At 73.0% G+C, this 56,728-nt stretch carries 52 protein-coding genes (1 of these 52 running past the window's edge); 26 read left to right on the forward strand and 26 right to left on the reverse strand.

Annotated elements, in window-relative coordinates:
• From MY520_RS05090 to MY520_RS05110, 5 genes are all read right to left on the reverse strand, one after another.
• Positions 1-3,065, reverse strand: the 5' portion of a protein-coding gene (locus MY520_RS05090) for a trypsin-like peptidase domain-containing protein (RefSeq protein WP_436690728.1). Its footprint begins 2,530 nt before the window's first position; only the first 3,065 of its 5,595 coding nucleotides appear in the window; it begins with the start codon at positions 3,063-3,065; its stop codon lies off the left edge, out of view.
• 37 nt (positions 3,066-3,102) lie between these two features.
• Positions 3,103-3,408: a trypco2 family protein gene (locus MY520_RS05095; protein WP_436690730.1), complete on the reverse strand. Its 306-nt coding sequence runs from the start codon at positions 3,406-3,408 to the stop codon at positions 3,103-3,105.
• A 717-nt stretch (positions 3,409-4,125) separates the two neighbouring features.
• Positions 4,126-5,355: a hypothetical protein gene (locus MY520_RS05100; protein ID WP_436690732.1), complete on the reverse strand. Its 1,230-nt coding sequence runs from the start codon at positions 5,353-5,355 to the stop codon at positions 4,126-4,128.
• A 145-nt stretch (positions 5,356-5,500) separates the two neighbouring features.
• Positions 5,501-5,776, reverse strand: a complete 276-nt coding sequence (locus MY520_RS05105) for a hypothetical protein (RefSeq protein WP_436690734.1) — start codon at positions 5,774-5,776, stop codon at positions 5,501-5,503.
• 687 nt (positions 5,777-6,463) lie between these two features.
• Positions 6,464-7,297: a mycofactocin-coupled SDR family oxidoreductase gene (locus MY520_RS05110; RefSeq protein ID WP_436690736.1), complete on the reverse strand. Its 834-nt coding sequence runs from the start codon at positions 7,295-7,297 to the stop codon at positions 6,464-6,466.
• 23 nt (positions 7,298-7,320) lie between these two features.
• Here MY520_RS05110 and MY520_RS05115 point away from each other — a divergent pair, with 23 nt between their 5' ends.
• Positions 7,321-7,638, forward strand: a complete 318-nt coding sequence (locus MY520_RS05115; protein ID WP_436690738.1) for a hypothetical protein — start codon at positions 7,321-7,323, stop codon at positions 7,636-7,638.
• 308 nt (positions 7,639-7,946) lie between these two features.
• Here MY520_RS05115 and MY520_RS05120 read toward each other — a convergent pair whose 3' ends face one another.
• Positions 7,947-8,294, reverse strand: a complete 348-nt coding sequence (locus MY520_RS05120) for a hypothetical protein (RefSeq protein WP_436690740.1) — start codon at positions 8,292-8,294, stop codon at positions 7,947-7,949.
• Positions 8,295-8,566: 272 nt separating this feature from the next.
• On the opposite strand from MY520_RS05120, the gene MY520_RS05125 reads away from it, so the two are divergent.
• The 7 genes from MY520_RS05125 (at position 8,567) to MY520_RS05155 (ending at position 13,686) form a co-directional block, all read left to right on the forward strand.
• A complete protein-coding gene (locus MY520_RS05125; RefSeq protein WP_436690742.1) occupies positions 8,567-8,833 on the forward strand; it encodes an ANTAR domain-containing protein in 267 nt (88 codons plus the stop codon).
• A gap of 34 nt (positions 8,834-8,867) precedes the next feature.
• Entirely contained in the window at positions 8,868-9,506 is a 639-nt protein-coding gene (locus MY520_RS05130; protein ID WP_436690744.1) for a hypothetical protein, read from the forward strand.
• A gap of 237 nt (positions 9,507-9,743) precedes the next feature.
• Positions 9,744-10,886, forward strand: coding sequence for a trypsin-like serine peptidase (locus MY520_RS05135; RefSeq protein WP_436690746.1), 1,143 nt, complete (start codon positions 9,744-9,746; stop codon positions 10,884-10,886).
• Between the two features lie 64 nt (positions 10,887-10,950).
• Positions 10,951-11,391 carry a VOC family protein gene (locus MY520_RS05140; RefSeq protein ID WP_436690748.1) on the forward strand — a complete coding sequence of 147 codons (441 nt, stop codon included), beginning with the start codon at positions 10,951-10,953 and terminating at the stop codon, positions 11,389-11,391.
• 373 nt (positions 11,392-11,764) lie between these two features.
• Positions 11,765-11,962 carry a hypothetical protein gene (locus MY520_RS05145; RefSeq protein WP_436690750.1) on the forward strand — a complete coding sequence of 66 codons (198 nt, stop codon included), beginning with the start codon at positions 11,765-11,767 and terminating at the stop codon, positions 11,960-11,962.
• Positions 11,963-12,036: 74 nt separating this feature from the next.
• Positions 12,037-12,372, forward strand: a complete 336-nt coding sequence (locus MY520_RS05150) for a TraR/DksA C4-type zinc finger protein (protein WP_436690752.1) — start codon at positions 12,037-12,039, stop codon at positions 12,370-12,372.
• 30 nt (positions 12,373-12,402) lie between these two features.
• On the forward strand, positions 12,403-13,686 hold the full coding sequence (locus tag MY520_RS05155; RefSeq protein WP_436690754.1) for an NAD(P)/FAD-dependent oxidoreductase: 1,284 nt from the start codon (positions 12,403-12,405) through the stop codon (positions 13,684-13,686).
• 88 nt (positions 13,687-13,774) lie between these two features.
• Here the strand turns inward: MY520_RS05155 and MY520_RS05160 are convergent, their stop codons facing one another.
• A complete protein-coding gene (locus MY520_RS05160) occupies positions 13,775-14,047 on the reverse strand; it encodes a DUF3040 domain-containing protein (RefSeq protein WP_436690756.1) in 273 nt (90 codons plus the stop codon).
• Positions 14,048-14,180: 133 nt separating this feature from the next.
• Here MY520_RS05160 and MY520_RS05165 point away from each other — a divergent pair, with 133 nt between their 5' ends.
• The 3 genes from MY520_RS05165 (at position 14,181) to MY520_RS05175 (ending at position 18,752) form a co-directional block, all read left to right on the forward strand.
• A complete protein-coding gene (locus MY520_RS05165) occupies positions 14,181-15,404 on the forward strand; it encodes a PucR family transcriptional regulator (protein ID WP_436690757.1) in 1,224 nt (407 codons plus the stop codon).
• Between the two features lie 248 nt (positions 15,405-15,652).
• Entirely contained in the window at positions 15,653-15,889 is a 237-nt protein-coding gene (locus MY520_RS05170) for a hypothetical protein (RefSeq protein ID WP_436690759.1), read from the forward strand.
• 133 nt (positions 15,890-16,022) lie between these two features.
• Positions 16,023-18,752 carry a LuxR C-terminal-related transcriptional regulator gene (locus tag MY520_RS05175; protein ID WP_436690761.1) on the forward strand — a complete coding sequence of 910 codons (2,730 nt, stop codon included), beginning with the start codon at positions 16,023-16,025 and terminating at the stop codon, positions 18,750-18,752.
• A 66-nt stretch (positions 18,753-18,818) separates the two neighbouring features.
• Here MY520_RS05175 and MY520_RS05180 read toward each other — a convergent pair whose 3' ends face one another.
• Positions 18,819-20,141 (reverse strand): MFS transporter, encoded by a 1,323-nt coding sequence (locus tag MY520_RS05180; protein WP_436690763.1) that lies wholly within the window; start codon positions 20,139-20,141, stop codon positions 18,819-18,821.
• Positions 20,142-20,331: 190 nt separating this feature from the next.
• Between MY520_RS05180 and MY520_RS05185 the strand changes: the two genes are divergently transcribed.
• Positions 20,332-21,105 (forward strand): DUF4386 domain-containing protein, encoded by a 774-nt coding sequence (locus MY520_RS05185; protein WP_436690765.1) that lies wholly within the window; start codon positions 20,332-20,334, stop codon positions 21,103-21,105.
• Between the two features lie 78 nt (positions 21,106-21,183).
• On the opposite strand, the gene MY520_RS05190 is transcribed toward MY520_RS05185, so the two are convergent.
• On the reverse strand, positions 21,184-21,582 hold the full coding sequence (locus MY520_RS05190; RefSeq protein ID WP_436690767.1) for a DUF6221 family protein: 399 nt from the start codon (positions 21,580-21,582) through the stop codon (positions 21,184-21,186).
• Between the two features lie 58 nt (positions 21,583-21,640).
• Positions 21,641-22,330: a GntR family transcriptional regulator gene (locus MY520_RS05195; protein ID WP_436690769.1), complete on the reverse strand. Its 690-nt coding sequence runs from the start codon at positions 22,328-22,330 to the stop codon at positions 21,641-21,643.
• A gap of 56 nt (positions 22,331-22,386) precedes the next feature.
• Between MY520_RS05195 and MY520_RS05200 the strand changes: the two genes are divergently transcribed.
• The 6 genes from MY520_RS05200 to MY520_RS05225 all read left to right on the forward strand — a co-directional run bounded on the left by MY520_RS05200 (position 22,387) and on the right by MY520_RS05225 (position 28,807).
• Positions 22,387-23,646, forward strand: coding sequence for an aminotransferase family protein (locus tag MY520_RS05200; protein WP_436690771.1), 1,260 nt, complete (start codon positions 22,387-22,389; stop codon positions 23,644-23,646).
• Positions 23,647-23,675: 29 nt separating this feature from the next.
• Positions 23,676-24,407: an HAD-IA family hydrolase gene (locus MY520_RS05205; protein ID WP_436690773.1), complete on the forward strand. Its 732-nt coding sequence runs from the start codon at positions 23,676-23,678 to the stop codon at positions 24,405-24,407.
• Positions 24,408-24,621: 214 nt separating this feature from the next.
• On the forward strand, positions 24,622-25,686 hold the full coding sequence (locus MY520_RS05210) for a Gfo/Idh/MocA family oxidoreductase (protein ID WP_436690775.1): 1,065 nt from the start codon (positions 24,622-24,624) through the stop codon (positions 25,684-25,686).
• 196 nt (positions 25,687-25,882) lie between these two features.
• Positions 25,883-26,857 carry a substrate-binding domain-containing protein gene (locus tag MY520_RS05215; RefSeq protein ID WP_436690777.1) on the forward strand — a complete coding sequence of 325 codons (975 nt, stop codon included), beginning with the start codon at positions 25,883-25,885 and terminating at the stop codon, positions 26,855-26,857.
• A gap of 68 nt (positions 26,858-26,925) precedes the next feature.
• Positions 26,926-27,987: an ABC transporter permease gene (locus MY520_RS05220; protein WP_436690779.1), complete on the forward strand. Its 1,062-nt coding sequence runs from the start codon at positions 26,926-26,928 to the stop codon at positions 27,985-27,987.
• 4 nt (positions 27,988-27,991) lie between these two features.
• A complete protein-coding gene (locus tag MY520_RS05225; protein WP_436690781.1) occupies positions 27,992-28,807 on the forward strand; it encodes an ATP-binding cassette domain-containing protein in 816 nt (271 codons plus the stop codon).
• A 75-nt stretch (positions 28,808-28,882) separates the two neighbouring features.
• Here the strand turns inward: MY520_RS05225 and MY520_RS05230 are convergent, their stop codons facing one another.
• Both MY520_RS05230 and MY520_RS05235 read right to left on the reverse strand, forming a co-directional pair.
• Entirely contained in the window at positions 28,883-29,881 is a 999-nt protein-coding gene (locus MY520_RS05230; protein WP_436690783.1) for a sugar phosphate isomerase/epimerase family protein, read from the reverse strand.
• 26 nt (positions 29,882-29,907) lie between these two features.
• A complete protein-coding gene (locus MY520_RS05235; protein WP_436690785.1) occupies positions 29,908-31,140 on the reverse strand; it encodes a Gfo/Idh/MocA family protein in 1,233 nt (410 codons plus the stop codon).
• A 188-nt stretch (positions 31,141-31,328) separates the two neighbouring features.
• Between MY520_RS05235 and MY520_RS05240 the strand changes: the two genes are divergently transcribed.
• A complete protein-coding gene (locus MY520_RS05240; RefSeq protein WP_436690910.1) occupies positions 31,329-32,309 on the forward strand; it encodes a LacI family DNA-binding transcriptional regulator in 981 nt (326 codons plus the stop codon).
• A 10-nt stretch (positions 32,310-32,319) separates the two neighbouring features.
• On the opposite strand, the gene MY520_RS05245 is transcribed toward MY520_RS05240, so the two are convergent.
• Both MY520_RS05245 and MY520_RS05250 read right to left on the reverse strand, forming a co-directional pair.
• Complete coding sequence (locus MY520_RS05245) at positions 32,320-34,599, reverse strand: cytochrome P450/oxidoreductase (RefSeq protein ID WP_436690787.1); 2,280 nt, start codon at positions 34,597-34,599, stop codon at positions 32,320-32,322.
• Between the two features lie 108 nt (positions 34,600-34,707).
• On the reverse strand, positions 34,708-35,685 hold the full coding sequence (locus tag MY520_RS05250; protein ID WP_436690789.1) for a substrate-binding domain-containing protein: 978 nt from the start codon (positions 35,683-35,685) through the stop codon (positions 34,708-34,710).
• Between the two features lie 247 nt (positions 35,686-35,932).
• Between MY520_RS05250 and MY520_RS05255 the strand changes: the two genes are divergently transcribed.
• Positions 35,933-36,922: a LacI family DNA-binding transcriptional regulator gene (locus tag MY520_RS05255; protein ID WP_436690791.1), complete on the forward strand. Its 990-nt coding sequence runs from the start codon at positions 35,933-35,935 to the stop codon at positions 36,920-36,922.
• 114 nt (positions 36,923-37,036) lie between these two features.
• Positions 37,037-39,292, forward strand: coding sequence for a cytochrome P450 (locus MY520_RS05260; RefSeq protein WP_436690793.1), 2,256 nt, complete (start codon positions 37,037-37,039; stop codon positions 39,290-39,292).
• A gap of 16 nt (positions 39,293-39,308) precedes the next feature.
• On the opposite strand, the gene MY520_RS05265 is transcribed toward MY520_RS05260, so the two are convergent.
• Positions 39,309-40,310 carry a LacI family DNA-binding transcriptional regulator gene (locus tag MY520_RS05265; protein WP_436690795.1) on the reverse strand — a complete coding sequence of 334 codons (1,002 nt, stop codon included), beginning with the start codon at positions 40,308-40,310 and terminating at the stop codon, positions 39,309-39,311.
• A gap of 112 nt (positions 40,311-40,422) precedes the next feature.
• Between MY520_RS05265 and MY520_RS05270 the strand changes: the two genes are divergently transcribed.
• Together MY520_RS05270 and MY520_RS05275 are read left to right on the forward strand one after the other, a co-directional pair.
• Positions 40,423-41,442 (forward strand): Gfo/Idh/MocA family oxidoreductase, encoded by a 1,020-nt coding sequence (locus MY520_RS05270; RefSeq protein ID WP_436690797.1) that lies wholly within the window; start codon positions 40,423-40,425, stop codon positions 41,440-41,442.
• Positions 41,439-42,224, forward strand: coding sequence for a TIM barrel protein (locus MY520_RS05275; protein WP_436690799.1), 786 nt, complete (start codon positions 41,439-41,441; stop codon positions 42,222-42,224). The genes MY520_RS05270 and MY520_RS05275 overlap by 4 nt, the downstream gene beginning before the upstream one ends.
• 56 nt (positions 42,225-42,280) lie before the next feature.
• Here MY520_RS05275 and MY520_RS05280 read toward each other — a convergent pair whose 3' ends face one another.
• The 9 genes from MY520_RS05280 to iolC all read right to left on the reverse strand — a co-directional run bounded on the left by MY520_RS05280 (position 42,281) and on the right by iolC (position 52,746).
• Complete coding sequence (locus MY520_RS05280) at positions 42,281-43,282, reverse strand: DUF3500 domain-containing protein (RefSeq protein ID WP_436690801.1); 1,002 nt, start codon at positions 43,280-43,282, stop codon at positions 42,281-42,283.
• 131 nt (positions 43,283-43,413) lie between these two features.
• The gene (locus tag MY520_RS05285) at positions 43,414-44,907 is read right to left on the reverse strand and encodes a CoA-acylating methylmalonate-semialdehyde dehydrogenase (protein ID WP_436690803.1); all 1,494 of its coding nucleotides are present in this window, start codon (positions 44,905-44,907) and stop codon (positions 43,414-43,416) included.
• 18 nt (positions 44,908-44,925) lie between these two features.
• Complete coding sequence (locus tag MY520_RS05290; RefSeq protein WP_436690805.1) at positions 44,926-45,864, reverse strand: sugar phosphate isomerase/epimerase family protein; 939 nt, start codon at positions 45,862-45,864, stop codon at positions 44,926-44,928.
• On the reverse strand, positions 45,861-46,949 hold the full coding sequence (locus MY520_RS05295; RefSeq protein ID WP_436690807.1) for a Gfo/Idh/MocA family protein: 1,089 nt from the start codon (positions 46,947-46,949) through the stop codon (positions 45,861-45,863). Before MY520_RS05295 ends, MY520_RS05290 begins: the two co-directional genes overlap by 4 nt.
• A complete protein-coding gene (locus tag MY520_RS05300; protein WP_436690809.1) occupies positions 46,946-47,908 on the reverse strand; it encodes a sugar phosphate isomerase/epimerase family protein in 963 nt (320 codons plus the stop codon). The genes MY520_RS05295 and MY520_RS05300 overlap by 4 nt, the downstream gene beginning before the upstream one ends.
• 32 nt (positions 47,909-47,940) lie before the next feature.
• The gene (gene iolD, locus MY520_RS05305) at positions 47,941-49,890 is read right to left on the reverse strand and encodes a 3D-(3,5/4)-trihydroxycyclohexane-1,2-dione acylhydrolase (decyclizing) (protein WP_436690811.1); all 1,950 of its coding nucleotides are present in this window, start codon (positions 49,888-49,890) and stop codon (positions 47,941-47,943) included.
• Positions 49,887-50,798, reverse strand: coding sequence for a 5-deoxy-glucuronate isomerase (iolB, locus tag MY520_RS05310; RefSeq protein ID WP_436690813.1), 912 nt, complete (start codon positions 50,796-50,798; stop codon positions 49,887-49,889). Before iolB ends, iolD begins: the two co-directional genes overlap by 4 nt.
• A 69-nt stretch (positions 50,799-50,867) precedes the next feature.
• Entirely contained in the window at positions 50,868-51,791 is a 924-nt protein-coding gene (locus MY520_RS05315; RefSeq protein WP_436690815.1) for a class I fructose-bisphosphate aldolase, read from the reverse strand.
• Positions 51,784-52,746, reverse strand: coding sequence for a 5-dehydro-2-deoxygluconokinase (gene iolC / locus MY520_RS05320; protein WP_436690817.1), 963 nt, complete (start codon positions 52,744-52,746; stop codon positions 51,784-51,786). The genes MY520_RS05315 and iolC overlap by 8 nt, the downstream gene beginning before the upstream one ends.
• A 211-nt stretch (positions 52,747-52,957) precedes the next feature.
• On the opposite strand from iolC, the gene MY520_RS05325 reads away from it, so the two are divergent.
• The 3 genes from MY520_RS05325 (at position 52,958) to MY520_RS05335 (ending at position 55,468) form a co-directional block, all read left to right on the forward strand.
• A complete protein-coding gene (locus MY520_RS05325; protein WP_436690819.1) occupies positions 52,958-53,695 on the forward strand; it encodes a GntR family transcriptional regulator in 738 nt (245 codons plus the stop codon).
• A 98-nt stretch (positions 53,696-53,793) separates the two neighbouring features.
• Positions 53,794-55,143 carry an NAD(P)/FAD-dependent oxidoreductase gene (locus tag MY520_RS05330; RefSeq protein WP_436690821.1) on the forward strand — a complete coding sequence of 450 codons (1,350 nt, stop codon included), beginning with the start codon at positions 53,794-53,796 and terminating at the stop codon, positions 55,141-55,143.
• Positions 55,144-55,261: 118 nt separating this feature from the next.
• Positions 55,262-55,468 carry a hypothetical protein gene (locus MY520_RS05335; RefSeq protein WP_436690823.1) on the forward strand — a complete coding sequence of 69 codons (207 nt, stop codon included), beginning with the start codon at positions 55,262-55,264 and terminating at the stop codon, positions 55,466-55,468.
• A gap of 4 nt (positions 55,469-55,472) precedes the next feature.
• Here the strand turns inward: MY520_RS05335 and MY520_RS05340 are convergent, their stop codons facing one another.
• Positions 55,473-55,730 carry a hypothetical protein gene (locus MY520_RS05340; protein ID WP_436690825.1) on the reverse strand — a complete coding sequence of 86 codons (258 nt, stop codon included), beginning with the start codon at positions 55,728-55,730 and terminating at the stop codon, positions 55,473-55,475.
• Between the two features lie 179 nt (positions 55,731-55,909).
• On the reverse strand, positions 55,910-56,464 hold the full coding sequence (locus MY520_RS05345; protein ID WP_436690827.1) for a hypothetical protein: 555 nt from the start codon (positions 56,462-56,464) through the stop codon (positions 55,910-55,912).
• Between the last annotated feature and the right edge of the window lie 264 nt (positions 56,465-56,728).

Consider the following 56,728-nt stretch of genomic DNA (forward strand, 5'->3'; position numbering starts at 1 on the left):
GCCACCTGGGCCAGCGTGACGGGCCGATCGACACCGGGGGGCACGGCCAGCGCCTCGGCGCGGGCCCGCGCCGCCGTCTCGGCCGCGGCGCGGTCGCTCCGAGCCGCCAGGACGGCGGCCAGTCGAGCGAGCACCCGCGCCCGATGCGCCGCGGATGCGATGCGGCCGAGCGCCGCGGTGACCGCCTCGACGCGGCCCAGGCTCGCGGCGGCCTCGCCGACGAGCACTGCGGCCTTCTCCCGCCGGGCGGGGTCGCCTTCGCCGTCCAGTTCCTCGACGGCCGACTCGAGCAGGTCGGCGGCGAGGACGGCGGAGTCGCGCCGACCGACGGCCAGGGCCAGTGCGCTGAGCGCGCGGACCCGCGAGGAGCCGTGCTGTTCCGCCCGCGCGGCCGCCGTGACCGCGCGGACCAGTGCCGGCACATCGGCAGCGCCGTACTCGACGAGTGTGGCGATGAGCAGGTTCCGGCTCTGTGGATCGGGAACGCCGAAGGCCAACTCCTCGGCCCGACGGCGGAGGGCGGTTGCCCGGTCCTGCGGCGTCCCGGGCAGGGCGGCTGCACGGGCCAGCAGCGTCGCGGCCTTTGCCGGGGGCTGGTCGTCGGCCGCCCGCTCGACGACGGTCAGCAGGAGCGACACGTCGTGCCCGGCGGGAGCCAGTTGCGCGGCCACGGCCAGCGCTGCCTGGCCCTGCTGGTGCTTGTCGAGGACGGCGGAGACCAGGTCGCCGGCCAGGCCGATCTCGCCCAGAGCGGCGGCCGCCTCGGCGGCGGCGGAGAGAGCGGTGCCCTGCCGCCACGGGGACCCGCCGCTGCGCGCCAGGGACGCGCAGTCGCGCAGCAGCATCGCCAGCTCCGGCGCCGGTGCCCACGTCCGCACGGTGAGCGCGATCCGCGCGAGGCGGACCGCGCGCTCGTGCGGATGGGAGAGCTCGTTCGCCACGACCACGGCGTCCTGCAGCAGAGCTAGCCGGGTCTGCTCCGCCCCGGTCGCCGCGGCCAGCAGGTCGGCGAAGCAGTCGCAGCGGATCTCGGGATCGGGAACGCCACGGGCGAGGGCGACGGCCTCGTCGGTGCTGCCCGCGCGCCAGGCGGCGACCGCCACCGCCGCGAGGGCCCGCGCCTTCGCCGTCCCCTCCAGCCACTCGGCGAGCTCGTGCGCCCGCCGCCAGTCCCCGGCGCGGACCCAGCCGAGGGCGACGTCGACGGGGCACCGGCCGATGGGGGTGCGCAGCTTCTCGCGGGCCACGGCCAGGACCGCCACGGCGTCGAGCCGAACGCGTGGAGCGGCGCACCAGGTGGCCAGCGCCGCATCGATCTCGCGAAGGGCGCCGTGGGTGCTGCCCTGCCGGGCGGTGAGGAAGCGGATGCGTGGCACCGACACGAGCCGGGTGAGGAGCTCCGCCTCGCGCAGTTCCTGCAGCAACTGGGGGTAGCCGTCGGCGAGGTAGTCGGGCGTGTTGTCGGGCCAGCCCGCGGCGGCGTAGCCGGCCGCCCACTCGTGGATGCGGGTGCGCAGCGCGGGGATGCGGTCGGCGAGTGCGCCGGCGGTGGCCTCCCGCAGGGTGCTGTGCTGGAAGGCGAAGCGCGTCTCGCCGCCAAGCGGGATCGGCTCCACGATCCGCGCCGCCACGCGCTCGAACACCCGCCGGACCTCGTACTCGCCGGTCGCGGGCGAGTCCTCCTTGGCGAGGGCGGCGGCCTCGTTCACGGTGAGCGGGCCGGCCGCCGCCAGCAGGCACAGCATTGTGCGCGCCGCCGGGTCGTCGAGGTATTCCTCGAGGTCGTCCTCGGCCGCCTGTTGCCGCCCGGTCGCGAACGGGCTCGCGCGCAGTGGGCGCCGCGGCGTGCGGCGCTCGTCGAGGAGGGGGTGCTCGGAGCGACGGGCGGGGAGGTGGACGTTGCGCCGGCTGAAGACGAGCACGTGCGTAGACGGCAGGCGGTCGGGCGGGAGCAGCCCGAGCAGCCGCCCGGGATCCTCTGCCTCGTCGGCGCCGTCGACGAGCAGGACGAGGTGCCGGCCGAGGCGTTGCTGGTGGGCCTGCGCCTGCTGCCAGAGGCTGACGAACGCCTCGTGCCCCTGCTCGCGCGGCGCCTCCCGGTCGAGCAGCGCGGCCAGTTGCTCGCAGACCGACTCGAGGAAGCGGCGGATCTCGGTCGTCGCCCGGGCGCGGGAGAAGAAGAAGGAGACGACGTCGACGCCGTCGACCGGATGCGCGGCGGTGTGGGCCGCGAGCGTGGTCTTGCCGGACCACGGATCGGCCGTCCACCAGGCGAACGGGCGATCGGACAGGGTGAAGGCGCGCAGCTCCTCGATCTCCGTGTCGCGCCCCTCCAGCCGGGGGCTGCGGGCGTCGAGCCAGCGGACGAAGTCGGTCTGCGTGGTGGGCCGGCGGGCGGGAACGAAGCGGACGGCGAGACCGTCGTCGGCCAGCAACTGCCGGAGCACGGCGACGTTCTCGCCGGCCTCGCGGTCGCGTGCGAACGCGGTGTCGTGCTCCTCGAAGACCGCGGCGAGCCGCACCGCGGTGAGGAAGCCACCGGGCTCGACCTCGGCGACCAGGCCGACCAGCCGGTCGTGGGCGAAGATCGCGGCGCCGGAGAAGCCGGTCCAGTCCTCACCGCGGATGCCCTCGGGCACGTCGGCGCGGAGCTGGAGCCGCCCGGTCTTCGCGTTGGCCAGCGGCGGGATCTCGCCGGTGACCGACGCGGTGTCGCGCACGGTCGTGGTGGCGCCGGGCTTGGTCGAGAAGGTCGGAAAGCCCAGGGCCTGAAAGGGCACGGCCCGCGCCACGAGGGCGGGGAGGTCGCCCAGCTCGGGCGAGCTCAGATCCTCGGTGCCGAAGGGGCGGGTGAGCCGCACCAGCGCCAGGTCGGCGGTCGCGCCTGCCCAGGCGACCTCGCCGCGGATCTCCTCGCCGCGGGTGGCCCCGGGGAAGAAGCGGACGTCGACGGTGGCGGCGTCGTCGAGCACGTGCCGCGCGGTCAGGACGAGGTGCGGGGAGAGCTGGTAGCCGGTGCCGTAACTCAGCGTTCCGTCGTGCCGGCCGACCAGGATCTCGGTCACCTGCTCGGCACGGAGTCCTTCGGGCCGCGGCGGCATCTCAGTCGGGCCGCGCGTCGGGCCGGGCGTTCACCACCAGAGGCTGGCCGTGGTCGTCCAGTGGGGTCAGGGTGACCTTCAGGCGCTGCGTCCGCTGCACCGACGCCTTGGCCGAGCCGCCGAGCGAGACCACCCAGAACTTGATGTCGCCCTTGGCTCCGGCCTCGCGGGTGCCGGCGACCTCGAGTTCCAGCTCGACCGGCCCCACGGCGAAGCGCGGTGTTCGGTTCTTGCCGGCGAGCTCGGCCGCGCGGAGTTCCGAGCGCAGGGCCTCGATGTACTCCGAGAGTTCGATGTCTTCGTCCACCGGGCCGCCGTCCTCCCGTTCCCCCGCACAGGCACCCACCGGCCGTGCAACGCCCCGACGCTATCGGTACCGAGCCGGGCAAGGGCCGTGAGCCGTCGCCGGAAGAACGGGCAGCGCTACGGAAAGCCCGCCGCCTCGGAGGGCGGCATTGCCAGGTCGGCAGCCAGCAGCTGCCGGTCCGCGGTGGCAGCGGGCAGTGGAGGCCTTGTTCGGCGGGACCCCGGCGGCGTCGTGGACGGTGCCGATGCTGGCGGCCGGGCAGCGCCGCCTCGGCCCACCACGATGGGGCCGGATGCGCGAACGGTCGCACAGGCGGCACGGCAGGTTGAGCGATGGCCGTGGCCTCTGCCACGTCGACAGTGACCAACTGATGGGAGCCGGTAAGGCCGGGCATTGTCAGTCGCCCATGGATCACTGGTGCGCGCAGGGTGATGTCCGTGTGGCCAGCCAAGCGTCGGGCGCCGGTGCCAGGTGTTCGAGCATGCCCGGCTGGGTGCCTATCCGCGGCGGCGCCGACGGCGGGTCCCGCCCTCGTTCGGGGCTGCTGCAGGATTAGTTGACCCTGGGAATGTTGATCATGCCGCGATGGTGGCGTGCTGGGTGGTGAAGGCGAGGGTGCGTTGTCCGCTGTAGACACCGTCTCGCTATCCGAGGGTGGTGGCTTCATCGGATGTGCCTGACTCATGGGAGCGCTGGGTCCATCTGGTTGTTGCGGTATCAGCCCACTCGCGGATTGAGTGCGTGATGCGGGGCGGCTGACGCCATCAGATCGCGAACTTCTCTCGGGCGACGCCGCTGGGCTTCCTCGGCGAGAACCGCTTTCTCCAAGGTTCCGGCGACCTCCTGCCAATCGGGATGATCCCTGCACCGCCACCTGGAGTTCGAACCAGGACGAGACCGGTCGGCGTCGATCACCGTCACCCACTCGAGTGTCTTCTTGGGCTCGTTTTCGTGGGGCTCGTCCGCGTGAGCCTCGTCCGCGTGGGGCTCGTCCGCGTGGGGCTCGTCCGCGTGGGGCACGTTTGCGAAGGCCACCTCCGCAGTGTCGTCGACGCGTACGGTCGCTGGCCTTTCCTGGGGGTCGAGGTGCTCCAGCACTCGGAGGCAGGTTCGACAGTAGAAGGCCTGGATCCTGCGGAAGAGGTTCTTCGGCGGGTCACTCCCGCTTGCCGCCGTGCTGATCTTCGCCAGGGCTCGACGGATCATCTCGTCCTCAGCGTCCAAGTCGCCCGACATGCCTTCGACCGTCGCCGTGGGATGGCCGTCGACATGGTGGATCAACTCCGCCAGGAAGTCGCGCAGATCCCGGCGTTTGATTCCCTCAGCCAGAAGGATTGTGAGGACGAAGCCGACCACGAACACCGCGACCGGGAAGCCCCACCTCCAGGGCGGAGGTTGAAAGGCCACTACGAGGAAGACCCACGCCGCCATGCTCGCCGGATAGATCAAGGCCGAGGCGAATGGCTCGTTGACAAAGCCCATCAAGCTGCGCGGTCGATTACGGAATTGTCCTCGGACTCCGAGGTGGACCTCGAGGCGCTGTCCCGCTCGTATCAGGTAATGACACTTCTTGATCCCGAAGAGCTCGTACGAGAACAGGCCGAGGGTGAAGACGGCCCCGATCGCGCCAATGACCGGGAGGACTTGGGCAAGCGGCTCCGACCCATCCGATGGCGCCTCGGCGCCGAGATCGGGAACGTGGTCGTTCAGCAAGAAGAAGACGCCGGTGCCCGTGGCGATCGGCAGTAGACCCAGCAGCTTCATGCGGAAGTCATCGATTGCCTGGTAGCTCTCGCAGACACGGTCGTATGCGGCTTCACTGCCCTCCTGCTGTTCCGGTGTCATGCCGACCTCCCTCCCGCAGAGTCCACCACAATGCGGCACCAGTGATCCCGCGACCTGCGCGGCGCCAGCAGCAGCGACGACAGAGCCGACGACGTCGATCATCGACTCGCCCCTTCTCGGGCAAGTGGCGCGATCAGTCGGTTCCCCTGGCTGCGAAAGGGGCCCGGGGCGGCGGAGCGCCCTCGCCGCGTCCCGCTGGCCCCTTTCTGCGGGTACCCCAGGTGTTGCCCACTTGTGTGGGAGGTCTTTACGGGATTGCCGTCATCGCGGTCACGTTGTTGGCGTGGCCGATCTCGCGCCAGTTGATGTTGGATTCGACCGGGTCGCGGATCCAGAGCTTGTTCTCACTCGTCGCCGCCCACAGCTTGCGTGACAGGAATGCCAGCCCTGTCACGAAGTTGGCGTGGCCGATCTCCTCCCAGTTGATGTTCGACTCCTTGGGGTCGCGCACCCACAATTTGTTGTCCGCGGTTGCGGCGACCAGCTGGTTCCGGATTTGCCCTGTCCGGTCGAGGTCGGTCATGACGCCTTCCTTGCTGTGAGATGCAAGCGGGCCCCACCAGCCTTCGCGCCAGGCGTCACGGCGTCGTCACCTCGCCGTCACGGAAGCCCGCCGACAGCATTGGACGGCCATCGGCCTCTGCGCTCTCAGCCCGGCAAGAGCATCAACGGCCGGAGCCGCGAGTTCTGTCGGCAGTCGGGTCGGGCACTGATGACAGGTGGCGCACTCCGCGCGATCCCGACGGCATCGCGGTGACCCCAGGTAGAAGGCCGGGCGCGCCCGGCGGGAACGAGTGCGGCTCGCTGCGGATGAGTGGTCGGCAGGGTCGAGCAGCGGCACCGGCGCGGGGCAGACCGCGCGGCCGGCGACGAGCCCGTCGCCGCTGACCGCGTGCAGGCGTCCGGCCGGCAGTCCACCCGGTCCTGCTCCCAGGGCCGGGGTGACCGCGTCGGCGCCGACAGTCCAGTCCTCCCAGGGCACTCAGCCGGCCCGGTGAACCACGTCAGACCGAGGCCGGCCGTCATGGGCCGCTTCTCGACTCTCGCTGATCACGATCTGGGGCGACAGGCAGCACATGCGTTTGACGGTCAAACGCGGTGACGGCTGGTCAGCGCGGGGCTCCGGCGGGTCGGCCCTTCCGCCCGCGCCACGCTGCGACACCTCATCTCCCGCGGGCCGGCCCCGGGTGCAGGGCCGGCCGGCGAGACGTCACTTGACCAGGGCTCCGGCGTCGACCGGCAGCGGCACGCCCGTGATGTAGCGGGCGTCGTCGGACACCAGGAACACCAGCGCGCGGCTGATGTCGATCGGCTGGACCCACGGGATCGGCAGGGTGTGCATGGCCTGGGACCTCGGCTCGAAGTCCGCCCGGGCGGGGTTCGGGATGTCGGGGACGAAGATCTTCATCGTCTCGTCGTTCATGATCATGTCGGTCTCGACCTGAGTCGGGTGGATGCTGTTCACCCGGATCCGCTCCGGCCCGTACTCCACCGCGAGGGTCCGCATCAGGCCGACCACGCCGTGCTTGGCGGACACGTAGTGCGAGATGTGCGAGTAGGCCTGCAGCCCGGCCGCGGAGCTGGTCAGCACGATGGCGCCGCCCTGGCCGCCGGCGAGGATGTGCGGGATCGCGGCCTTGCAGGTCTGCCACACGCCGGTGAGGTTGATGTCGATCATCTGCTGCCAGACGTCGAGCGGCAGCTCGTGGGAGGCGTGCGGCAGCGACCCGATCCCGGCGTTGGCGGCCACGATGTCCAGCCGGCCCAGTTGGGTCACCCCGTCGTCGACCGCGCCGGCGAGGGCGTCGTAGTCCCGGACGTCGGCCTTGGCCGCCACGATCCGGCGGTCCAGCGCCTCGACCTCGCGGACGGTCTCCTGCAGCTTCTCCCAGGTGCCTGTCGGGTAGGGCATTCCCGGGATCTGCTCGCAGATGTCGACCGCGATGATGTCGGCGCCCTCCCGGGCGAGCTCGACCGCGTGGCTGCGCCCCTGTCCCTGGGCCGCGCCGGTGACGAAGGCGACCTTGCCCTCGAGCCTGCCCATGACGTCTCCCTCCTCGATGTGATGTGTCCCGCGTCACCGTACGGGTCCGCCACCGGTCGCCACCCCGGTCCTCGGCCACGGCGACGGACGCCGGTCCGGTCCCCGCTCGGCCGGACACCACCAGCTTCCGCCCCGACGAGGACGCCTCGTGCGCCCTGGCGCTGCTGACCCAGGACGGCAACCCGGTCTCGGCGGCCGTGCGCAGCGCGCTCATCCGGGCGGCCCGCGTTGTGGCGGGGGAGCGACGGCGGGCGCAGGCGGCCGAGCTGGCGGCCGACGAGGCCGATCGCGAGGAGGCAGCGCAGGTGCTACGGGACATGGAGACGCTGCGTGCGTGGTGAGGTGTCCCGGCTCCCGGCGCCTCGCGACATCCGGAGCCACGAGCAGTCCAGGCGGTGGTTCGCCGTGGTGGTCCGGTCGGACCTGGTGCCGTTGTCGACCTGGCGTGTCGCCCCGACGTCGGCATCGGCTGGGCGGCGACCTTCCGACCCGAGGTCGAGAGCCCCCGCGCGGGGCCCGACTGCCGTTGCGGCGTGGGATCCGAGCGAAGTCTCGGGCTGCCGGTGAGCGACGCTCCGGCTCCCCGGTCCTCCGAGCGACACCTCCCGTCCGGTCGGCCTCCTTCCGGCGCGACCGGACAGCGCGGCGATCATCGTCGCGTCCGAGCCCCCCGTGCACCCCGAACGACCACCAGACCGGCGAGGGACACCGCGCACAACGCCGCGGTGACGGCAATGGCCGGGGTCACCCAGCCCGGCACCATGTCGTACTCGGCGTTGCAGGGCGAGGAGTACGGCGGCAACGGCGAGTCTCGCCCATGGGCAGCCGAGTACTCCGGGTCGAAGTCCTGCTCTACGACGAGCGTGCAGGTCTCTCCCACTTCCAGTCCGGTGAACGCCTGCGTCACACCGAAGGCGCACAGCGCCAGAGTCAGCAGCCCGCTGGCCAGGGCTCCCCGCCACCAGGGGGCTGGCCACACCGTCCGCTGGGCGCTCATGCGCCCGACGGTGCCCGAGGCCGAAGACGGCACTGCGTGACCACCATCGAGGTCCGTTGGGGGGAACGACGAATCTGATCCGTGCAACTCCTCGCCCAGGCCGGTGAGGGCAGGGCTGAGCCCCAGGGGCGCGGTCGTCGGCGCGCACTCCCGCGCGGCGCCGAAGGCGCGCCGCCGTGTGACGATCCGCAACGCCGGGGCGCTCGGGCGCTGTCCCCGTCCGCGGGGTCGACGGCGGGTGCAGGACGGCTCCCCGTCGTAGGGTGCCGTGCGTGGCGGGTGGGGATCTCGCGGAGCAGCTGGCGGATGCCCGCAGCGACCTGGCTGCCGCCACCGCCCGCGCCGAGGGACTGCAGCGCGCTCTGGTCTCCAACCGGCGGATCGGCATGGCGATGGGGATCCTCATGGAGCGGTACCGGCTCACCGAGGAACAGGCCTTCGACCGACTACGCGACCTGAGCCAGCGCAGCAACATCAAGCTGCGCGAGGTGGCCGAGCAGCTCGTCAACACCGGCGACATCCAGCAGCGCTGGACCTGACACCGCCATCCGCAACCGACCAGCGGAGGAAACCGTGCACGACCCCGCAGACGAGGATGGCCGGCCGCCCGCCGACGGGGCAGCGCAGGCCGGCTCGTGGGAGAGCGAGCGCCAGGTCAGGTCGTGGTGGGTGGACCCGCACGAGCGTGACACCCGCGCCGACGCCGCCGACCGGCACGCGCAGGACCGGGACGGCGCCGCCCGTGCCCGCGACGACGCCGCCGATCGTCGGTTGCAGGACGCGCAAGCACGCGAGGATCTGGCGTACCGGCGGATCCGGGAGGTGACACGGCGGCTCAACGCCCTGGACGCCGGCGAGGCTCACCAGCGCGTCCATCTGGAATGGGCGGCCGAGGCGATCCAGGCGGCGATCGACTCCGGTGCCGACGAGCCGCTGGTGCGCCTGCTGCGCGAGGTCCTCAAGCTGCTGGACGTGCAGTTCGCCGACGTGATCGCCGCCGGCATCCAGCGTTCCCGTCTCCGCGTCGACCTGCAGCACGCCGACCAGTACCTGGCCAGCGCAGCCGATGACCGCAGAGCAGCGTCCGCGGACCGGGCCGCGGCCGCTGCCGACCGGTCGGCAGCGGCCGGTGACCGCGCCAGCGCACGGACTTCCCGTCGATCCGCCGCGGCCTACCGGGCCGCCGACGAACCCGGGCTGCCGGAGTACTGACCCACCCAGGTTTCCCGGGATGACCACGGCGACGCCCTTGATCGCCGGCATCGACCCCCAGGGTCGGCCCGCGGAGGGCCGGGGGATGCAGAGCACGGTGGTGTCCACGTGGGTTCCGCCCGATGGCGTGGTCACGCGGCCGGTGACGTTCCGGTGACGTTCTCGATTGCATAGTGCGAGAGCTCCCGGATGACGGGGCGGCACTTCTCACTGTGTATGCCGGAATGGAGTGGACCCATGTCCGATGTGAATCTTCCCGAGGGAAATCCGGGGAAGGACCGGAGAGCTGCGGGAACCGGCGGGTCTACAGGCGCGGTGCCGCCCTCCCTGGGTCTCGACGAGCTGGCGAACGCAGCGCCGATCCCGGCCACCGAGAGCATGCCCGCGGACATCGCGGAACTGCTCGAGCCGCATTCGGGCGTGTACGTGCTCTCCGACGACAAGCCCTCGCTGGACTTCGGGTCCGCGCGTGTTCGTGCGGCGGCCGACGTGTGGCACGTCGATGCGACCAGCGGGGAGCTCCGGACGACGATCCCCGGGCTGGAGCAGACCGAGCTCCAGCTCGAGACCGCCGAGTCGGCGCGTGCCGAGGAAGCCGGCACGGACAGTCACCGCCCAGCCTGGATGGAACAGCAGTTCCTCCCCAGGCTGGCACCCTTCCGCCTCTCCGCGCGCGAGACGGGGTCGCGGGCGGCTCGCTTGTTCCTGGAGCCGAGAGCGGCGGAGGCGGAGCGGCTGGCCTATCCGTGGTGCTGCGTCGGCAGGATCATCACGAGCAGTTCGCTCGGCACGTGGGTCGGTAGCGGTGTGCTCGTCGGTCCGAACCTGGTGCTCACCGCGGGTCACGTCGCGCCGTGGGGTGGGAGCAACTGGTCGATGGAATTCGTGCCCGCACTGCGGGAGGGTGACGCCAATCCACGTCCCTTCGGCAGTTCGTTCATCTCGCAGTACCGCGGTTACAACAGACCGCGCGACGTGTTCGGCTACGACTACGTCATCTGCCAGCTCTACCGGCCGCTCGGTCAAGCGCTCGGCTGGATGGGAGCCCAGTCGTGGGGCAACGAGGACGAGTACGAGGCTCGCGACTACACGTCCTCCGGGTATCCGGCCACTTTCGGCGGGCGACCTGCCGTTCAGTTCAGCGTCGGGATCCGGGACATCGACAACGACAGTCCGGGCAAGGAACTCGAGACCGTCGAGTACACGGCAGGAGGGTGGTCGGGCGGGCCGCTCTGGTTCTTCGCCGGCCAGAGCCCGACGATCGTCGGCGTCCTGAGCGGTGCCGAGACGGACGTGCTGGACCCACGACGGGACGTCTACGCCGGGTACACGGCCATGATCGACCTCATCAAGTTCGGCTTGGACAACTGGCGGCTGTGAGCCGGGGAGCCGTGCAGCACGCGAACGGATGGCGGAGGGGTCGTACACACCTGGACTCGCGGACATGACCGTCCGGCGGATGGACCACGTCGGCGTCGTCGTCGACGACCTCGCGGCGGCCGTCGCGTTCTTCGTCGAGCTCGGCCTGGAGGTGGAGGGCGAGCGACCGGCATCGGTCGAGGGACGGTGGGTGGACCGCGTCGTCGGGCTCGAGGGCGTCCGGGTGGAGATCGTCTTCGTGCGCACCCCGGACGGCCACGGCCGACTCGAGCTGACGAAGTTCCACGCGCCGTCTGCGGTCAGGGCTGAGTCGACGACACCGAACACGCTCGGCCTCCGCCGGATCATGTTCGCCGTCGACGACATCGATGACGTCGTCGCCCGCCTGCGGGCCCACGGCGGCGAACTCGTCGGCGAGGTGGCGCAGTACGAGGACACGTACCGGCTCTGCTACGTCCGTGGCCCGGACGGCATCATCGTCGCGCTCGCTGAAGAGCTCGGCTGACGTGCGCAGCCGCGGTCGGGACCACTGGCCGGAGGTGTACCGCAGGCCGGCGTTGATCAGCTCGGTGATCCGCCGGGCCACGTGGCCCGGCAGCGAGGCGTCCGGCACCGGGTCGTCGACCGACGGCACCCGGCGCAGGCCCGTGCGGTAGCCGTCGGGCGGCAGGTCGAAGCCGATCCTCGCGATCACCTCGGCACCGTGGGCAGTGCCCAGGCGGGGCGCGCAACCGCCTCCACCCGCGCGCCGCCGTTGCCGGGCGTCGGCAACGTGGAACCGCGCGGGTTCGCCGGTCGCCGCCCTCGTTCCGCCCGCTGCCCGGCGGGATGCTCGGGTCACGGCTTCGGAGGCTCCGCTGCGGAGGAGGTGGTCAGGGATGCACACCCGTACACCGGCTCCACCCGGCTGCGCCACCGCGGCCGGCGGCCGCGTCGCGCAGCCGGCCGGGCCCGCCCGCCACGCGGTGACCGGCGGTGGGCTGCTGGCGTTGGCGATGAGCCGGCGGGCTCGTGGCCTGCGCGGCCTCGACGTGCTGCGACCCAGTCAGGACCGGGCGCCTCCGGGAGTGCGCTGACCCCACGCCCACGTCCGAAGGCGCGTCCCACCGACCGGTGGGCGTGCCTTCTGCCTTCCAGGAGGAGAACACCCATGTCCGTCACCCTGAGCCCGCAGGCAGCAACCGTCGCTACTCCCGCCACCGAGTGGGACTCCTTCCGCGTCCTGCTCGACGACCAGCGCGCCGACTGCGTCCGCCAGCGGGAGCTCGCCCTGGCCGAGGCGGCCACCTCGATGCCCGAGCCGGTGGCCATGAGCCGCGCGGCGACCCTGCTCCGCACCATCGAGGAGATCGACGCCGCATTGGACCGGATCACCGACGGCACCTACGGCGGCTGCGTGCACTGCGGGCGGGCCATCCCCATCGAGCGGCTGGAGTTCCGCCCGTACGCGGCCCGCTGCGTCTCCTGCTCGCAGCAGGCAGGCTGAGCAGTCGGCGCCGCGACAGGAGGAGCAGACATGCCTGCTGACCACGCCCGGCGAGGTCCGGCGTTCGTGCACGGCGCACCACGACAGGTGGCCGTCGTCGGCGGCGGGATGGTCGGCCTGGCCACCGCCTGGTTCCTGCAGGACGCCGGCGTGCGCGTGACCGTCTACGAGCGCGATTCCGTCGGCGCCGGTGCCTCCTGGGGCAACGCCGGCTGGCTCACTCCGGCGCTGACCGCGCCTCTGCCCGAGCCGTCGGTCCTGCGCTACGGGTTGCGGGCCGTGGCCGATCCTCGATCGCCGGTGTACCTGCCGCTGCGCGCCGACCGCACCCTGCTGCGCTTCCTGGCCGGGTTCGTCGCGCACAGCACCGCGCGGCGATGGCGGGCCGGCATGGCCGCCTACGTGTCGCTCAACGAGCGGGCGCTGGAGGCGTTCGACAGCCTCGCTGCCGGCGGCGTGCTCGCCGGGACGCACCCGGCGCGGCCGTTCCTCGCCTGCTTCCGCCGGGAGCGCCAGGCCGCGGCGCTGCTGGCGGAGCTGGAGGCCATCCGGGACGCCGGCCAGGACGTCCGCTTCTCCCCGGTGACCGGCTGGCGGGCTCGGGCCGAGGAGCCGGCGATCACCGAGCGGGTGGGCGCCGCCGTGCAGATCGTCGGCCAGCGGTACCTGCACCCGCCGGAGTACGTGCGCGCCCTCGGTCAGGGGGTGTGCGCCCGCGGCGGCGAGGTCGTCGAAGGGACCGGCGTGGCCGACGTGCGGCACGACGGCGGTGGGATCACCGTCGTCACCACCACCGGCGAACGGCAGCGGCACGACGCGGTCGTGCTGGCCAGCGGCGCCGAACTCGGCCGGCTGGCCGGCCGGTTCGGTGTGCGGCAGCCCGTCCAGGCCGGTCGCGGCTACAGCTTCAGCGTGCCGACCGAGCGGATGCCCCGCGGCCCGCTGTACTTCCCGGCCGAGCGGGTGGCCTGCACGCCACTGGGCGGCCGGCTGCGGGTGGCCGGGATGATGGAGTTCCGCCGCCCCGGTGACCCGCTGGACCCCCGCCGCATCACCGCGATCGTCGACGCGGTCCGCCCGTTCCTGTCCGGGGCCGACCTGGACGACCGGCGCAACGAGTGGGTCGGGTCCCGCCCGTGCACCCCTGACGGGCTGCCGCTGATCGGCGCCACCGCCGCCCCGGGGGTGTTCGTCGCCGGCGGCCACGGCATGTGGGGCATCGCGCTCGGCCCGATCAGCGGGATGCTGCTGGCCCAGACGCTGCTCAAGGGCGAGGCTCCGCCGGAGCTGGCCCCCTTCGACCCGCTGCGCTGACCGCGCTCCACCGGAGGACCAGAATGACCCGGGGGAACTCGTCGTCGACCTCGAGCAGGTCACCGTCCACCAGTTCCGAGGCCGTGTCCTAGCTGGACCGCACCGGCCAGTAGCGCCACAGCAGCCAGCCCAGTGCGGTGGCCGCGCCGACCGCGAGGCCGCCGGCCACGACGCCGAGCAGGATGAGGACGACCGCGATCCGGGCGCCGGCCACCGCGGCCACCGGCAGGTCGTCCAGGTCCCGGGCGTCGCGCCGATGCCGCTGCGCCGGGTGGCGGCCCGGTGGGTCGGGCTCCTCGGCCTCGGCGGCGTAGAGCCGCTCGATGTCGTCCCAGATCTGCTGTTCGTGGCTGCTGAGCACGGTCCACCTCCTGACCACCACCATCCCGGCGGGAGGCCGGCCCGGCCAGGGACACCGCCGGTCACCTGGCGCATGCTGGGCTTGCCGACCGTCGGCAAGCACCGTGCGGGGGATCACCGGGTGAGGAGGCCAGATGAGCGGCGACCGGCAAGGCAGGGTCCCCGAGCAGTCCGGTGCGGCGGCGACGGGCGACGACTGGCTGGCCGCGGTCGCGGCGTCGGCGGCCGCCGCCTGCCAGGCGCCGGTGGAGCTGCTCGGCGGGTACCTGCCGATGCTGGCCGACGCCGCCATCAACGGCCGCCGTCCCGACGGGTGGGAGCTCGACGCCGTCCGGGAGCTCGGGCGGCGGGCGGCCGTGCAGGGCGTCGGCGCCCGCCGCTCGGTCGACCTGTACCTGTCGGCGTCGTGGCGGCTGTGGCGGCAACTGCCGGTCGTCGTGCGCTCCAGTGATCCGGAGAAGGTGCGGCGGGCTGCGGAGGCGGTGCTGCGGGTGCTCGACGACGCCATCGGCGTGCTCGTCGACGGCCACCAGTCCGAGCGGCGGGAGATGATCCGTCACGAGGAGGCGCTGCGGGCGGAGTTCGTCGACGACCTGCTCCGCGGGGACGCCGACGTCGCCCGGATGGTCGAGCGCGCGGAGCCGTTCGGCATCGACCTGGGGAAGTCGCACCGGGTGGCCCTCGCCGCCGCACGGAGCGCCGACGGTCCGACCGACCGCGCGGCCATCGTGCTGGAGCGGGTCGTCGTCGACCGGTTCGGCGACCGGGAGGTGCTGGTGGCGACCAAGGACGGCCGCGTGGTCGTCGTCGTACCCGCCGCGACGGCGGCCCCTGCCACGCGGGACGTGGACCTCGGCTCCCTGATCCACGCCGAGCTCGACCGGATCGACGGCGGCCGGCGCTGGCGGGTGGCGGCCGGCCGTGCCTTCCCCGGCGCCTACGGCGTCGCGCGCTCCTACGAGGAGGCGCGCGAGGCCCTGGTCGTCGCGGACCGGCTCGGCCTCCACTCCGACGTGGTCCACGCCCGGGACCTGCTGATCTACCGGGTACTGGGCCGGGACCAGGCGGCCATCGTCGACCTCGTGCGCGACGTGCTGGGCCCGCTGCACCAGAGCCGCAGCGGCGCCGAGGTGCTGCTGGAGACCCTGCTGGAGTACTTCAACGCCGGCGACGTCGCGACCGAGGCCGCCCGGCGCCTGCACGTCTCGGTGCGCACGGTGACCTACCGGCTGGCCCGCGTCGCGCACCTGACCGGGTACAGCGTCTCCCGGCCCGACCAGCGGTTCTCGCTGCACGCGGCCGTGCTCGGGGCCCGGCTCCTCGAGTGGCCGGCGAGGCCGCTGCCCGTCGACCCGTGACGGGCGGCCGAGCGCACGGTCACGTGACCCGGGCCCGGGCCGGGCGGCGTGCCGGGGCCCGGCAACGTGAACGCGTCAAGGTCCGCGTCCTCGTCGGCCACCCCAGTGGAATGGTGCACCGTCGGCCGAGTCGCTTTGCCGGGGGTCGGCAAGCACGGCGTCCGGAGTTGACCGGCCCGGGCCGTGGGAAGCGACGCGGATCGGTGTCACGGTGGACGCATGACCACCACGAGGAGAGGGGAGCCGGCGTGACGACACTTCTGCACCGAGCTGCTGAGCCGGAGATCCGGGACGTGCGCGGGGTACAGGCCGTCGGAGGGATCGTCGCGGCCGGCCGGTCACGGGTGGAGCGCGACGGCGAACCCGGGCGCGTCAGCGGAGTGGTGCGCGACGGCGCCGGAACGGGTGCCGGCCCGCTGACCGACATCGTCGACCAGTGGGGGGAGCAGTCGTTCCCCGCCAGTGACCCGCCACCGACCTGGTGACCTCCGGTCACGGTCGCCGCTTGCCTCGAGGGCTCCGGCGATCCGGGACGCGCTCGCGCGGACCATCGACGGCCACCCGTTCCTGCTGGGACGATGCGCTCGAGCCCACCGTGGTGTCCCCGGGGAGGTGGGCATGGCCGGCCCTCTGCTCGAGACCAAGATCCACGTCCCCCGGCGCCGACGCGGCGTGGTGTCACGTCCCGGGTTGACCGGGCGCCTCGGCGGTGGGGCCGATGCGGCGCTGACCCTCGTGTCCGCTCCGGCCGGGTTCGGGAAGACGACGCTGCTGACCGACTGGCTGGCGACGGCACCGGCCGAACGACGGTCGGTGGCGTGGGTCTCGCTCGACGAGCGGGACAACGATCCCGCGCTGTTCTGGACGTACGTCCTCGCCGCTCTCGAGGCGGCGGTGCCCGGCGTCGCTGCGCGCGCACGTGCTCTCCTGCAGTCGTCCCGGCCACCGATCGAATCGGTCCTCGCCACTCTCCTCAACGACCTCGACGGGATCCCCGACGACGTGGTGCTGGTGCTCGACGACTACCACGTCATCGACGCGCCCGAGGTGCAGGAGGGGATGGCCCATCTGCTGGAGCACCTGCCTCCGCAGGTCCAGCTCGTGATCGCCAGCCGGGTCGACCCGGCGTTGCCGCTCGCGCGGTGGCGGGGGCGGGGCCGGCTCGTCGAGGTCCGCGCCGCCGATCTCCGCTTCACGGCGGGGGAGGCGGCGGCGTACCTCAACGGCGCGATGGGACTGCAGCTGACGGCAGCGGACGTCGCAGCGCTGGAGGACCGCACCGAGGGGTGGATCGCCGCGCTGCAGCTGGCGGCGCTGTCGATGCAGGGCCGCGACGACGTTCCGGCGTTCATCGCCGGTTTCGCCGGGGACGACCGCTACATCGTCGACTACCTGGTCGAGGAGGTCCTGCAGCGCCAGCCCGAGCAGGTGCGCGGCTTCCTGCTGCAGACCTCCGTCCTGAGCCGGCTGACCGGCGCACTGTGCGATGCCGTCACCGGCCGAGGCGGTGGCAAGGCCATGCTGGAGGCCCTCGACCGGGACAACCTCTTCCTGGTCCCGCTCGACGACCGGCGCCGGTGGTATCGCTACCACCACCTCTTCGCCGACGTGCTCCGGGCCCGCCTCCTCGACGAGCAGCCGGCCGAGGTCGCCCACCTGCACCGGCGGGCCGGCGACTGGTACGAGGAGAACGGCGAACGATCCGAGGCGATCCACCACGCCCTGGCCGCGGAGGACTTCCCTCGAGCAGCGGACCTCGTGGAACTCGCGCTGCCCGCGCTGCGCCAGGGTCGGCAGGAGGCCACGATCCGTCGCTGGCTCGAGGCCCTCCCCGACGAGCTGTTGCGGATGAGACCCGTCCTGAGCAACGGGTACGTCGGGGCACTCATGTCCACGGGCGAGTTCACGGGCGTCGAGGCGCGCCTGCGGGACGCCGAGCGGTGGCTCGACCCGACGACAGCCGAGCACCCCGGCGGCCTGACGGCGCAGATGGTCGTCGTCGACGACGACGAGTTCCGCCGGCTACCGACCGCGATCGCCCAGCACCGCGCCGGGCTGGCGCTGGTTCGGGGCGATGTGGCGGGCACCATGCGGCACGCCCGGCGGGCGCTCGACCTGGCCGCTGCCGACGACCATCTCGGGCGCGGAGGGCCGGCAGCGCTCCTGGGCCTCGCGTACTGGACGACCGGGGACCTCGACGAGGCGCATCGCTGGTACGCCGCGGGCATGGCCAGCCTGGACGAGGGCGGGTACCGCTCGGACGTGGTCGGGGGCGCCGTCACCCTGGCCGACATCCGGATCGCCCAGGGCCGCCTCCGCGACGCCATGAGCACCTACCGCCGCGCACTGCTGCTCGCCGAGCAGGCCGACCCCGTGCTGAGGGGAGCAGCGGACATCCACGTCGGCATGAGCCAGCTGTTCGTCGAGCGCGACGACCTCGGTGCGGCCCGGCACCACCTCGCGCGGGCCGAGGAGCTGGGTGAGCACGCCGGGCTGCCGAAGCACCCGTGTCGCCGCCGCCTCGCGATGGCCCGCCTGCACGAGCTCGACGGAGACCTCGACGCGGCGCTCGACCTCATCGACCAGGCCGAGCGTCTGTTCGACAGCGACTTCTCCCCGGACGTCCGGCCGATCCCGGCGGTCAGGGCCCGGCTGTGGGTCACGCACGGCCGACTGGACGACGCCCTGGACTGGGTCCGTGAGCGCGGTCTGTCCGCCGACGACCACCTCAGCTACCTGCGCGAGTACGAGCACATCACCCTCGCCCGAGTGCTCCTGGCCCGGTGCGCCGCGGAGCGTGCACCGGGCCCGATCCACGAGGTGACCGTCCTCCTCGAGCGACTCCTCCGCGCCGCTGAGGAGGGGGAGCGCAGCGGCAGCGTCATCGAGATCCTCGTGCTGCAGGCGCTCGCCGAGCACGCTCGGGGGGTGGACGGCGCCGCCCTGGCGAGCCTGCGACGCGCGCTGACGCTGGCCGAGCCGCAGGGCTACGTCCGGACCTTCGTGGACGAGGGGGCGCCGATGGTCGCCTTGCTGCGAGCGGCCGCGCGACCGGGGATGTCGTCCGGCCATGCCCGCCGGCTGCTGGCCGCGGTCGATCCGACCCAGGACGACGGGCCCGCCCGCGAGCACGTGATCGACCCCCTGAGCGCGCGTGAGCTGGACGTCCTGCGGCTGCTCGGAACCGAGCTGAGTGGCCGCGACATCGCCCGCGAGCTCTTCGTGTCCCTCAACACCGTCCGGACGCACACCAAGAACATCTACGCCAAGCTCGGCGTGAACACCCGGCGAGCAGCGGTCCGGAGGGCCGAGGAACTGCACCTGACGGCACGCCCACGCAACCGCTGACCACGGGCTCGGGCGGTTCCGGTGGGGGAGCGCCCGAGGGCTCCCGGGTTCGGTCGGCGGCAGCAGTCATCGGACCCGCTTCACGGGCAGGATCGCGGCGGCCGCGCAGATGGCACTGACCCCGGCCACCGCGTACAGCACCCCGTAGTCGCCGCCGCCGACCGCGAGGACGGTGGGCGCGATCGCGGGTGCGATCGAGTACGGGAGCGCGTTGGCGATGTTGAACACGCCGAGGTCCTTGGCGTTGTCCTCGCCCGGCAGCACGTCGGCGACCAGCGCGAGATCCACGGCCACGTACAGCCCGAAGCCGAGCCCGCTGATGGCCAGGCCGACCAGGAACGCGTCGAAGTCGCCGGCGATCGCGATCGCGAACATCGACAGGCCGTAGACGGTCGCCGCGCCGAGGACGAAGACCTTGCGTCGCCCGGTCCGGTCCGAGAGCCGGCCACCGACGAGAGACGCCGCGACGACGGCCACCGACTGGACGAGCGTGCCCAGGAAGATCTGCCGAGGGACGTCCGCCTCGGCGCTGCCGATCCTCTCCAGCAGGTAGTACGCCTGGTAGGTGGTCAGGAAGGCGTAGGCGGTGACGAACAGGAAGCGGCTGACGAACGCCCAGGCGAAGTCGGGGTTCCTCCGCGGGTTGACGTAGAAGGTGCCGGCGAGCTCCCGGAGCGACCAGCCCGGCCTGTCCGCCGCGGCGAGCCGGCGGTCTCTGAGCGTGATCACGAAGAGCAGGATGAAGAAGGCCCCGAACGCGCACGGGGCCAGGAACATGGCGAGCTGGTTCCCGCTGAACAGCTGGACCAGGAAGGTGCCGCTCACCGACGCGATGGGCAGGCACACCCCGAGGACCCCGGAGACCAGGCCCCGTTGAGCGGCCGGGACCTGGTCCGGCAGCACCGCCGCCTGAACGGCGAGCAGGGCGTTGAAGAACAGCTGCGCGGTGCACCACCCGACGAGGACGACCGGGATGTTCGGGGCGAGCGCGACGACCAGGATGCCGAGGCAACCGCCTGCCAGACCGGTGAGCATCCAGGGTCGCCGCATGCCCAGGCGCGACGTCGTGCGGTCGCTCAGCTTGCCGAAGAACGGGTTGCTCACCATCGCCAGCAGCGAGCCGGTCGCGGTGACGACGGCCAGGCTGCTCGGCGCCCGCTCGCTCCCCACCAGCGAGTTGACCTTCAGCGCCAGGGTGACCAGCACGGGCGCGAGGAGCATGAGCACGGTGCCCGTGTACGCCGACGCGTACAGCGAGATGAACCCCCAGCCGACCCGGTGGACCGGGCCGGACCCAGGTCCCGGTCCTGCCCGGACGGCGGTGTCGTCCTCCGACGCCGCCGGCCCGGTCCTCGGGCGGCGACGCCCGGGACGCGACGCGTCCGGCATGCCGCTCTCCTCCGGTCAGATCACCTCAGCGATCACCAGTTCATGTGATCCCTGCTCCTCACCTCGGCTCGTAGCTTTCGAGCGCACCACAGAGGCGGCCCGCTGCTGATCCCGGCAACCGCGGGTCACCCCGAACCACCCGCCGTGCCTCGACCCTCGATCGCTGATCGACCCGCCCAAGGAGACCGTCATGACCATTCCCGGACGAACCGCGACGACGGGCAGGGTCCCGATGGACCCGCTGAGGAGGACCGCGTTCCTCGGTGGCGGGCTGTACCTGCTCACGTTCGCCTCCTCGATCCCTGCCCGGTTCTTCTTCCTCGACCCGGTCCTGAGCGACCCGGCGTACGTCGTCGGCCCGGGCGCCGACGCGCACATCCTCGTCGGTGGCCTCCTCGACATGGTCAACGCGCTCGCCTGCGTCGGCACCGCGGTCGTGCTCTTCACGGTGGTGAGACGGCAGAACGAGACCCTGGCGCTCGGCTTCGTCGCCTCCCGTCTCCTGGAGGCCGCCATCATCTCCGTCGGCGTCGTCAGCCTCCTCGCGGTCGTGACCCTGCGGCAGGACCTGGGCGGATCGGCTGGAGCGGACGAAGCGTCGCTGGTCGCTGTGGGCTCGTCGCTGGTCGCGGTCTACGAGTGGACGTTCGTCGTCGGGCCCAACGTCATGGGGGCCGTGAACGCCCTGCTGCTGGGCACCCTGCTCTACCGGTCCGGCCTGGTGCCACGGGCCATCCCGACCATCGGACTCGTCGCCGGCCCCCTCCTGCTGGCGTCCGTGTCCGGAGTGGTCTTCGGGACCCACGACCTGAGCTCCGGCGTGCACGTGATCGCGGCCGCCCCGATCTTCGTCTGGGAGCTGTCACTCGGCCTCTACCTGGTCGTCAAGGGCTTCAAGCCCGCGCCCATCACCGCCGGCACGAGTTCCTCGATCGAGCGGGAGACGCAACCGATCCCTGCGTGAGGCCCGACGTCCCACCCGGCACCGCCGCCCCGACATCGCGGGGCGACGGTGCCGGGCACCGCTGAGCGGCGGGGTCGGTCAGGGGCGCCACTCCGCGCGGTAGTCCGGGTGGTCGGCGTACGGGAGGGCGAGGAGGCGGAGCACCTCGTCCGCCTCCCAGTCCTGGGGGTCGTCCCGGAGGTCGCTGCGCTGCAGTTCGATGATGTGCCGCTTGGCGTCGCACTCGGCGAGGACGCGGGCCGGGTTCCAGCGGACGATGTGGCCCGAATCGGCCGCACGGCAGGCGCCCTGGCGTGGCTCGGCGTGGTCGACGGCGACCCCGGCGCGGGTCCCGTCCCGGCCGCGGGCCTCGACGTCCCAGCCGCCGGTCGTGCCGTCGATCCGCACGGTGTGCCAGGGGCCGGGCGTGGCCTGCTCGGCCTGGCGCTGGTCGTCGTCGATGCGGGCGAGGAGGAAGTCGGCGAGGTTCACAGCCACTGGTCCATGCTCGACCCTCGCGCTCCCGGACGCCGACCGCCGCACTCCGGGGGCTCGGTCAACCGGTCCCCGCGGCCCGGTGGTGGGTCACGAGGATCTCCTGGACCCGGGCCGCGTTGACCTGGATGTGGGCGGTGACGGCCTCGACGGCGGCGGCCGGGTCGCCGGAGACGACGGCGTCGAGGATGCGGCGGTGCTCCGCGACGACCTCCTCGGGCTTCTCGTACTCGCGGTCCGCGACGGAGAGCACCATGAGGTAGTACCGCAGCTCGTTGGTCAGGTCGGCGAAGAACTCGTCGATCCGCACGCTCCCCAGCATGGCGACGATCGCGGCGTGGAAGTCGAGGTCGACGGGGACGATCTCGCGCGCGTCGTGCGTGCGGGCGACGTCGACGAGCCGGTCGAACGCGTCCTGCAGCCGGGCCAGGTCGTGCTCGGTCGGGCGGTGCGAGACCGCGGCCGCCTCCAGCCGGTGGCGTGCGGTGTAGAGCGCGTCGACCTTCTCCGGCGTGGGGGAGATGACCACGGCCCCGCGGTTGACCTCGTGGCGGACCAGGCCGCCGAGCTCCAGGATCCGCACCGCCTCGCGGACCGTGTTGCGGGCGATGCCGAGCTCGCCGGCGATGGCGCTCTCCCGCAGCCGGCTGCCCGGGGGGAACCCGCCGGCGAGGATCCGGGTCGAGAGGGCGTCGGCGACCTGCTGCGCGGTCGTGGTGCGGCGCAGGACCAGTCCCTGCAGGTCTGACATGCGGCGAGCGTAGCGACGTTGCGAGCTACAGTTCAACTGCTCTACAGTCTGCGACCATGGCCGACACCGACCGTGGACACGCCCTGTGGCACCCCCAGGCGCACATGCCGACCTCCCGGGCCAAGCGGCTGACCATCTCCCGGGGCGACGGCGCCTGGCTGACCACGGTGGACGGCCGCCGGCTGCTCGACGCGACCGCCGGCCTCTGGCACGCCAACGTGGGCCACGGCCGCGAGGAGATCGCCCGGGCCGCCTACGAGCAGATGACCATGCTGGAGACCTACCACCTGTTCGGACGGTTCGCGAACGAGCCGGCGCTCGACCTCGCCGACCGGCTGTCCGCCATCGGACCGGTGCCCGGCGCCAAGGTGATGCTGACCAGCGGGGGCTCGGACTCGGTCGAGCTCGCGTGCAAGCTCGCCCGTCGCCACTGGCAGCTGGAGGGCCGTCCCGAGAAGGTCGTGATCCTGTCGCGGACCGGCGCCTACCACGGGCTGCACGCCTTCGGGACGTCGATCGCCGGCCTGGCCTACAACCGTGAGGGGTACGGCTCGGAGTCCCTGGTGCCCGAGACCGCACGGATCGCCACCAACGACATCGCGCAGGTGCGCGCGCAGGTCGAGGCCATCGGCGCGGACCGGATCGCGGCGGTCGTCGCCGAGCCCGTCATCGGCACCGGAGGCGTCATCGCCCCGGCCGACGGCTACCTGCCGGGCCTGCAGGCGCTGGCGCGGGAGCTGGACATCCTGCTCGTCGCCGACGAGGTGATCACCGGCTTCGGACGGACCGGCCACATGTTCGGCAGCCGGCGGTGGGGCATCGAGCCCGACATGGTGACGATGGCGAAGGGCATCACCTCCGGCTACGCGCCGCTGGGTGGTGTGCTGGTCGCCCCCAGGATCGCCGACCGCTTCTTCTCCGGCGACGACGCGCCGGTGTTCCGGCACGGGCTGACCTACTCCGGGCACGCCACCGCCTGCGTGGTCGCCCAGGCCAACCTCGACGTCCTCGAGAAGGAGGACCTCGTCGCTGCCGCAGCCTCCCTGGAGACGGTCCTGGGGAAGGTGCTCGAGCCGCTGGCGGACCACCCGCTGGTCGACGAGGTCCGCGCCGGCGCCGGGTTCCTCGCCGGGGTGCGCCTGCGCGACGGAGTGGTCGGCGACACCGTCGCCGAGGCCTGCACCGACGCGGGCGTGCTGCTCCGCACCGTCCACGACAACACGCTGCAGATCTGCCCGCCGTTCGTGTGCACCGAGGCCGAGGTCGCGCTCATCGCCTCGACCATCACCGACGCGCTGAACGCCTACCAGCTCTGACCACCCGCCGTGCGCATCGAGGAGCCGAGATGAAGGACCTGACCGAGTTCCGGGCACTGAGCTTCGACTGCTACGGCACCCTCATCGACTGGGAGGCCGGGATCGCCGCCGTCCTGCGCCCCTGGGCGGTCGAGTCCGGACTCGTCGTCGACGACGAGCAGCTGCTGCTCGCCTACGCCGACAACGAGGCCGCCGTGGAGCGGGAGCAGCCCACCAGCCCGTACCCGGTCGTCCTGGCCGAGGCGTTCCGCCGCACCGGCGAGCAGCTGGGCCGGCCCGTTCCCGACGAGTGGGCCCGCCGCCTCGGGGACTCCGTCCCGGAGTGGCCGGCCTTTGACGACTCCGCCCGGGCGCTCGCCGACCTCGCCGGGCACTACCGGCTGATCATCCTGTCCAACGTGCACCGGGCCGGGTTCGCCGGCAGCAACGAGCGGCTCCGGGGGGACTTCGCCGCGATCATCACCGCCGAGGACGTCGGTGCGTACAAGCCGGCCATGAACCACTTCACCGCCCTCGACGCCACCCTCGAGCGGCTCGGCGTCGCCCGGGACGACCTGCTGCACGTCGCCCAGAGCCTCTTCCACGACCACGTGCCGGCCCGCAAGGCCGGGCTGTCGTCGGTGTGGATCAACCGCCGGCACGACCGCCCGGGCTGGGGCGCGACCCCCCAGCCGTCGGAGGAGTGGAGCTACGACGCCGAGTACCGCTCGATGGGCGACTTCGCCGCGGCGGTCGAGAAGGCCTTCGCCGCCCGCGGCTGAACCGGCTCCCCGGCGTCCACCGTCGCCGAGCGCCTCGACGTCGGCGTGGTGGGGCCGACCGCCGGGGTGGTGGAACCGGCATGTCGGGGGTCATCGTGGTCGGGTCGCGTCGATCACGGCGCCCGAGCCCGGCAGGAGAGCGCCGGATGGCCCACGAAGGACAGCTGCGAGTCCCGGCAGGCGCGCGCTGGGGACCGGTCGCGCGGGTCGTCCGATGACGACCACAGGCGTCCACCTCGGCCTCGTCGGAGTGGGGCGCATCGGGCTGATGCACGCCCACACCCTGGCGGCGCTGCCGGAGGTCGAGCGGCTGACGCTGGTCGACGCCGACTCCGCGCGGGCGCACCGGGTGGCCGAACAGCTCGGCGTCGCCCACGCCGCGAGCGTGGACGACCTGATCGCCTCGGGCATCGACGGGCTCGTCGTGGCCGCGGCCACGCCCGCGCACCCGCCGTTGATCGCGGCCGGGGTGGACGCGGGCATCCCCGTGCTGTGCGAGAAGCCGGTGGCGCCGGACGTCGCCACGTCGCTCCCCGTGCTGGACCGCGTCCGTGCGGCCGGCGGGGTGGTGCAGATGGGCCACCAGCGCCGGTTCGACCCCGGCTACCTCGAGGCCCGGCGTGCGCACCTGGCCGGCGAGCTCGGCTGGCTGCACAGCATCCGTGCGGTCACCTGTGACGCGGCGCCGCCCCCGGTGGCCTTCCTGGCGACGTCCGGAGGGCTGTTCCGGGACGTCAGTGTGCACGACTTCGACGTGATCGCCTGGATCACCGGCCGGCGGATCGCGGAGGTCTACGCGCGGGGCAGCAACACGGGCGACCCGGCCATCGGCGAGGTCGGGGACGTCGACACCGCCGTGGCCGTCTGCACGCTCGACGACGGGACCGTCGCCACCGTCACCGCGTCCCGCTACAACGGCGCCGGACACGACGTGCGGCTGGAACTCCAGGGCTCGCGGGCCACTCTTGTCGTGGGGCTGGACGAGCACGCCGCGCTGCGCTCGGCCGAGCCCGGCGTGACCTTTCCGGCCGGGCGGCCGCACGCCACGTTCGCCGAGCGCTTCGCCGCGGCCTACCGCGCGGAGGCGGAGGCCTTCGTGCAGCTCGTCCGGGGCGAGCGCGACAACCCGTGCACGCCCGAGGAGGCGGTCGCCGCCTCCCGCGTCGCCGACGCCGCCCAGGAGTCGCTGCGCACCGGGCGGCCGGTGCGCGTGGCCGGTTCCCCCGCGGAGGAGCCGGCCCGGGGGAGCGCCGGACGCCCGCTGCCCGGCGCGTCGTAGCGCAGCCGCTGGGCAGCCCGGTCGCCGAGGAGGACCCTTGACGCTCTTGGTGAGCCGTGTCACATTGGCCCATGTCACTATGTCCGGACATACCAAGCCGCAGGGCCCCGGTCCTCCCGGCCGACGCTCCACCCGAGTCCCGGACCGAGCACGCCAGCGGCCACCAGCCCGGTGGCCAACCCGACAGGAGACGCGAATGAGGACCAGCCGCAGGTCGCTGAAGGTGGCGGTGGCCGTGACCGCCGCCGCCACGGCTCTGGCCGCGTGCAGCAGCGAGGGGGGCGCGCAGAACTCCGATGCCCCCAGCGGCGGTGAGGATCTCACCATCGCGATGGTCACCCACGAGGCACCCGGCGACACGTTCTGGGACAAGATCCGGGCCGGGGCCGAGGCGGCTGCCGGGAACCTCGGCATCACGCTGAACTACTCCAACAACCAGGACGCCGGCGAGCAGTCGACGCTCGTCCAGAACGCCATCGACAGCGGGGTGGACGGTCTCGCGACGACCCTGCCGACCCCCGACGCGATCGGGCCGACCGTGCAGAAGGCGGTCGACGCGGGGATCCCGACGGTCGCGTTCAACGCCGGCATCAACGACTACCGGAACTACGGCATCGGGATGTACTTCGGTTCGGACGAGGACCTCGCCGGCCAGACCGTGGGGACGAAGATCAGCCAGGAGAGCCCGGGCCACACGGTGTGCGTCATCCAGGAGCAGGGGCAGGTCCAGCTCGAGGCCCGCTGTGCCGGCGTGACCAAGACCAACCCCGACACCGAGATCCTCTACGTCAACGGCCGCGACCTCCCGGCGGTGCAGCAGACGATCGGGGCCAAGCTGCAGCAGGACGCGTCGATCACCAACGTCGTCGCCCTCGGCGCCGACATCGCGCTGGCCGCGCAGCAGTCCAAGACCGACTCCGGCAGCCAGACCAACATCATCACCTTCGACCTGAACGCCGACGTCGCCGAGCAGATCGAGAGCGGCGGCATCCTCTTCTCGGTCGACCAGCAGCCCTACGTGCAGGGCTACATGGCGGTGACCTCGCTGTACCTGAACCTCACCAACGGCAACGACATCGGCGGTGGCGGCCCCGTGCTCACCGGTCCGTCGGTCGTCGACTCGTCCAACATCGGCCCGATCGTGGAGTACGCGAACAACAACACCCGGTAAGCCCGCTCGGGGGAGCCGGGGCGTCCCGGCTCCCCCCGCCACCCACCCCGCCGAGTCTGGAGCAAGCCATGAGCTCATCCGTGGCGGCGAAGCCGTCCACCGCCCCCTCGGGCGCCCCGCCGGGGCGTGCCGAACGCTCCCTGATCTCCCGAGTCCTCTCCCGGCCCGAGATCGGCGCGCTGGCCGCGGCGATCGTGATCTTCGCCTTCTTCTGGGCCGTTGCCCCGCCGTTCCGGACGCTCCCGGCGCTGGCGACGGTCCTGTACGCCTCCTCCACGATCGGCATCGTCGCGGTCGGCGTGGCACTGCTGATGATCGGTGGCGAGTTCGACCTGTCCGCCGGTGTCGCGGTGACCACGACGGCGCTCGCGTCGGCGATGATCTGCTACCAGCTCAGCCTGAACATGTGGGTCGGCGTCATCGTCAGCCTGCTGATCGCGCTGGCGATCGGGTTCGTCAACGGCTACCTGGTGATGAGAACGGGGATCCCGAGCTTCCTCATCACGCTGAGTACGTTCTTCATCCTCCAGGGCATCAACCTCGGCGTGACCAAGCTGGTCACCGGGACGGTCGCCACGCCCAACACCAGCGCGCTGGACGGGTTCGACGCCGCGAAGGCCGTCTTCGCCTCCGACGTCCCGCTCGGGTTCATGACCGTCAAGGTCACCGTGCTCTGGTGGATCGTCTTCGTGGCCGTCGGCACCTGGCTGCTCCTGCGCACCCGCACCGGGAACTGGATCACCGCGGTCGGCGGCAACCAGGCCAGCGCCCGCGCGGTCGGCGTGCCCGTCCGCGCGACCAAGATCGGCCTGTTCATGGGCGTGTCGTTCCTGGCCTGGTTCCTGGGCATGCACCTGCTCTTCAACTTCAGCACGGTGCAGGCCGGGCTCGGCGTCGGCAACGAGTTCATCTACATCATCGCCGCGGTCGTGGGCGGAGCGCTGCTCACCGGCGGCTACGGGTCGGCCGTCGGCTCGGCGCTCGGCGCCTTCATCTTCGGGATGACCACCCAGGGCATCGTCTACGCCGGCTGGGACCCGAACTGGTTCCGGGCCTTCCTCGGCGTGATGCTGCTGCTCGCCGTGATGGTCAACCTCTACATCAAGAACTACGCCGCCCAGAGGAGATGACGACGTGACGGACACGATCGCCGAACACGCCGCGCCCGACCTGCAGAGGGGCGAGCCCCTGGTCGAGATGGAGGACATCGGCAAGAGCTACGGCGCCATCCGGGCGCTGGAGGGCATCAACCTGAAGGTCAACGCCGGCGAGGTGGCCTGCGTGCTGGGGGACAACGGCGCCGGGAAGTCCACCCTCATCAAGATCATCTCGGGGCTGCACCCGCACAGCGAGGGCGTTCTCAAGGTCGACGGCCAGGAGCGTCGCTTCGGCTCGCCGCGCGAGTCCCTCGACGTCGGGATCGCCACGGTCTACCAGGACCTCGCGGTCGTGGGCCTCATGGAGGTGTGGCGGAACTTCTTCCTCGGGTCGGAGATCCGCAAGGGCAAGTACCCGATGGCGCCGCTGGACATCAAGACCATGCGGGAGGTCGCCGACGCCGAGCTGCAGAAGATGGGCATCGTCGTCAAGGACATCAACCAGCCCATCGGGACGCTCTCGGGTGGCCAGCGGCAGTGCGTCGCCATCGCCCGGGCCGTGTACTTCGGTGCGCGGGTGCTCATCCTCGACGAGCCGACGGCGGCGCTGGGCGTCAAGCAGTCCGGTGTGGTGCTGAAGTACACCGCCGCCGCGCGGGACGCCGGTCTCGGCGTCGTCTTCATCACCCACAACCCGCACCACGCCTATCTGGTGGGCGACCACTTCATCATCCTCAAGCTCGGCCGCCGGGTGCTGGACAAGAAGCGCTCGGAGGTCACGCTGGAGGAGCTCACCACCGAGATGGCCGGCGGTCAGGAGCTCGCCGAGCTCTCCCACGAGCTCAAGCGGTAACGGCCGCACGACGACGGCGCCCGTCCTCCCGAATGCGGGAGGGCGGGCGCCGTCGTCGTGCGCCGGTCTTCGCGCCTACAGCTTCGCGGCGGCGGCCCGCAGGTTCTCCGCGGCGAGGGCGAGGCCCTCCAGGCGGTCGAAGGCGGCGTCCTCGTGCTCGATGTTGACCGCCATGTCCGGGTCGACCTCGGCGAGGGCGCGGAGGAACCCGGTCCACCAGTCCACGTCGTGGCCGAGCCCGACGGCCACGAAGCGCCATGCGGGGTTCTCCGGCCAGGCGGTGCACCAGTACCCGTAGCCGGTGGGGACCTTGCCGGCGGCGTCGGCCGGCACGCGCGTGAAGGATGTGTCGAGCACGCCGCGGACGTCGACCCCGGGCGTGATCATCGCGTCCTTGGCGGCGGCGTGGAACACCAGCGGGCCGAGGTCCCGGATGCAGGCGACGACGTCCATGCCCTGCCACATCAGGTGCGAGGGGTCCATCTCCGCGCCGACGTTCGTGGCGCCGGTCAGCTCGACCAGCCTCCGGAGGGTCACCGGGGAGAAGACCAGGTTGTGCGGGTGCATCTCGATGGCGACCCGGACGTCGTGGGCGCGGGCGAGGGCGTCGATCTCCGTCCAGAACCCGGCGGCGACGTCCCACTGGTAGTCGAGGACGTCCAGGTAGACGCCGTCCCACGGGTTGACCACCCACGAGGGGTACCTGGCGTCGGGGTCCGAGCCGGGCGTGCCGGACATGGTCACGATGTTCTTCACCCCGAGCAGGCCGGCGAGCTCGATGGTGCGGCGCAGGTCCTCGGCGTGCTTCGGGCCGACGCCCGGCAGCGGGTTGAGCGGGTTGCCGTTGCAGTTCAGCCCGGTCAGCTCCATGCCACGGGCGGCGAACGTCTGCAGGTAGTCCCGGCGGGCCCGCTCGGAGGCGAGCAGCAGGTCGACGTGGCAGTGCGGGGAGGGGATGAAGCCCCCGGTGTTGACCTCGACGGAGGTCAGGCCGTCGGCCTGCAGCACGTCGAGGGCCTGCTCGAGAGGGCGGTCGTGCAGGCAGGCGGTGTAGGCGCCGAGCGTGAGAGCCATGGTGGTCGGCCTTCCGGTCGTGGTGGTCAGGCGGGCGGCGCGGGGACGGCGGGGTCGGCGGGCGGGTCCGGGCGCACCGACGTCACCTGGACGGAGGCGCCGTCGGACCGGGACGACCGGACGACCGCCTGGATGACCTGCATCGTGTGCAGTGCGTCGGCGAACGAGGCGTTGGCGGGCAGCGGGTCGGGCGTCCCGGCGATCTGGTCGAGGAACGCCCGGCACTGGTACGTGAAGGTCTCCTGGTTCCCGATGCCGACACCGGGGGCCTCCATCGGGTAGCCGCCGGAGAAGTACGGCATCTGCGGCCCCACGATCACCTGGCGGACACCCCGGGTGCGGGCGTCGGGCTGCGTGTCGTCGAACAGGTACTCAGCGGGCCGGTGGACGTCGAACGCGACGCGGCCGTCCAGGCCGTGGACGTCGAACCCCAGGCCGTTCGGCATGCCGAACGCGGTGCGGGACACGGAGAACGACCCGCACAGGCCGGACTCGAACCGCGCCGTGAACACGGCGGTGTCCTCGTTCTCGACCTCCCCGACCTCGTCGCCGACCGGCGCGGTGCCGTGCCCGACGACGGCGCCGAGGGGCAGCGGGCGCTTGGTGATCAGCGTCGACAGCGCGCCGCCGGACACCGCGACGATCGGACCGCAGAGCTGCTCCGCGGCGTCGATCACGTGCGCGCCGATGTCGCCCAGCGCGCCCGACCCGGGCTCTCCGCGGAAGCGCCAGGTCAGCGGACTCCGGGGGTCGCAGGCGTAGTCGCACCAGTACCGGCCGGAGAAGAGCGACAGCTCCCCGAGCTCCCCGTTGCGCACGTGGTCGCGGATCGCCGCGATCGCCGGCGACCGGCGGTAGGTGTAGCCGACCGCGGTGACGACGTCGGCCCCGGCCTCGAGGGCGGCCATGGCCTGCCCGTCCGCCATCGAGCCGGCCAGCGGCTTCTCGCACAGCACGTGCTTTCCGGCGGCGACGGCCGCCTCGGCGATCGGCCGGTGCAGCGCGTTGCCGACGACGATGCTGACCGCGTCGATCGAGGGGTCCGCGACGACCTCCTGCCAGCTGGACACCGCCTTCTCGAACCCGTACCGGCGGGCTCCGTCCCGGGCCAGCGGCTCGTTGGCGTCGGCGATCGCGGCCAGCCGCACGGGCGGCAGGCCCTCGCCGAAGACGGTGTTCACCTGGCGGTAGCCGGCGGCGTGGCTGCGCCCGGCCATCCCGGCGCCGATCACGGCCACGGACAGTGGCTGCTGCGACATCGCGGTCCCCTCTCGCGTGGACGGGGCACGGCGGCCTCGCCGGACCGGCACGCTCGCCGGAGCGACGGCGGTGGCCTCGAGGTGCTTAAAGCGCTTTAATCGGAACGCCGATCGCACCAGCCGGGCGTGGTGGTGTCAAGAGAGCGGGGTGGGTCCTGGCCGAGCAGGAGTCGACGCGGCGGCCGCGGCTGCAGGACGTCGCCGACGAGGCCGGTGTCTCGGCGGCGACGGCGTCCCTCGTGCTGCGCGGGGCGCCCGGCCCCAGCGAGGCCACGCGCGAGCGGGTCCTCGACGCGGCGAGCCGCCTGGGGTACCGGCCCGACCGCGGAGCCAGCTCGCTGGCCCGCCGTCGGAGCGGGCTGCTCGGCGTGCTCGTCGACGTGCACAGCTCCTTCCACGCCGAACTGGTCGACGAGCTCGACGCGGCAGCTCAGGAGGCGGGCTTCGACCTGGTCCTGAGCACGGTGACCCCGGCCCGGGACGAGGCCCGCGCCATCGAGACGCTGGTGGACTTCCGGTGCGAGGCGGTCGTCCTCCTGGGCCCCGAGTCTCCGCCGCACCGGTTGGCGCAGCTGGGGTCCGCGATGCCCGTCGTCGTCGTCGGCCGGCGCATCCCGTCGGCGGTGGCCGACGTCGTGCGGACGGCGGACGCCGACGGAGTCGCCCAGGCGGTGGCCCACCTGGCAGACCTGGGTCACCGGGACATCGCCTACGTCGACGGCGGGCGCGGGACCATCGCGACCGACCGGCGACGTGGCTATCGCACGGCCATGGGTCGGCTGGGACTGGCGGCGCACGCGAGAGTCCTGCCCGGGGACCACACCGAGGCGGCCGGGATGGCCGCAGCCTCCTCGCTGCTGCGCGAGCACGCGCTGCCCACCGCCTTCGTGACCTTCAACGATCGGAGTGCTATCGGCCTCATGGACGTGCTGACCCGTGCGGGCATCGGCGTGCCGGACGAGGTGTCGGTCGTCGGCTTCGACGACAGCCCGCAGTCCCGCTGGGCCCACATCGAGCTGACCACCGTCAGCCAGGACGCAGGGCAGCAGGCTCGGCACGCGGTCGCGGCGATCATGGAGCGCCGCAACGGGCGCGACGAGCCACGGGAGATCGTGCTTCCTCCGCACCTCGTCGTCCGCGCCTCGACCGGGACGGCGCCCGGGTCCTGAGGGGCCCTTCTCAGAGATCGAGCACCAGGCGGGCGGTGCAGGCCCGCGAGACGCAGATCATCATGCAGTCGTTGGCCTCCCGGGCCTCCTCGTCGAGCACGGAGTCGCGGTGGTCGGGGACGCCGTCCAGCACGGGCGTCTCGCAGGTGCCGCAGGTCCCTTCGGCGCAGGAGGAGAGGACCCCGACGCCGGCGTCCTCGACGACGGACAGGACGGACCGGTCCGGCGGGACGGTCAGCGTGAGCCCGCTCTGCGCAAGATGGACCTCGAAGGACTCGTGGAGCACTGGCTCGCCGAGCGGCCGGGCGGTGAAGCGTTCGACGTGGAGGGACCCCTTCGGCCAGCCCGTGCACCGCTGTTCGACCGCGGCCAGGAGGGGCTCGGGTCCGCAGCAGTAGACCTTCGTGTCGGGTCGCGGACGACCGAGGAGGCCGTCCAGATCCAGCAGTCCCGTCTCGTCCTGGGGGCGGACGGAGACCCGGGTGCCGTACGCGGCGAGCTCGTCCACGAAGGCCATCGAGGCACGTTGCCGACCGCCGTAGACCAGCTCCCACTCGGCGCCGGCCGCTTCGGCGGCTGCGATCATCGGCAGGATCGGCGTGATGCCGATGCCCCCGGCGATGAACAGGTAGCGCGGTGAGTCGACCAGCGGGAAGTTGTTGCGCGGTCCCCGGACACGGACGACGTCGCCGGCCTCGAGCCGGTCGTGCACGTGGAGGGACGCGCCGCTCCCCACGGGGTCGCGCAGGATGCCGAGGCGCCAGGCGTGGCGGTCCCCGGGATCGCCGCACAGCGAGTACTGCCGGGTGTGCACGCCCGGGATCACGAGGTCGACGTGCGAGCCCGGTTCCCACCGTGGCAGCGGGTTGCCGTCGACCTCGCGCAGGGTCAGGGCGACCACGCCGTCGGCGACGATCTCCTTGGCGTCGACCCGGACATCGGTCTCGAACTCGCGGGCGGCGAGGGTCAGCGTGGTGCTCCGGTGCTGCACGGCCTCCAGGTGGGGCTGGGCGGCCCACGCCCGCGTCCGCTCCGGCACCGGCGACGAGGACACGTACTCGATCGGCAGCCGGGCGAAGCCGCGGACCATCTGCTTGACCCACCGCTCGGGCATGCCCACGACCCGGAACTCGCCGCCGTCGAGGAGCGTCTCGAGCATGACCTGGGCCGTGAGCCGGGCCAGCGGTGCACCCATGCAGGAGTGGATGCCCTCGCCGAACGTGAGGATCTTGTTCTCCGCGGTGAAGACCCGGTCGACGTCGAAGGTGTCGGGGGCGTCGAAGACCCGCTCGTCGCGGTTGGCCGACGCCATGAGCACCATGACGCGCGAGTCGGCCGGGATGGTCACGCCGGCGACGGTGACCTCGGTCGTCGTCTGCCGGGACAGGTTCTGCGCGGGGCTGTCGTAGCGCAGCACCTCCTCGACGAAGTTCCTGATCTTCCCGGGGTGCTCGGCCAGGTGCCGCTGCAGGACCGGGTACCGGTCCAGTACGGCGATGCAGTTCGACAGCAGCGCGGCCGGCGCGTCGGTGGCGGCCGAGAGGACCAGGTGCGCGAGACCGACCACCTCGGCCGTGGCGACCTTGCCCTTGTCGACGCTCTGGAGGATCTGCGTGATCGCGTCGGGAGCCGATGCATCGATGCCGGCCGCGAGCTCCGCGCGACGGCGCTCGACGATCTGGGCGAGGTGTTCCTCGGACTCCCGGTTGGCGGCCGCGGCGTCGTCGGGGATGCCGAACTTGCCGACGGTGCGCGCCATGGCCCGCCACAGGTGCTCGATGAAGTACTGGGTGTCCGACAGCGGGGCCCCGGCCAGCCGGAGCGCCACGTTGAAGACCAGGGGCAGGGCGACGTCGTGGACGAAGTCGCCGCGGCCCTGCTCGCGCATCAGGCCGAGCAGTCGGCGGGACTCCTCGCGGATGCCCTCCTGCATGGCCAGGATCTCCCGGGCACCGAACGAGCGCCGAATCGCCTCCCGCAGGACGGTGTGCCGCGGCTGGTCGTAACAGACCAGCATCCCGGTGCCGTAGGAGTCGTGGGTGCCGTCGATGTCGTTGCCCAGGGCGTTGACGAGGTGCTCGTGGTCCTTGAGGCAGGCGGAGACGTCCTCGTAGCGGGAGACGACGTACAGGTCCCGGCGCTCGTTGTAGTACACCGGCGCGTGGTCCCGGAGCTGCCGGTAGAGGTCGTAGGGGTGCTCGTACACCGGGTACGACAGCGGGTCGTAGTACACCGCAGGGGTGCCCGGGGTGGTCGCGGACGGCGGAAGGGACTCGCGGGTGAGCGTCATGAGCGGCCTCGGCTTCGTCGGTTCCGCCGGTCGGTGGCGGTGGATCGGGAACGGGGGAGCGGCGCGGCCTGTGGGCGCCCCGGGGGAGCGCCCACAGGCCACCGGGGGTCAGCGCAGTCCGGACTCGATGTCCTCGGCGATCTCGCCGATGTTCGACTGGTCGATGACGACCGGCCCCGTCGGCACCGGCTGCTGAGCGCCGATGACGCTCTGGTTCCGGTGGTACAGCCACAGCGTGTCGACCGAGAGGTAACCCTGGAGGTACGGCTGCTGGTCGATGGTGAAGGCGACGCTGCCGTCCTCGAGCAGCGGGATCAGGTCGCTGTTGAAGGCGTAGGTCACCACGTCGACGTCGCTGCCCGTCTCCTGGACGTTCTGGGACACCGCGACGCCGAGCTGGGGGCCGAGCGTGACGACGGCGTCGATGGTGGGGTCCTGCTGCAGCTTGGCCGAGACCGTGGAGACGTACTGCGGGAGATCGGTGCCCTGTGCGTAGAGCTTCTCGACGGTCCCGTTGAACGTCGCGTCGAGGCCCGCGCAGCGGTCCTCCAGCTGGATCTGTCCCTGGGCCTGGAGCACGCACAGGGCGTGGGTCGCACCGCGCTCGTTCAGCTCGGTCCCGGCGAACTCGCCGGCGAGGACCTCGGGCTCGCCGTAGAAGGCGAGCGCCCCCGTCGCCTGCCAGTCCCGGTCACCGGCGTTGAAGACGACGACGGGGATGCCCGCGTCCACCGCCTTCTGGACGACCGGCGACAACGCGGCGGGATCGGGCATGCTCACCGCGATGCCGTCGACCTCGCTGTCGATCGCGTTCTGGATCAGCGTGGACTGCTCGGGGACCGAACCGGAGCTGGAGTACTGGAACTCCACGTTGTCCTTCGCGGCCGCCTCCTCCGCCCCCTTGATGATGACGTCGAAGAAGGCGTCACCCTCGGGTGCGTGACTGATCATCGCGATGGTGATCCGTGGCGTGTCGGCGGTGGCGCCCTGCTCCTGCGCGCCGCCGCTGCTGCTGCACGCGGCGGTGGTCAGCACGAAGGCGGTCGCGATGCCCGCGGCCGCACGCTGTTTCCGGGAACCGAACATCGTTGTCCTCTCGTAGCGCCGGGGGTTCGTCGAGCGGTCCCGGCCGTGGTGGATGGCGTCTCGCTGCGCTCCTCGCCCGATGGACGGCGGCAAGACGGCCACGGGACCAAGCCTGTGCTAGAGCGCTCTAGCGTGTGGAAGTGTGACGGCAGGCACACGGCTGGGTCAAGAGTTTGTTCTTACATCCTGACAGTGGGGAGTTGGCGTGAGCGACGGCAGCGACAGGCGAGCGGGGAGACGGCCCACCTTGGAGGACGTCGCCGCGCACGCCGGCGTGTCCCGTGCCCTGGTCTCCATCGTGATGCGGGGCGTGGCCGGTGCCAGCGACGAGACGCGCCGACGGGTGCAGGAGGCGGCTGCGAACATCGGCTATCGACCCGACGCGCGGGCGCGACTCCTCGCGAGCGGGCAGTCGCGACTGCTCGGCGTGGTCTTCGGCATGTCCGGCCGCTTCCACCTCGAGCTGCTGGACGGGCTCTACGTGGCCGCGGGCGCGGCCGGCTACGAGCTCATCCTCAGCGCCCTGACCCCGAGTCGGGACGAGCGCCGGGCCGTGGAGACCCTGCTCGACTTCCGGTGCGAGGCGGTCGTCCTGGTCGCGTCGGAGATCGGCGCCCCCGTGCTCGCCGGTCGGCTGCCCGTCGTCGTGATCGGGTGGGGGGTGGACGACCCGTCCGTGGACGTGATCCGGACCTCCGACGCGGAGGGGATGCTCCTGGCGGTCGACCACCTGACCCAGCTGGGGCACCAGCGCATCCTGCACGTCGACGGCGGGCCGGGCTCGGTGTCGACCAGTCGGCGCCGCGCCTACCGCGCCGCCATGCGTCGGCACGGCCTCGACCGGTACGTGCGCGTCGTCGGCGGTGGCATCAACCAGGAGGACGGCGTCACGGCCGCGCGGTCCCTGCTCGCGCAGGAGTCGCTGCCGAGCGCGGTGATCGCCTACAACGACGACGTCGCGACCGGCCTGCACCAGACGCTGTTCCAGGCTGGCGTCCCGGTGCCCGGGGCCGTCTCGATCGTGGGGTGGGACGACAGTTCGCTGTCCCGCCTGCCGCACCTGGACCTCACGACCGTCCGGCAGGACGCCGCGGAGATGGCCCGGCTGGCTGTCGACCGCTGCGCGGCGCGACTCGCAGCGGACCCGATCGCCGAGCGGGACCTGGTCCTCTCGCCCCGACTGGTCATCCGCAGCTCCACCGGCGCGGTGGGCCGGCATCGGCCGACTTCGTCCTGACAAACCGTTGACAGTGACGCCGGTCACCGGTCACGCTGGGTCTTGAAGCGCTTTAAACGCGCGACGCGTCGATCGACGCCCCCCCTCGCCGCCCACGCGCCCGCGGAGACCGCCATGGCCAGCACTGCCACCGCCATCGACTACAACCCGTTCGCCCCCGACTTCTACACGTCCGACCCGTTCGCGGTGTACCGGCGCATGCGGGACGAGGCGCCCGTGTACTGGAGCGAGCGGTGGGGGTGGTACGCCCTGACCCGCTTCGAGGACGTGCGCGCCGCCGCGCTCGACGCGGAGACGTTCCTCAGCTACGAGGGCATGGACATCGACGACAGCCGCCTGGAGCAGGTGCCGCCGGGGTCCATCGGCAGCATGGACAACCCCCGGCACGACCAGGTGCGCTCGGTGGTGCAGCCGTACTTCCTGCCGCGCCGGATCGCCGGGCTCGAGGACGGCATCCGCGCGGTGGTGCGCGAGCTGGTCGCCTCCTGGCGGGACCGCGGCGCGGTGGACCTGGCCCAGGAGCTCGCCTGGCCGATGCCCTTCGACGTGTTCTTCCACCTGATGGGCCTGCCGAGCCGGCACGAGAAGGACCCCGTGGAGCGGGCGCGGCGCGACCAGCTGGAGCACTGGACGCACGAGCTGAAGGACCGGGTGCCCGGCACGCCGCACCTCACCCCGGTCGCGCGGGCGGCCACCGCCGGTGTCCAGCAGTACTTCATCGACCTGCTCGACGACCGCCGCCGGTCCGCGCGCGACGACGTCGTCACGAAGTTCGTGCAGGCCGACATCGACGGCGTGCCGTTCGTGGAGGACCGGGTCACGCCGGACTCCGAGGTCAGCGGCCTCATGATGATCCTCTTCCTGGGCGGCGTGGAGTCGACCGCGGGGCTCACCGGCACGCTGTTCAAGCTGCTCGCCGAGAACCCCGACCAGCGGGAGCTGCTCCGGAAGGACCCGTCGCTCATCCCGAATGCGATCGAGGAGGCGATGCGCCTCATCACCCCGCTGCAGCTCACCGCCCGGACGACGTCGCGCGAGGTCACCCTGCACGGGGTCACCATCCCGGCCGGCGGCCGCGTCGTCCTCATCCCCGGCGCGGCCAACCGCGACGAGCGCCAGTTCCCCGACCCCGACCGGTTCGACGTCACCCGGCCCCGCGGTCGCCACCTGGGCTTCGGCGAGGGTGTGCACGGCTGCCTGGGTGCGCCGCTGGCCCGCCTGGAGGCGCGGATCGCGCTGGAGGAGGCGCTCCCGGTCCTGGGCGACTACGAGCTCGCCGGTCCGCCCGGCTTCTACCCGAGCTCGCCGAACATGTACGTCTGGAAGAACCTGCCGGTGACCTTCGGGTCGTCCCGGGCCGCCGCCGGACGTCGTCCGCACGTCGAGGAGGTGCACCACCGGACGACCAGCGTCACCCTCGCCACCTCCGAGTTCGAGGCCGAGGCCCGGGTGGTCGCCAAGCGCCCGGCCGCCGACGGGGTCGTCACCCTGACGCTGCGGGAGGTCGGCGGCGCCCCGTTGCCGCGCTGGGAGCCCGGGGCGCACGTCGACCTCGTCCTCGACGGGGCACCCACCCGGCAGTACTCGCTGTGCGGCGACCCCGCCGACCACTCCGCGTACCGCCTCGGGATCCTGCGCGACCCGGACGGCCGCGGAAGCTCCCTGTTCGTGCACGACCGCCTGCAGGAGGGCGACACCGTCCGGGTGCGCGGCCCCCGCAACAACTTCCCGCTGGTCGACTCGCCCCGGTACCTGTTCATCGCCGGCGGCATCGGGATCACGCCGATCCTGCCGATGATCCGGGCCGCGGAGGCCGCCGGTGCCGACTGGGAGCTGGCCTACGGCGGCCGGCGCCGGGCCTCCATGGCCTTCCTCGACGAGCTGGCGCGCCACGGCGACCGGGTGACCGTCCACCCGCAGGACGAGGTCGGGATGCTCGACCTCGACGGGCTGCTGGGCGAGCCGCGTCCCGACACGAGGGTGTACTGCTGCGGCCCGGAGCCGTTGCTGGCGGCGGTCGAGGCACGCTGTGCCGCGTGGCCCGCGGGGGCGCTGCACGTCGAGCGGTTCGCCGCCAAGCCGCTGACCGAGCCGGTGCGGTCGGACACCTTCGAGGTCGTCCTCGCGCAGAGTGAGCTCACCCTGCCCGTGCCCCCGGAGCGCTCCATCCTCGAGGTCGTGGAGGCGGCCGGCGTGGGCGTCCTCTCCTCGTGCGCCGAGGGCACCTGCGGCACGTGCGAGACCGGCGTCCTCGAGGGTGTGCCCGACCACCGCGACTCGGTGCTCAGCAGCGAGGAGCGGGGAGCCAACGACTGCATGATGATCTGCGTCTCCCGCTCGACGACGCCGCGGCTGGTCCTCGACCTGTAGGCGGCCCCGCCCTCCCTCAGCGGGGCGGGGCGGTGGTGCTCCGGACGACGAGCCGCGGTGGGACCACGAGCTCACGCTGCTCGACGGCCGCCCCGTCCAGCCGGCCGATGGCGCGCTGCACGGCGAGGGTGCTCAGCTGCCCGACGTCCTGGGCGACGGAGGTGAGGTCGACCGAGGAGAGCCGGGCGATCCGGCTGTCGTCGTAGCCGACGACGCTCACGTCCCCGGGAACGGCGCGGCCGGCGCGGCGGAGGACGTCGAGCAGCCCCAGCGCGCAGCGGTCGTTGAACACCGTCACGGCGCCGGGCAGCGGTCCGCCGAGGAGCTCCCGGGCCGCGGCGGCGCCGTCGTCCTCGGTGAGCCCGCCGGGCACGACGCGAGCCGCGAGGCCGTGCCGGCGCACCGCCTCGTGGTATCCCCGGCGCCGTTCGGCGGCCCCCGGCGCCCGGCCGCCGTCGACGTGCACGACCTCGCGGTGGCCGAGCTCCACCAGGTGGTCGACCGCCAGGTGCAGCCCCTCGTCGTCGGCGGTCCGGACGACGTCGACCGCGGTGGACCGGACGGAGCGGGCGACGACCACCACCGGCAGGCGGGCCGCCAGGTCGGCGAGCGTGGCCGTGGGGGACTGGGGGCCGAGCAGCACCAGTGCCTCGCAGCGGTCGCGGAGCAGGCTGTCCACCGCCCGGCGCTCGTCCCGTCCCGGTGTGACGGCGCTGAGCGCCAGCTCGTACCCGGCCTTCTCGGCCGCGTCGTACAGCCCGGTCAGCAGGTCGCCGTGGAAGGCGTGCTGCACCCCGAACACGACGCCCACGAGGCGGCTGCGGGAACTGCGGAGCAGGCGGGCGCGGGCGTCGGGCGAGTAGCCGATCTCGTCGGCCGCGCGCCGGACCCGCTCGCGGGTTGCGGCGCTGGCACCGGGCACGCCCCGCATGACGATCGAGACCAGCGCGGTGGAGACGCCGGCGCGGGCCGCGACGTCGGCGAGCGTCGGCCTCCGGTCGGGGCCTCCGGGTGTCACGCGGTCAGCGTAGCGCCGATCCCCTAGAACGTTCTAGGCCCGTCCCCTTGACGGGGAGCGTGGCGGGCGTCACGCTGAGAGCGGCCTAGAACGTTCTAGAAGGGGAGTCGGGATGGCGAGCGAGACGGTGGGTGTGGCCCTGATCGGGTCGGGGCGGATGGGCGCCTTCCACGCGCAGACGGTGGCGCTGCGCCTGCCGCAGGCGCGGCTGGTCGCCGTCGCGGACCCGGCTCCCGGAGCGGCTGAACGGCTGACCGGGCAGCTGGGCGCCGGCCGGGCGTACACCGACCTCGCGCAGCTCTGGGCGGACCCCGAGGTCGACGCGGTCGTCATCGCCGCACCGGCGCGGTCGCACGCCGACCTGGTGGTGACCGCCGCGGGCGCGGGTAAGCACGTGTTCTGCGAGAAGCCGATGGCCGTCACGCTGCCGGACGCCGACCGGGCGATCGACGCCGCCCGCGCCGCGGGCGTCGTCCTCCAGGTCGGGTTCAACCGCCGGTTCGCCGCGGACTGGCGGGCCGCCCGCGCGCTGCTCGACGCCGGCACGCTCGGCACCCCGCGCCAGCTGCGCTCGCTGACCCGCGACCCGGGCGGCTTCGACCCCTCCCGCGTCCTGCCGGACACGATCTTCCTCGAGACGCTCATCCACGACTTCGACACGCTGCGCTTCCTCAACCCCGGCGCGGAGGCCGTCGAGGTGTACGCCACCGCCGACGCGCTGGTCGAGCCGGAGTGGCGGGACCGCGGGCTGATGGACACCGCCGTCGTCCAGATCCGCTTCGACAACGGCGCCATGGCGGTCGCCGAGGCGTGCTTCGAGGCCGCCTACGGCTACGACGTCCGCGGCGAGGTGCTGGGCTCCGGCGGCATGGCCACCATGGGCGACGGCCGCCGGACCGGGATGGTGTTCTCGGGCTCCGCAGGCCGGCATGCCGAGACCGTGCGCAGCGACCAGGAGCTCTTCCCCGAGGGCTACACCGGCGAGCTGGCCGCGTTCGTGGACGCCGTCCGCACGGGGTCCCCGGCCCCCGTGACCGGCGAGGACGCCCGCGCGGCGCTGGCCATCGCGCTGGCCGCGGCGGAGTCGGTGCGCGCCGCCCGCCCGGTGCGCCTCGCCGAGGTGGAGAAGTGACGGCGTACCGCTTGGCGGCCTCGGCCGAGATGCTCTTCCTCGACCTGCCGTTCGCCGAGCGCGTGCGGCGCATCGCGGACGCCGGCTTCGAGGTCGAGATCTGGGACTGGACGGTCAAGGACGTCGACGAGCTGATCGCCACCGGCGCGACCTTCTCCTCGATGACCGGGTACGTCACCGGCACGCTCGCCGACCCCGACGGCGCCGAGGAGCTCCTGAAGACCGCCGAGCAGTCGCTGGCCGTCGCCGAGCGGCTGGACTGCCCGCGGCTCAACGTGCACGGGACGGGCCTGGACGGCCGGGGGCTGCCGGTGGTGGCGAGCGAGGTCGTGACCCCGGCGATGTGGCTGACCGCCGCGCGCACGCTGGAGCGGCTGGCCGCGCTGGGAGAGCGGGCCGGGCGGGTCTTCACGCTGGAGAACCTCAACACCGCCGTCGACCACCCCGGCACGCCCTTCGCCCGCGCCGCCGACACGATCGCGCTGGTGGAGGCCGTGGGCAGCCCGCACCTGCGGCTCAACCTCGACCTCTACCACGCGCAGATCGGCGAGGGGAACCTCGTCGAGCTCGTGGAGCGGGCGCTGCCGCTGGTGGGCGAGATCCAGGTGGCCGACGTCCCCGGCCGCTGCGAGCCGGGCACGGGGGAGATCCACCATCCGGCGATCGCCGCCGCCCTCGACCGGCTCGGCTACACCGGGGTCGTCGCCCTGGAGGGCTGGGCGTCCGGCGACCCGGCCGTGGCCCTCGACCGGTTCCGCGCCGCCTTTCCGCCCGCTCGCTGACCCCCCCCCGGGCCGTCGGCCGGGTGGCGCCGGGAGAGCACTCCGGCGCCACCCGGTCAACCGCCGTGGTGCCGTACCCGGTGGTCGGCGAGGGCGTCCAGGCCGAAGTCGGCCTCCGGGTCCCGCCACACCGAGTGCGCGTGGTTGGCCCCGTCCTGGGTGTTGTCCCACTCGACGAGCAGGCGCGGGCCCTGCAGCCGGTAGTAGTGCGGCAGGCCGGGCTCGGTGGAGCCGGCCCACGCCAGGTGCACGGTGTCGAGGTCCACCGGCCGGACCAGGCCGTCCGGCACCCGGCCCTGGTACGCCGCCAGCAGCGCCTCCAGGAGTCGGCGCTGGCCGTCGTCCAGCTCCCGCCCCGGGAGTCCCAGCGGATGCGCCGTCAGCGGCAGCTGCCTGTCGTCCTGAAGCACGTCGGCCGCGGGGAGCCGCGGGCGGCTGCCGCTGACGATGTCCCCGGGGGCCGTGTCGGCCAGCACCGCCCGGGCCCGCAGGCCGGGAGACAGCGACCGCACCAGGTCCCGCGCGAGGTCCTCGGTCGCGCCGAGCAGCCGCAGGGTCCCGGCGCCGAGCAGCGGAGCCGCGGCCGGGTTGGTCCCGATGAAGCAGGGCGTCATCGCACGGAGCCGGCCGTCGACGACGAGGTTGTTGAGGGACACGTGGTGGCCGCCGAACCGCCAGGCCCACGGGCCCGGTCCGCCCGGCTCGCCGAACACCCGCAGGTAGTAGAGGCCCGGGTCACGGAAGCGCTCCCGGCCCGCTGAGGACCGCAGGCCCTCGGTGTTGTCGAGCACGTTCTCCAGGCCGATGACGCCGCACACGGTCACGTAGCCGGCGGTCGAGAGCCCCGAGGCGACCAGTCCCAGCGCAAGGGACTGCTGGGCCGGCCGTTGGAGGCCCAGCGGCAGACCACCGTGGTCGGTGGGGACGTAGTCGAAGCGCAGCCGGTCGGCCTCGGCCTCCGGCCCGTCCGCCGGCCCGGGTCGCTGCGCCAGCCGGCGTTGCTCCGGGTCGAGCGAGGCCAGCCAGGCCGTCGCCGCCGCCGCCATCTCAGCGGCCACGACCGCGTCCGGCGATCCAGGATCGGGGTTCAGCGGTCTCCCTCTCTCCCGATGGCGACCCGAACGCTAGCGGGGCGACCGGCGCCGGCGGAGACATGTCTCGCCGGCGCCGGCCGGTCTCGCGGCCTTGTTCAGGCGTTCTGCGGGAAGCCGAGGTTCAGGCCGCCGTGGCTCGGGTCCAGCCAGCGGCTGGTGATGACCTTGCCCCGGGTGAAGAAGTGCACGCCCTCGGCGCCGTGCGCGTGGGAGTCGCCGAAGAGGCTGTTCTTCCACCCGCCGAAGGAGTAGTAGGCCATCGGCACCGGGATCGGCACGTTGATGCCGATCATCCCGACCTCCACCTCGTGCTGGAAGCGCCGGGCGGCGCCGCCGTCGTTGGTGAAGATGGCGGTGCCGTTGCCGTACTGGTTGGAGTTGACCAGCTCGAGGGCGTGCTCGTAGCTGTCCACCCGCAGGACCGACAGCACCGGTCCGAAGATCTCGTCGGTGTAGACGCTCATGTGCGGCTGCACGTGGTCGAGCAGGGTGGGGCCCAGCCAGAAGCCGTCCTCACCGCCGTCGGGCTGCACCTCCCGGCCGTCGACGACGAGCTTGGCGCCCTCCTCCTCGCCGGCGTCGACGTAGGAGTGCACCTTGTCGCGGTGCTCGCGGGTGACCAGCGGACCCATGTCGCAGCCCTTGCGCCCGTCGCCGGTGCGCAGGGTGACCGTGCGCTCGGCGATGCGGGCCACCAGGTCGTCGCCGACCCCGCCGACGGCGACGATCGCGCTGATCGCCATGCACCGCTCGCCGGCCGAGCCGAAGCCGGAGTTGACCGCGGCGTCGGCGGCGAGGTCCAGGTCGGCGTCGGGCAGCACGATCATGTGGTTCTTCGCGCCGCCGAGCGCCTGCACCCGCTTGCCGCTGCGCGTCCCGGTCTCGTAGACGTAGCGGGCGATCGGCGTCGAGCCCACGAAGGACACGCCCTTGATGTCGGGGTGCTCGAGCAGGCCGTCGACGGCGACCTTGTCACCCTGCAGCACGTTGAAGACGCCGTCGGGCAGCCCGGCCTCCTTCCACAGCTCGGCCATCCACAGCGCGGCCGACGGGTCCTTCTCGCTGGGCTTGAGGACGACGGTGTTGCCGGTGGCGATCGCGATGGGGAAGAACCACATCGGCACCATCGCCGGGAAGTTGAACGGGCTGATCACCGCCACCGGGCCCAGCGGCTGGCGCACGGAGTGCACGTCGACGTTGGTCGAGGCGTTCTCGGTGAAGCCGCCGCGGACCAGCGACGGCACGCCGCAGGCGTACTCGACGACCTCCTGGCCGCGCGAGACCTCGCCGAGGGCGTCGTCGAGGACCTTGCCGTGCTCGGCGGTGATGATCGCGGCCAGCTCGGGCTTGCGGGCGTTGAGCAGCTCGCGGAACCGGAACAGCACCGCCGTCCGCTTGGTCAGCGAGGTGTCCCGCCAGCCGGGGAAGGCGGCGGTGGCCGCGGCGACGGCGGCGTCGACCTCCTCGGGGGAGGCGAGCGCGACCGCGCCGGTCTGCTCACCGGTGGCGGGGTCGGTGACAGGGCCGGTGCGGCCGCTGGCGCCCTCGCGGCGGGCACCGTCGATCCAGTGGGGGATGGAGGTGGGCATGACTGCCTCTCAGATCTTCTAGGGGGCGGTGTCGTCGGGGAGCGGGGTCTGGGGGAAGTTCGGCCGCCCGGAGGCGACGGCGTCGCGCTGGGTGTCGCCGGGGAAGTGCTTGGCGACCAGCCCGCGGATGGCGTCGAGCATGCGGATCCCGGACTCGCGGGCCTCGTCGTCCCACCCGAACACGCAGGTGGTGAGGACGCCGTCGAAGCCGATCCCCGCCAGGGCGGCGAACGCCTCGTCGGCGTCGACGTCGCCGCGGCCGAGCTCCGTGTGCTGGTGGACGCGGACGGTGTTGCCCGGCGGGTTGGTGATGTAGCGCAGCCCGTCGGAGGCGGTGTGGTCCATCGAGTCGGCGACGTGGACGTGGGTGAGCGCGTCGCCGGCGTGGGCGATGATCCCGGCCGCGTCGTCGCCCTGGTGGAACGTGTGCGGCAGGCAGTACAGGAAGGAGACGTTGGGGCTGTCGATGCCGCGGACCATGTCGACGGCCGGGTGCCCGAGCTCGATGAAGTCGTCCGGGTGCGGCTCGAGGGCGAGCTTCACGCCCTCCCGCTCGAAGACCGGCAGGAGCTCCTCCATCGACCGCCAGAACATGGCCTCGGCGAGCTCCGGTGCCTCCGGGCGACCGTTGAACTCCGAGTTCATCGTGTCCACGCCGAGCTCGAGGCAGATCTCGATGGCCCGGCGCCAGTAGCGGACGGCGGCCTGCCGCTCGACCTCTCCCGGGCCCGACCAGCGCATGACCGGCAGCAGCGAGGTGACGCCGACGCCGGCCGAGGCCAGCCTCGACCGGAACGCCCGCACCGTGGCCAGGTCGACCCGCGGGTGCTTGAAGAACGGGATGAAGTCCTCGCGCGGCGAGAGCTCCATCCACTCGTAGCCCATCGAGGCGACGACGTCGGGCAGCTCCAGCAGGGGCGTCGTCCGCAGCATCTGCGGGTCCAGGGCGACTCTCATGGCTGCGTGCCCCCCCGCGGCGCCAGCTCCACCTCGGTGCGCTGCCCGGAGCGCAGCGCCGCGACGCCGGCGGCGCACACGGCCGAGGCCGCGTAGCCGTCCCACACGCCGGGGCCGTCGATGGTGCCGCGGCGGGCGGCGTCCACCCAGCGCTGCAGCTCGATGTCGTAGGCCCGGCCGAAGCGCTGCCGGAAGTCGGGGGCGATGGCCGTGCCGCGGGCCGCGCCGCCGGCGCCGCCGGTGTGCCGGACCAGGCCGACGTCCAGGCCGATCATCGCGCTGCCGTCCTCGGCGACGACCTCGGTGCGCACCTCGTAGCCCACGCCGGTGCTGACGAAGCACTCGACGTCCACCATCCGGCCGCCGGCGGTCTCGAAGAGCACGAGCAGCGGGTCGGACAACCCCTCCCGCGCGTGCCGGGTGGCCCGAGGCTGCAGCACGGTCACCGCGACGATCTCCTCGTCGAGGAGGAATCGGGTGACGTCGACCTCGTGCACCACCGAGTCGGTGATCATCATCTCGGTGGTGAAGCGCGGGTGGACGCTGGCGTTGCGGTGCGCGCAGTGCACGACCAGCGGCTCGCCGATCTCGCCTGACTCGATCAGCGTGCGCAGCTGCGCGTACTCCGGGTCGAAGCGGCGCATGAAGCCGACCTGGACCAGTCGCCGGCCGGTCCGCTGTGCGTACTCGTCCTCGGCCCGGACGACGGCCAGCGAGCTCTCGGCGTCCATGGTCAGCGGCTTCTCGCACAGCACCGGCTTGCCGTGCTCGATGCAGGCGAGCACCTGCTCCTCGTGGAACTGCCCCGGCGTCGCGATCAGGACGGCGTCGACCTGGGGGTCGGCGATCGCGGCCAGCGGGTCGGCGACCACGCGGCAGCCGGGCACGGACGCGGCGACCTCGTCGGCCTTCTCCTGGAACGCGTCGCTGACCACGGTCACCTGCGCGCCGGAGATCCGGCTGTAGAGGCGGGCGACGTGGTCGGCGCCCATCAGGCCGACGCCCAGCACGGCCACGCGCAGCTCGGCGGCGGGGACCTCTGCCATGGCCGGCAGCACGCCGGCGGCGGTCTCGGTGGTGGTCATGCCCGGGTCTCCTCGACGGTCGAGCGGGTCCTGGGGGAGCCGATCTCCAGTGCGGGGAACCCGCAGCTGCCGATGTAGCGGTGGGTGCGCTGGGCGATGGGGAGGGGCACGTCCGGCGCGCAGGGGTAGAGGTCGTGCTCGACGATCGCGAACACGTCGAGGCCGAGCTCCTCGATCGCCTCGAACAGCGGCGGGTAGGCCGGGACGCCGTTGGGCGGCTCGGTCATCGCGCCCATCCGCACCGCTTCCGGCCAGACGATGTCGTCGGCCAGGACGCGGTCGATGACGGCCGGGTCGACCTGCTTGAGGTGCAGGTAGCCGATCCGCTCCGGATAGCGGCGGATGAGGTCGAGGTTGTCGCCGCGGTAGTAGCTGACGTGACCGGTGTCGAGGCACAGCGGCACGAACCCGGGGTCGGTGTCGGCGAGGAAGCGCTCGATGTCGGCCTGGTAGCCCACGTGGGTCTCCGCGTGCGGGTGGAAGGCGATGGACAGGCCGTACTCCTCCTGCACCGCCTTGCCGAGCTGCGTCACGCCGGTCGTCTTCGCCGTCCACGCCTCGGGGGTGAGGTGCCGGGACTCGACGTCCGCGCCGGTCTTCTGGTCGCGGAAGGTGTCGGGGATGACGACGACGTGCGTGCCGCCCATCGCCTTGGTGAGCGCGGCGACGTCCTTGACCTGGCTCCAGACCGCGTCCCACGAGTCCGGCCGGTGCAGGTGCTCGAAGACGGTGCCGGCGGATACCCGCAGGCCCCGGGAGCCGAGCTCGTCGGCCAGCTGCGCGGGGTCGGTGGGCAGGTATCCGTAGGGACCCAGCTCGATCCACTCGTAGCCGCAGGCGCTCACCTCGTCGAGGAACTGCTGCCAGGGCACCTGCTCCGGGTCGTCCGGGAACCAGACGCCCCAGGAGTCGGGGGCGGACCCCACCCGGATGCGGGCGCGGCGCTGCTGCGCGGTCATGTCGTCGTCTCCTCGGGGAACGGGCGGGTGGGTCATGGCCGGGGGGTGTCGGTCTCGGACGGCGTGAGGTACGCGGGCCGCTGGACGGTCTTCCACCGCTCGTAGGTGGCGCGCGCGTCCTGGGTGCTCTGCAGCGTGGACACCTCGCTGACCGGGACGTCCCACCACGACGCGCTCGACGGCGCGTCCACGAGCGGGTCGGTCTCGACGTGCACGACGGTCGCCCGGTCGCCGGCCTTGGCCTTGCGCAGCGCCGCCTCGAGGCTCGGGCCGTCCTGGGCGACCAGGACGTCCACGCCCAGGCTGGCGGCGTTGGCGGCGAGGTCGACCGGGAGCACGTCGCCGTCGAGCCGGCCGGACGCCGACCGGTACCGGTAACGGGTACCGAAGCGCTGGGACCCGAGCGACTCCGACAGCGCGCCGATCGAGGCGAAGCCGTGGTTCTGCACCAGGACGACGATGATCTTCACGCCTTCCTGGACGGCGGTGACCAGCTCGGTCGGCATCATCAGGTAGGAGCCGTCGCCGACCATCACGAAGACGTCGCGGTCGGGGCTGGCCATCCGGATGCCGATGCCGCCGGGGATCTCGTAGCCCATGCAGGAGTAGCCGTACTCCACGTGGTAGCCCTTGCGGTCGCGGACCCGCCACATCTTGTGCAGGTCTCCGGGCATGGACCCGGCGGCGCAGACGACGACGTCGCGCGGTGCGGAGACCTCGTTGACCACGCCGATGACCTCGTTCTGGGTCAGCCGGCCGCCCTCGCCCGCGCTGGGGGTCTCCGGGTGGTAGGCGGCCTCGACGGTGGCCTCCCACTCGGTGGCCAGCTCCGCGCTGCGGGCCCGGTACGCGTCGTCGACCGACCAGCCGGCCAGCGCGTCGGCGAGGGCGGTGATCGCCTCCCGGGCGTCGGCATGCAGGGTGACGCCGGCGTGCTTGGCGGCGTCCATCGCCGCGACGTTGACGTTGACGAACCGCACGCCGGGGTCGTTGAAGGCGGTGTGCGAGGCGGTGGTGAAGTCCTGGTAGCGGGTGCCGATCCCGATGACGATGTCGGCCTCGCGGGCCAGGGCGTTGGCCGCGGTGGTCCCGGTCGACCCGATCGCGCCGACGGACTGCGGGTGGTCGTAGGGGAGTGACCCCTTGCCGGCCTGGGTCTGGCCGACCGGGATGCCGGTGGCGCTGACGAACGCGTCCAGCGCCTCGGTGGCCTGCGAGTAGATGACCCCGCCGCCGGCGACGACCAGCGGCCGGCGGGCGGAGCGGATCACCTCGACCGCGCGCTGCAGGGCGGCGCGCTCGGGCAGGGGCCGCCCCACGTGCCAGGTGCGCTCGGCGAACAGCTCGACCGGCCAGTCGAACGCCTCGGCCTGCACGTCCTGCGGGAAGCAGAGGGTCACCGCGCCGGTCTCGGCGGGGTCGGTGAGCACCCGCATCGCACCGAGCAGCGCGCCGGGCAACTGCTCGGCCCGCCAGATGCGGTCGAAGTAGCGCGACACCGGGCGGAAGGCGTCGTTGACGGTCACGTCGCCGCTGTCGGGACGCTCGAGCTCCTGCAACAGCGGCCCGGCCGAGCGCGTGGCGAAGGTGTCGGCGGGGAGCAGCAGCACCGGCAGCCGGTTGATGGTCGCCAGCGCGGCACCGGTGAGCAGGTTCGTCGAGCCGGGACCGACGCTGGTGGAGATCGCCCAGGTCTGCAGCCGGTCCTTGGCCCGGGCGTAGGCCACGGCGGTGTGCGCGACCGCCTGCTCGTTGCGGCCCAGCACGTAGGGGAGCGCGCCGGGCTCGTCGAGCTCGGCCTGCAGCAACGCCTGGCCCAGGCCCGCCACGTTGCCGTGGCCGAAGATGCCGAAGCAGCCGGCGAACAGCCGCTGCCGCTGTCCGTCGCGCTCGGTGTGCTGCTGCGCCAGGAAGCGGACGACGGCCTGGGCGACGGTCAGGCGCACGGTCTCGGCGCGTGCCGGCGGCGGGTACTCGCTCACGGTCGGGGGGCTCCGTTCTTCTCGGTGCCGGCGGGGGAGTGCAGGGGCAGGCGCGGGTCGACGTCCTCGCCGGCCCAGGTGTCGCGGATCCAGGTGTGCGCGGGGTCGTCGACGATCCGCCAGGCCCGCTCGGGACCGGGTCCGGCCATGACGTTGAGGTAGTAGAGGTCGTGGCCGGGCGCGGCGATCGACGGTCCGTGCCAGCCGTGGGGGACCAGGACGACGTCGCGGTCCCGGACCTCGGCGAGGACGTCGATCGGCCGCTCGGCGGTGCCGTACACGCGGTGGTAGGCCAGGCCCGGCTGGCCCTGCGGCCCGGCGGCGACCTCGAAGTAGTAGATCTCCTCGAGCTCGCTCTCCACGTCCGACGTCTCGTCGTGCTTGTGCGGCGGGTACGAGGACCAGTTGCCGCCGGGGGTGACGACCTCGCAGGCGATGATCGAGTCGGCCTCGAAGACGCCCGCGGTGGCGAAGTTGTTGACCTGGCGGCTGCACCGGCCGGCACCGCGCAGCTCGACCGGGACGTCGGCGGCCGGGCCGTACCGGACCGGGAGCCGGCGGCGGGCGCGGGCGCTGCAGAGCGCGAACCGCCCGCCGTCCCGGCTGGCCAGGGTCGCGGTGACCCCGAGGGGCAGGTAGGCGAAGTCGGTCGGCCCGGTGAAGACGCCGCTGCGGCCGGTGAGGGGGAGCACCTCCCCGTCGCACTCGACGGTCAGTCCGCCCTCCAGCGGGACGACGACGACCTCGTCGGGGCCGGTGTCGAGGGTCGCGCTGCCGCCGGCGGGCAGCTCCAGCACCCGGAGGCCCGAGTGCCCCCAGCCGGCCGACTCGGGGGTCACCTCGAGCGCGTACGGACCGGCGCCGGCGGTGCCGGCGGGCAGGTGCAGCGAGTGCGTGGTCGCGGTCATCGGCTCCTCCGTGGTGACGTTCCGGAGCGGCCCTCCTGCAGGGTCCCGGTGGGGGGCAGGAGGGTCCTTCTAGTGGACGAGGGCGACCGCGGTGTCCACGGCGGCGGTCACGTCGTCGTCCGGCGGGTAGAGCAGGGTCCGGCCGACGACGAGGCCGCGCACGGCCGGGAGGGCGAGGGCGCTCCGCCAGCTGGCGTAGGTCTCCTCCGGCCGGCGCGAGGGGTCCCCGCCCAGCAGCAGGGTGGGCAGCGTGGTGGCGTCCATGACCCGCTCCATCTCCGCCACCACCGGCAGCTTCAGCCAGGTGTAGGCGGAGGTGGCGCCCAGGCCCTGGGCGATGTGCACCGACTTGATGACGGCCTCCGGGCTGAGGTCGTTGGTGACCCGGCCCTCCACCCGGCGCGACATGAACGGCTCGAGCATCGCCACGATCCCGGCCCGGGCCAGCTCGCTGACCACCCGGCCGGCGGTCTCCAGCATGGTCACGGTCCCCGGGTCGTCGAGGTCGATGCGGTTGAGCATCTTCGCCGCGTCGAAGCGCGCCTCGACGACGCCGGCCACGTCGTAGCCGGTCATGCGGTCGTCGAGCTCGAAGGTGGCGCCGGCCAGCCCGCCCCGGTTCATCGAGGCGACGACGACCTTGTCCTCGAGGGCGCCCAGGAGCAGCAGGTCCTCGGCGACGTCGGCCGTGGCCAGCAGCCCGTCCACGCCGGGGCGGGCCAGCGCGGTGCGGAGCCGGTCGAGCATCTCGGTGCGGTTGTACATCGCCGTGGCCCGGCCCTGGGCCGCGAGCGCGCCCCGGGCGGGGTGGTCGGCGGCGACGAGCATCAGCCGCCCGTCCTCCGGGAGGAACGCCTTCCGCCGGCGCCGGGCGGCCAGCGCGCGCCCGATGGCCTCCGGCTCGCGGCTGCGCAGTTCGGTGACCTCGGCGTAGGTCCGGCACGCCGGCGACGGTGCGAGCACGTCGGCGGGGGACAGGACGGTGTCAGACACGGGTGTCCTCCAGGGTGGCGGCGACGTGTGCCTCGACCTCGGCGGCGGTCGGCATCGCGGTGGAGCACTCCAGCCGCGACGCGACGATCGCGCCGGCGGCGTTGGCGTTGCGCAGGATCCGCTCCAGCGGCAGCCCGCCGAGCAGCCCGGAGGCGAGGGAACCGCCGAAGGCGTCCCCGGCGCCGAGGCCGTTGACGACCTCCACCGGCGTGGGCGGGACGACGACCCGCTCGCTGCGCGTCTTGCCGAGAACCCCCTTCGGCCCCTGCTTGACGATCGCCAGCTCCACCCCGGCGTCCAGCAGCGCGTCCGCGGCCCGGTCGGGATCGGTCTCCCCGGTCGCGACCTCGCACTCCTCGCGGTTGCCGACGGCGACCGTGACGTGCGGGAGCGCGGCCCGGACCTGCTCCGACGCCTCCTCCCGGGACGCCCAGAACACCGGCCGGTAGTCCAGGTCCAGCACGGTGTGCCGGCGGCGTCCGCGGGCCTGCCAGGCGGCGTGGTGCGCCGACCGGCTCGGCTCCTCGGACAGCCCGGTCACCGTCGCCCAGAACAGGCCGGCGTCCCGGACGGCGGCCGGGTCGACGTGCTCCGGCCGCAGCTGGAGGTCGGGGGCCGCCGGCCGGCGGTAGAAGTACAGCGGGAAGTCGTCGGGCGGGAAGATCTCGCAGAAGGTGACCGGCGTCGGGTGCTCCCGGTCGACGACGACGAACCGGTCGTCCACCCCGAGGTCGCGCAGCGCGCGCCGCACGAACCGCCCGAAGGGGTCGTCGCCGACGCCGGTGACCAGGGCGGTGGCGTTACCGAGGCGGGCCGCCGCGACCGCGACGTTGGCGGCGCTGCCCCCGAGGAACTTGCCGAACGTCTCGACGTCCTCCAGCCCGACGCCGACCTGCAGGGGGTAGACGTCCACCCCGCTGCGGCCCATCACCACCATGTCGAGGGCGTCTCCCACAGCTCTCCATCCCCCTGCGTCGTCGGCCGGTGTCCTTGGGACTGTGCTCCGGGACACACTCGGCTGTCAATACTTTGTCAGGACATAACGCCAACAGGACGTGGTCACGTCGCGATGCCCCGTTGAGGTGAGGACGGACCGAGGTCGAGGTGCGACCATGGGTGCACGGGCTGCCGGTTCGATCCCGGGCGCCCCATCCGAGGAGGGACCCGTGGCACCCGTGCTCACCTTCGACATCGACCGCTCCAGCCCGACGCCGCTGTACTTCCAGCTGGCGCAGGCGATCGAGGGCGCCATCGCCGGTGGGGAGCTGCCGGCCGGCTCCCGGCTCGAGAACGAGATCCTCCTGGCCCAGCGCTACGGGCTGTCCCGCCCGACGGTTCGGCGCGCGGTGCAGGAGCTGGTCGACAAGGGGCTGCTGGTCCGCAAGCGCGGGGTCGGCACGCAGGTGATCCAGCCGCACGTGCGCCGGTCGGTGGAGCTGACGAGCCTGTACGACGACCTGTCCCGCGCCGGCGAGGCACCGACCACCGAGGTCCTGTCGCTGGACCGGGTGCCCGCGACGGCGGACATCGCCGAGGAGCTCGACATCGCCGAGGGTGACGACGTCGTCGTGGTGCGCCGGCTGCGCCGCTCCCGTGGCGAGCCGCTGGCGCTGCTGACCAACCACCTGCCCGGCCGGTTCGACCCGACGATCGAGGACCTCACCTCCCGCGGGCTCTACCAGTACCTGCGCGCCCAGGGAGTGCACCTGCGGGTCGCCCACCAGCGCATCGGCGCGCGGCTGGCGCGCGCGGAGGAGGCCCGGCTGCTGGACGAGCCGCCGCGGTCGGCGCTGCTCACCATGCAGCGCACGGCGTTCGACGACCAGGGCGTGGCGATCGAGCACGGCCGGCACGTCTACCGCGCCTCCCGGTACGACTTCGAGACGACGCTCGTCGGCCGGTGACCCGCCCGTGTGGTCTCTCGACACGGGGCGAATTGTCCTGACATAGTGGTGTGGCGGAGGTCACGTCCCGCGCCCCCCACGTCCTCCGGAGGAGAGCCATGCCCGCACGGCACCGCGTCGTCGTCGTCGGTGGTGGGTTCGGCGGTCTGAACGTCACCCGTGCACTGGCCCGCGCCGACGTCGACGTCACCATCGTGGACCGCACCAACCACCACCTGTTCCAGCCGCTGCTGTACCAGGTCGCGGCCGGCATCCTGCCGCCCGGGCAGATCGCGCCGGCGCTGCGCCGGGTGGTCCGGCGTCAGCGCAACGCCCGCGTGGTCCTCGCCGAGGTGGGGGACGTCGACCTGGACCAGCGCCTCGTGCACGCCGTCGCGCCGGACGGGGAGGACGTGCAGCTGCCCTACGACACGCTCGTCGTGGCCGCCGGAGCGTCCCACTCCTACTTCGGCAAGGACGCCTTCGCGGAGTTCGCGCCCGGGATGAAGACCGTCGAGGACGCCCGGTACCTGCGCGACGCCATCCTGTCGAAGTTCGAGATGGCCGAGCTCACCACCGACCCCGCCGAGCGGGCGGAGTGGCTGACCTTCGTCGTCGTCGGCGCCGGCCCGACCGGCGTGGAGCTGGTCGGGCAGGTGGCCGAGCTGGCGCACACCGTGCTGCCCCGCGACTTCCGGTCGGTGGACACGCACGAGACGCGGATCCTCCTGCTCGAGGGCGCGGGAGCGGTGCTGCCGCCGTTCGCGCCGCGGCTGCAGGCGTACACCCAGCGGCGGCTGGAGCAGATGGGCGTCGAGGTGCGGGTGCGGACCCTGGCCGTCGACATGGACCACGACTCGATCACCGTCGAGGGCCCCACCGGCCGGGAGGTGATCCGCGCCCGCACGCGGATCTGGGCCGCCGGGGTGCAGGCCTCACCGCTGGCGCGACTGCTCGCCGAGCGCGCCGGCGTCGACACCGACCGCGCCGGCCGGCTGCCGGTCCTGCCGGACTGCTCGCTGCCGGGGCACCCGGAGGTCTTCGCGATCGGGGACATGGTCGCCCTGGAGGGCGTGCCCGCGGTCGCCCAGCCGGCCCTGCAGGAGGGCCGCTACGTCGGCCGGGTGATCGCCGCCCGGCTGGACGGCCGGCCGGTCCCGGGGCCGTTCCGGTACCGGGACAAGGGGTCGATGGCCACCATCGGGCACCGGTCGGCGGTGGCCGACGTCCGCGGCCTGACGGTGACCGGCTTCCCGGCGTACGTGATGTGGGCTTTCGTGCACGTCCTCTACCTGGTCGGCTGGGGCAACCGGCTGGCCACCCTGTTCAGCTGGATCCGCGCCCTCTGGCTCTCGGAGAACCGTGGCCACCGGGTGATCACCTTCGACTCGGCCGCCCGGTCGGCCGATCCCACGACCTCGGGCCGGCCCGCGCACATCATGCCGCGCCGGCGAGAGGCCTCGGCATGATCTGAGGTGGGCGGGGCCGTTGCCGGACCGTGGCGCTGGCCACATCTGCTACCCCGTCGTGGGGACACTCACATGCTGCCGACGAGATCTGCCAAGCATATTGTCCGAACATGGAGTCATGACCCGCAGCCTCCTCGACTCCTTCAGCCGTACCCGCTCCGAGCGCCGCGCCCGCCGCGTCCTCGAGCAGGAGCTCGCCGACTACACGACCGTCGCCGACCGGGACGAGCTCGCCGCCCTCCTCGCCGGCCGCGGCTCGGCCGACAGCGAGACCGCCGAGATCCTCAGCCGCCAGGCCCGCGTGGAGCTGTTCCGCGCCAGCTGACGCGTCAGGCGAAGGGGTTCTCGCCCGCCTCGATCTGAGCGGCGAACTCCCGCAGGGCCGCCTGGTCGGGTTCCGCGCCCGCGCTGCGCACCACGGCCTCCAGCGCGGCGAAGACCTCTGCCGCCGGCCGGCCGGCCAGGCGCTCGCCCACCTCGGCCAGTGCCGGGGCCACCCGTTCGCTGACGAGCTCCTCCCGGCGCGCGCTCCGCGGCAGGAGCATGCGCAGCAACTCGCGCTGCAGGTCGTTCGCGGGACGGCGCACCACTGCCACCTCCGGTCGGGTCCGGCCCGGGTCGGCCGACGATGGACCGACCCGCACCCTCCCGATCGGGTGAGGTCGAACCGGTCGAGGTCCATGACCCTGGTCCATGCGGCGGCCGACCGCCAGACGCTCCCGGCCCGGTCCTCGACGGGGACCGGGCCGGGCGACGAGCCGAGGGGCTACCGCCGCGGGAGGTCGAGGTCGGCCTCGTACCGCGTCACCGTCTCCTCGGCGGAGGTGCTGATGTCGGTCAGGGTCACCACACCGGTCGCCCCGGCGTAGGTGCCCGTCCCACCGGTCACCGCGACGTCCAGCGTGAACGCCTCGGCGCTCTCCTCGGCGCCGAAGTCGGCCAGCACGGCCGCGTGCAGCTGCGATCCCTCGGTGAAGACGAACGCGGCCTCGCACCGGAGGTTCGCGACGAGTGCCTGGGCGGTGCACTCGATGTGGCTGCGGCCGACCTCGGCGCCGCGCGTGGTCCCGTCCTCGGTGTCGTAGAGCACCTCGCTGATGAACACGCGGGCACCGACCGGAGGCAGTCCCTCCGGTTCCTCCATGGACCCGTCGTCGGTGAAGGTGTCCCCGTTCGGCAGGACGATCGCGACCTCGTCCTCCACGGCGATCCAGCGACCGTCGGGATCCGCGGACCGGTCGTCCGCGGTGGCGAGGGCTGCGCTCGTGCCGATCAGACCGCCCGCCAGGACGACGGCGGACAGCACGGCGATACGTCGCATCAGGCTTCTCCTCGGGTGAGTGCGGATGTCCCCTCGGAGGCGATCGCGCTCGCGGCACCGGTGCCGCACCCGATGACGGGCCGTGCAGCACCGCCGGTCCGACGATCGCCCGGCCGGACACCGCGGAGGCCGCCGACGTTCGAGCAGCGGGGGCGGCGGGGGCCCGCTGGTGGCCGTTCCGGGAACGAGGGCCCAGGTCGACGCGCCATGGGCTCGGCGAGACGGCCCGGAGCAACGGTCCTCGGGATGCCCGGCGGAATCAAG

This window comes from Geodermatophilus sp. CPCC 205506 (assembly GCF_051383635.1).
Lineage (GTDB): Bacteria > Actinomycetota > Actinomycetes > Mycobacteriales > Geodermatophilaceae > Geodermatophilus.

Excerpts from the sequence above, each read along its gene's own strand:
- MY520_RS05100 (WP_436690732.1), bottom strand. The coding sequence starts at position 5,355 with ATGATCGACGTCGTCGGCTCTGTCGTCGCTGCTGCTGGCGCCGCGCAG.
- MY520_RS05105 (WP_436690734.1), bottom strand. The coding sequence starts at position 5,776 with ATGACCGACCTCGACCGGACAGGGCAAATCCGGAACCAGCTGGTCGCC.
- MY520_RS05110 (WP_436690736.1), bottom strand. The coding sequence starts at position 7,297 with ATGGGCAGGCTCGAGGGCAAGGTCGCCTTCGTCACCGGCGCGGCCCAG.
- MY520_RS05120 (WP_436690740.1), bottom strand. The coding sequence starts at position 8,294 with ATGAGCGCCCAGCGGACGGTGTGGCCAGCCCCCTGGTGGCGGGGAGCC.
- MY520_RS05135 (WP_436690746.1), top strand. The coding sequence starts at position 9,744 with ATGTCCGATGTGAATCTTCCCGAGGGAAATCCGGGGAAGGACCGGAGA.
- MY520_RS05140 (WP_436690748.1), top strand. The coding sequence starts at position 10,951 with ATGACCGTCCGGCGGATGGACCACGTCGGCGTCGTCGTCGACGACCTC.
- MY520_RS05145 (WP_436690750.1), top strand. The coding sequence starts at position 11,765 with ATGCACACCCGTACACCGGCTCCACCCGGCTGCGCCACCGCGGCCGGC.
- MY520_RS05150 (WP_436690752.1), top strand. The coding sequence starts at position 12,037 with ATGTCCGTCACCCTGAGCCCGCAGGCAGCAACCGTCGCTACTCCCGCC.
- MY520_RS05155 (WP_436690754.1), top strand. The coding sequence starts at position 12,403 with ATGCCTGCTGACCACGCCCGGCGAGGTCCGGCGTTCGTGCACGGCGCA.
- MY520_RS05165 (WP_436690757.1), top strand. The coding sequence starts at position 14,181 with ATGAGCGGCGACCGGCAAGGCAGGGTCCCCGAGCAGTCCGGTGCGGCG.
- MY520_RS05175 (WP_436690761.1), top strand. The coding sequence starts at position 16,023 with ATGGCCGGCCCTCTGCTCGAGACCAAGATCCACGTCCCCCGGCGCCGA.
- MY520_RS05180 (WP_436690763.1), bottom strand. The coding sequence starts at position 20,141 with ATGCCGGACGCGTCGCGTCCCGGGCGTCGCCGCCCGAGGACCGGGCCG.
- MY520_RS05185 (WP_436690765.1), top strand. The coding sequence starts at position 20,332 with ATGACCATTCCCGGACGAACCGCGACGACGGGCAGGGTCCCGATGGAC.
- MY520_RS05195 (WP_436690769.1), bottom strand. The coding sequence starts at position 22,330 with ATGTCAGACCTGCAGGGACTGGTCCTGCGCCGCACCACGACCGCGCAG.
- MY520_RS05200 (WP_436690771.1), top strand. The coding sequence starts at position 22,387 with ATGGCCGACACCGACCGTGGACACGCCCTGTGGCACCCCCAGGCGCAC.
- MY520_RS05205 (WP_436690773.1), top strand. The coding sequence starts at position 23,676 with ATGAAGGACCTGACCGAGTTCCGGGCACTGAGCTTCGACTGCTACGGC.
- MY520_RS05210 (WP_436690775.1), top strand. The coding sequence starts at position 24,622 with ATGACGACCACAGGCGTCCACCTCGGCCTCGTCGGAGTGGGGCGCATC.
- MY520_RS05215 (WP_436690777.1), top strand. The coding sequence starts at position 25,883 with ATGAGGACCAGCCGCAGGTCGCTGAAGGTGGCGGTGGCCGTGACCGCC.
- MY520_RS05220 (WP_436690779.1), top strand. The coding sequence starts at position 26,926 with ATGAGCTCATCCGTGGCGGCGAAGCCGTCCACCGCCCCCTCGGGCGCC.
- MY520_RS05230 (WP_436690783.1), bottom strand. The coding sequence starts at position 29,881 with ATGGCTCTCACGCTCGGCGCCTACACCGCCTGCCTGCACGACCGCCCT.
- MY520_RS05235 (WP_436690785.1), bottom strand. The coding sequence starts at position 31,140 with ATGTCGCAGCAGCCACTGTCCGTGGCCGTGATCGGCGCCGGGATGGCC.
- MY520_RS05245 (WP_436690787.1), bottom strand. The coding sequence starts at position 34,599 with ATGACGCTCACCCGCGAGTCCCTTCCGCCGTCCGCGACCACCCCGGGC.
- MY520_RS05250 (WP_436690789.1), bottom strand. The coding sequence starts at position 35,685 with ATGTTCGGTTCCCGGAAACAGCGTGCGGCCGCGGGCATCGCGACCGCC.
- MY520_RS05260 (WP_436690793.1), top strand. The coding sequence starts at position 37,037 with ATGGCCAGCACTGCCACCGCCATCGACTACAACCCGTTCGCCCCCGAC.
- MY520_RS05270 (WP_436690797.1), top strand. The coding sequence starts at position 40,423 with ATGGCGAGCGAGACGGTGGGTGTGGCCCTGATCGGGTCGGGGCGGATG.
- MY520_RS05285 (WP_436690803.1), bottom strand. The coding sequence starts at position 44,907 with ATGCCCACCTCCATCCCCCACTGGATCGACGGTGCCCGCCGCGAGGGC.
- MY520_RS05290 (WP_436690805.1), bottom strand. The coding sequence starts at position 45,864 with ATGAGAGTCGCCCTGGACCCGCAGATGCTGCGGACGACGCCCCTGCTG.
- MY520_RS05295 (WP_436690807.1), bottom strand. The coding sequence starts at position 46,949 with ATGACCACCACCGAGACCGCCGCCGGCGTGCTGCCGGCCATGGCAGAG.
- MY520_RS05300 (WP_436690809.1), bottom strand. The coding sequence starts at position 47,908 with ATGACCGCGCAGCAGCGCCGCGCCCGCATCCGGGTGGGGTCCGCCCCC.
- iolB (WP_436690813.1), bottom strand. The coding sequence starts at position 50,798 with ATGACCGCGACCACGCACTCGCTGCACCTGCCCGCCGGCACCGCCGGC.
- MY520_RS05330 (WP_436690821.1), top strand. The coding sequence starts at position 53,794 with ATGCCCGCACGGCACCGCGTCGTCGTCGTCGGTGGTGGGTTCGGCGGT.
- MY520_RS05335 (WP_436690823.1), top strand. The coding sequence starts at position 55,262 with ATGACCCGCAGCCTCCTCGACTCCTTCAGCCGTACCCGCTCCGAGCGC.
- MY520_RS05345 (WP_436690827.1), bottom strand. The coding sequence starts at position 56,464 with ATGCGACGTATCGCCGTGCTGTCCGCCGTCGTCCTGGCGGGCGGTCTG.